Below are 40,407 nucleotides of genomic sequence, written 5' to 3'. Positions count from 1 at the left end.
CCTCGGCGGCCCAGGCGTCGATCTTGCGCTTCTCTCCTTTCTCGCGGAGAATCGCGCCGCAGATGTGCTTGAGACGGCGGTCGCCGCCCGCGGGCATACGCAGCGGATGGCCCGGCACCCAGTCGATTTCCGCGAGCAGATGCGCGATGACCAGCGCGTCGCGGCCCGTGGGTTCGTCGTCGACGGGAATCGATGCGGCTCGCACGATCAATTCGCGCAGCAAGGGCGTGACGTTGACGGCGTGCGGCGTCGACGGAAAACCAGGCGGGCAATGTCCGTCGCGGATATACGGGCTGCGCAGCGAGACCGCGCCGCGCGCGCGCATGGCGTGCGGCGTGTCGGCGGGCATCCAGAGCGCGCGTTGCGGCGGCACGAGCCAGAGCGTGTGCGCGACCGTCACTTCGAGCACGCCGCGCGTCGCGTAGATCAGTTGCGCGCGTGCGTGACGATGCTCGCCGACCTCGAAGCCGTCCGCGTATTCCTTCGCGAGCACCGAGGCGGGACCGGGCGCGCGCTGATAATCGGCGGGATTCGTGCTCCGCGCGGGCGAGTTTGAAGCGGGCGACGAAAGCGGCGCGTTGCGTGAACGGCCTGACGAAGCGGCGGGCGGCATGGGCGCGGACGAGCGGTGCAAAGGCCAGCAGTATAGTGCGGCCCCGGCGAGCGCGCCTGCGCCTGCGCGGCTTCAGAACTTGTGCAGCAGACCCACGCGCCAGACCATCTGGTTGCCGCTCGACGACAGATCGGCGGACCCGACGATATGCGCCGCGTCCAGATCGGTTCCCGTGCTGCCGTTGGTGTGCTGCCACGCGCCCTGCGTGTACACCGAGGTGCGCTTGCTCAGGCTGTAGCTGAGCGCGAGCGCGCATTGCAGCCAGTACGGGCTGGTGCTCGCCTGCGTCTCCTTGAACGAGCCGTGCGTGTACGTGACCGCGCCCGCCAGCGAGAGATCGGGCTGGATGAAGTACTGGCCGTTCAGTTCGAAGTTATCGAATTTCCACGACTTCCAGGCATTGCCGCCGATGTCGCTCACATAGGCGTTCGCGGTCGGATCGTCGACATCGACGTGCGAATACGCGAAGCCCACGTTCGAGCCGTCGGAGAAGGTCCATTTGACGCCCGCGTTGATGTTCTGCTGCGACGACGCCGTGAACACCGCGTCGCTGCCCAGCGCGCCCGCCGCCGTCGTGCCACCGTTGTTGGTGCGCATATAGGTTGCCGCCGCGCTCAGCGAACCGGCCGACCACGTCACGCCCGCGCTGTAGTTGCGGTTGTCGGCGAAGCCCGTCGAGTTGCTGAAGCCGTAGGCCGCTTCGACCTGCGCGCCGCCGAAGACCGGCGACAGATACTTGACCGCGTTGTTCACCCGCGTGTCGTAGTCGGCGTTGTCGTTGTCGAACGGATGCGCGGCCAGGTCGCCGATGGTGCTGCCCGCCGCCGTGAACGGGCTCCACAGATCGACGGTGACGTCGTACTGGCGGCCGAGCGTGAGCGTGCCCGCCTGCTGCGAGGCGAGGCCCACGAATGCCTGACGACCGAACAGACGGCCGCCCTGATTCGCCGCGCCCGTCGAAGCATTGAAGCCGTTTTCGAGCGTGAAGACCGCGCTCAGTCCGCCGCCCAGATCCTCGACGCCCTTGAGGCCCCACATCGATTCCTGGCTGTCGCCGCTGACCATCGCGAAGGCATGATGGCCCGCCGCGTTGGAGGTGAAGTTCACGCCTTCGTCGATGGCGCCGTACAGCGTCACGCTGCTCTGCGCGTGCGCCGCCGTGGCGCCGAGCAAGGCCGTCGCGAGAATGGCGCTGGCGCGCGCTATGGTGTGTTTTTTCATGGGTGGTGGTTTTGTCGTTATAGAAACTTATCTGGATTCCTGATTATTTTCAGGCGAATAACGAATTTTTCGAGCGGCGCGAGTCAGACCGCGCGCCGCATCACATCGTCAGAATGTCGTGACGGCTTCCGGCGTCGTGCTCGCGCCGCGCACGTCGGGCGGACCGGCAAAGCGGTTGCGCACGCCCAGCCCGAACCACAGCAGCAGCATCACGCCGATCAATCCGAGGCTCACGTAAAGCACTTTTTCGTTCGGCGGCTGGCAACCCACGTACACCAGCACGGAGCCACCCAGCACGGCCAGCAGCGCCACCGGCTTCGACCACTTGCCCAGATTGAACGGCCCTTTACGCGTCCACGTGCGGCCTTCGGCGTTCAGGCCCGCCGCGATCGGCATGACATAGGAGACGTAGAGGAACACCGCGCTGCCCGTCGAGAGCACGGCGAAGGCGTCGCCGTAGAGTGTCACCGCGATGGCGAGCGCCGAGCACACCCAGATGGCCGCGCCCGGCGTGCCGTAATCATTCACCTTCTTGAGCCACGCCGACGCCGGCAAACCGCCGTCACGCGCAAACGCATAGGTCATGCGCGAGCACGACGTCAGGCAGGCCAGCCCGCACAGATAATTCGCGAGGAAAATGCCCACGCCCAGCGGCACGCTCAGCCAGCCCGGCAACGTCCCCAGCAGGATCGTGAAAAAGCCGCTGCCCGCCTTCACGCCGCCTTCGAGGTCGGGAAGCACGAGCAGGAAGGTGCAGACCATCACATAACCGAACAGGCTCGACCACTGCACCGCGCGCAGCATGCCGCGCGGCACGTTGCGCGGCGCGTCGTGGGTTTCCTCCGAGGTATGCGCGGACGCATCGAAACCCACGATCGTGTAGATCGTCAGCAGCAGGCCCGAGAGGAACGCCGCCACCGCGCCTTGATGCGGCCACGCGCCGCCCTCGAAGCCCGTGAAGTTGCGGAACGTGACGAGGCGCGAGAAGTCCAGCGGACCGTGCGCCGACACCAGCAGACCGAGCGTGAGCACCACGGCAATCGCGAGGATCAGATAACCCGAGAGATCCGTGAGACGCGTGGTCAGATGCACGCGATAGTGATTGAGCAGCGCCTGCGTCATCGTCACGATCACGATGAACGCGGTTTGATGCGCGAACGTGAGCTTGTCCGGATCGATATGGAACAGCGGCGCGATAAAGGTCTTGAAGAACGGATCGTAGACGCCGAAGTTCACCGAGGCGACCACGAAGATCAGCCCGAGCAGATTGAACCAGGCCGTGGCCCAGCCCCAGCCCTTGTTGCCGAGAATCGAACTCCAGTGATAGAGCCCGCCCGCCGTGGGATACGCCGAAGCGATCTGCGCCATCGAAAGCGCCACCACCAGCGCGAACAGCGCGCCGACCGGCCAGCCGATGCCGATGGACGCGCCGCCGCTCGCGCTCAGTCCCTGCGGAAACGCCGTAATGCCACCCGCGAGAATGCAGATGATCGCGAACGAAATGGCGAAATTCGAAAAACCGCTCATGCGCCGCATGAGTTCCTGCGTATAGCCCATGCTGCCGAGAATGCTGGCGTCGTGATCCGCCGCATCCGTCTTCGGGGTGGGTTCCATCCTGATCTCCTGGTCGGGTCGGCCCGCGTGCGTCTGGCGCGCGCGCCGGTTTGCCTGCGTTGCCGGTGTGTTGTCGTGCGTGTTTTAGTTGGTTGTGCTTATTCTTCTTGCGCGGCGACGACTTGCGCGTCGCCGGGTGCTGCGGACTGCCTGTTTACAGTGCGATCGTTCAGCGAGAGCGGCCCGCCGCAGCGGGCCGTTTGCTTCAGGGGAACTTCGCCATGATGTGGCGCGCGCACGTGTACTCTTCCAGCGCGAACACCGACATGTCCTTGCCGTAGCCCGACCGCTTCATGCCGCCGTGCGGCATCTCGCTCACGAGCGTGAAGTGCGTGTTGATCCACGTGCAGCCGTATTGCAATTCGGCGGCCACCTTGAAGGCTTTGTTGACGTCGCGGGTCCAGACCGAACTCGCGAGGCCGAAGTCCGAATCGTTGGCCCAGTCGATCGCCTGCTCCGCGCCGTTGAAACGCGTGACCGACACCACCGGCCCGAACACTTCGCGGCGCACGATCTCGTCGTCCTGACGCGCACCCGCCACCACGGTCGGCTCGTAGAAGAAGCCGCGACCGTCGGCGAGCTTGCCGCCCGTCGTGATCTCGATGTGCTTCTGGCTCGCCGCGCGCTCGACGAAACTCGCCACGCGTCCGCGCTGGCGCTCGGAAATCAGCGGTCCCATCTCCACGCCTTCGAGATGCTGCTCGCCGTAGCGGATCGAGCTCACGGCGCTCGACAGATCGGCAACGAGGCGATCGTAGATCTTGTCTTCCGCGTAGACGCGGCACGCGGCCGTGCAGTCCTGTCCCGCGTTGTAGTAGCCGAAGGTGCGCAGACCGGCCACCACTTCATCGAGATCGGCGTCGTCGAACACGATCACGGGCGCCTTGCCGCCCAGTTCCAGGTGCGTGCGCTTCACCGTGCGCGACGCCGCTTCGAGAATGCGCTGGCCCGTCGAGACATCGCCGGTGATCGAAATCATGCGCACCTGCGGCTGCGTGATGAGCGGCGCGCCCACGGTGTCGCCGCGCCCGGTCACCACGTTGATGACGCCCGCCGGAAAGATCGCCGCGATCAGCTCGGCGAGCTTGAGCGTGGTGAGCGGCGTCTGCTCGGACGGCTTGAGCACGACCGTGTTGCCCGCCGCCACGGCGGGCGCGAGCTTCCACGCCGCCATCATCAGCGGATAGTTCCACGGCGCGATCGAGGCGATCACGCCCAGCGAATCGCGGCGGATCATGCTCGTGTGGCCCGCGAGGTATTCGCCCGCGACCGGGCCGTGCTGCGTGCGGCACGCGCCCGCGAAGAAGCGGAACACGTCGGCGACCGCGGGGATTTCGTCGTTGAGCGCGCCCAGATACGGCTTGCCGCAATTGAGCGATTCGAGCCGCGCGAATTCGGTGGCGCGCGATTCGATGGCGTCGGCGAGCTTGAGCAGCAGCGTGGCACGATCTTTCGGCGTGCTGCGCGCCCACGCGGGCCACGCGCGGCTCGCGGCGGCCGTGGCTGCCTGCACCTGTTCGAGCGACGCCTCGGCCACGAGCGCGATCACTTCGCCCGTCGACGGATTGAAGATGTTTTCCTTGCTGCCGTGGCCCGGCACGAATTCACCGCCGATCAGCAGGTTCGTTTGCATCGATTTTTCCATTTGCTCTCTCTTCGTTGAGCCCACGCTCTTGAGTGTCGGTCTTGTCCGCGATGGCCGCGCGCTGTTCAGCGGCTGCTGCCTGCGGTGCTTTCGGTGTCGCGCGTCAGATACCACGCGCCCAGAATCGCAATCATCGTGATGGTCATCACCATCAGCGCGACCACGTTGGTCACGGGGACGTCGCGCGGCCGCGAGAGCTGGTTCAGCAGCCAGATCGGCAGCGTGCGCTCCTGCCCCGCCGTAAACGTGGTGACGATGATCTCGTCGAAGCTCAGCGCGAACGCGAGGATCGCGCCCGCCAGCAGCGCCGTGGCGATCTGCGGCAGCACGACGTAACGGAAGGTCTGCCAGCCGTCCGCGCCCAGATCCATCGACGCTTCCACGAGGCTCGCGGGCATGCGCCGCATCCGCGCGACCACGTTGTTGTAGACCATCACCACGCAGAAGGTGCCGTGCCCGACCGCGATGGTCCAGAAGCCCAGGTCGAGATTCGCGGTCTTGAACGCGGACAGCAGTGCGATGCCGGTGATGATGCCGGGCAGCGCGATCGGCAAAATCAGCGCGAACGTAATCGCTTCCTTGCCGAAGAAGTTGCGACGGTACAGTGCGCCCGCCGCCGCCGTGCCGAGCAGCACGGCGAGCAGCGTCGCGAGCGCCGCCACTTTCACCGAGAGCCACGCGGCCGCGAGCATATCGTCGCGTGCGAAGGCTTCGGTGAACCAGTGCAGCGTGAAGCCCTTGAGCGGGAAGCTGAACGCGCTGGTTTCGGTGTTGAACGCGTAGAGCGCGACCACGAGAATCGGCAGATGCAGGAACGCGAGGCCGCCCCACGCGGCGCAGCGCAACAGGCGCGAGGGTTGAGCGTCAGAGTGCATCGAAGGCTCCCAGGCGTTTGGCGACGGCGAGATACACGCCGATCAGCAGCATCGGCACGACCGTGAAGGCGGCGGCCATCGGCACGTTGCCGATCGAGCCTTGCATCGTGTAGACCATGGTGCCGATGAAGAGGCCGCTCGGTCCCACCAGTTGCGGAATGATGTAGTCGCCCAGCGTGAGCGAAAACGTGAAGATCGAGCCCGCCGCGATGCCGGGAAACGCGAGCGGCAGGATCACCGTGCGGAACGTCTGACGCGGATGCGCGCCGAGGTCGGCGGACGCCTGCAGCAGATTGGCCGGAATGCGCTCGATGGCGGCCTGGATCGGCAGGATCATGAACGGCAGCCAGATATACGTGAAGACGAGGAAGCGGCCGATGTTCGAGGTGGAAAGCGAGTCGCCGCCGATCACGGGCACGCGCAGCAGCGCATCGAGCGCGGCGCGCAGATGCAGCGTGTCGATGATCCAGTAGAGCACGCCGCCTTGCGCGAGAATCACGGTCCACGCGTAGACCTTGACGATATAGCTGGCCCACATCGGCAGCATCACCGCCACGTAAAACAGGCCTTTTTTCCAGCCCTTTGCGTAGCGCGCCATGTAGTACGCGACCGGAAACGCGAGCAGCGCGCTCGCGATCGTCACGCAGCAGGCCATGCCGGTCGTGCGCAACACCACGTCGAGATTCGCGGGGTCGCGGATCAGCGCCACATAGTTCGCGAGCGTGAAGTCGGGGCTCACGGCCATCGTGAAGTCGTCGAAGCGCCAGACGCTTTGCAGCAGCAGCGCGAACAGCGAGCCCAGATAGACCACGCCGAACCACAGCAGCGGCGGCAGCAGCAACAGCAACAAATACAGATTCGCGTGGCGATGCAGGAAGCCGCTCGCACGGCGCACCAGGCCGTCGCGTGGCGGGACGGCGCGCGTGACGGCCGCGTTCGATGTCGTGGTCATGCTCACCCCCGCGGCTCCAGCGTCACCATCGCGCGGCGCGCCCAGGCGAGCGTGACGGCGTCGCCGACTGCGGGCAGCGCCGTCGTCGCATCGTCCTGATTCGCGATCGTCACGGCGAGGCGCTGGCCCGCATCCGAACGCACCTCGAAGCGGCTCGTCGCGCCGTAGTACTGGATGTCGATCAGCGTGCCGGGCAGTTGCACGTCGTCCGCGTTTGCGGGCGATGCGCCGCCGAAACGAATGTGCTCGGGGCGAATCGCAAACGGCTGAAGTGCGCCGAGGCGTTGCAGCGAGGCCGCGTCGGCGATCACGTTCGAGGTGCCCACGAAATCGGCGACGAAGGGCGTGGCCGGGCGCGTGTAGAGATTGCGCGGCGTATCCACCTGCTCGATGCGGCCTTTGTTGAACACGGCGACGCGATCCGACATCGACAGCGCCTCGCCCTGATCGTGCGTGACGTAGATGAAGGTCACGCCGAGCTTGCGCTGCAAGCTCTTGAGTTCAATCTGCATCTGCTCGCGCAGCTTGAGATCGAGCGCGCCGAGCGGCTCGTCGAGCAACAGGATGCGCGGACGCCGCACCAGCGCGCGCGCCAACGCCACGCGCTGCCGCTGGCCGCCCGACAACTGGCCGGGTCGGCGCGCGCCATAGCCGCCGAGCGCGACGAGTTCGAGCGCCTCTTCCGCCTGACGATGACGCGTGCGTTTATCGACGCCGCTCACCAGCAGCCCGTAGGCCACGTTGTCGCGAATATTCATGTGCGGGAACAGCGCGTAGTCCTGAAACACGGTGTTCACGTCGCGCTGATACGGCGGCAGGCCGGTCGCGTCACGGCCATGCAGGACGACGCGGCCCGCGCTCGGCTGCTCGAAGCCCGCGATCAGACGCAGGCAGGTCGTCTTGCCCGACCCCGACGGTCCGAGCATCGAGAAGAATTCGCCGTCGTGGACGACGAGCGAAACGTCATCCACGGCGCGCACGCCGTCGTAGTGACGCGAAACCCTGGAGAATTCGACTGCGCTATTCATGATGTTTCCTGCCGGTTGCGGCTGCATTCTTCTGCTTGCGATGCCGTGATGCGGAGCGATGCGGGCGCGACTGAAGACGCGCCCGTGGCTCTATCGACCACCCATGATCGAGATGAAATCCTGGGTCCAGCGGCTGTACGGCACGCACTTGCCCTGCGAACCGCAATTGGCGACCGGCGTCTTCCAGAAGTGAATCTGATCGAAGCGGTCATAGCCGTTTGCCGCGCAGAAGTTCGAGCCGCCCACCGCCGCCTGCTGACAACCGCCCTGAATCACCGGATTCGAACCGAACCATTCGGCCAGATCGGCCTGCAATTTGCGGTTCAGCGACCAGTTCATCCACTTGTAGGCGCAGACCGGATGCGGCGCGTCCGCGTGCATCATCGTCGTGTCGGCCCAGCCCGTCGCGCCTTCTTGCGGGATCGTCGCGGCGATCGGGAATTTCTCGGCTTGCAGCGAGTTCACCGCATAACCCCACGCGCTCGACACGGCCACGCCCTCATTCTTGAAGTCGTTCATCTGCACCGTGACGTCGTGCCAGTAGCGATGCACCAGCGGCTTTTGCGCGCGCAGCACCTTGAGCACTTCGGCGTATTGCGCTTCGTTCAGCTCGTACGGGTCCTTGATGCCGAGCGCGGGATTCTTGTGCATCAGATAGACAGCGGCGTCGGCCACATAGATCGCGCCGTTATAGGCCTGCACGCGGCCCTTGTTGCTCTTGCCGTCGGGCAGCGTCTGCTGCTCGAAGACGACCGACCACGACGTGGGCGCCTTCGGGAAAATCTTCGTGTTGTACGCGAGGAAATTCGCGCCCCACTGATACGGCACGCCGTAATGCACACCGTTGACCGTGTACCACGGCGCGTTCTGCAGCCGCGGCTCGATCGTGTTCCAGGCGGGAATCAGCGCCGTGTTGATCGGCTGCACCTTCTTGCCGTAGACGAGCCGCAGGCTCGCATCGCCCGACGCGGTGACGAGGTCGTAGCCGCCCTGGTTCATCAGCGAGACCATTTCGTCGGAAGTCGCCGCCGTCTTCACGTTCACCTTGCAGCCCGACTCCTTCTCGAAACCGGTGACCCAGTCGTACTTCTTGTCGGTGTCGCCGCGCTCGATGTAACCCGGCCACGCGATGATGTTGACCTGGCCTTCCGGCTTGCCCAGCTGCGTGAGCGGACCGGCCGCGCTGGCGAGCCCCGTGTTGACGAGCGCGGCAAGGGCAATGGCGGCAGCCATGTAAGGGGTGTGCGACATGCTCCGATTCCTCGTGGTTGTGGCCCGGGGCGGCGTACCGGAAAGCCCCGTGGGCAAAGGGTTTGAGGCAATGCGATGATGGACGGAGCTATTCTAGGAGGCGGTCGTTTTTGACCGATAGGCCGAAACCCAGATACGAGCTATCGGGAATGCCGAACGCTATCGCCGTAAAAGTCGACGAAAACCTGCTCGAACGCGGCGGCGCAACGGGTTGGGAATCGAGGCTCGCCCGTATGACACGGAGCTTTCAGACCCGGCGCAGCGCCGTGGATTCGCCGCCCGGCGGGCCTTTACGGATGCGGCGCCGTCGCGGACGGACTCCGTAAAAACCCGCACGAGAGTGCGTAAAAATCGCGTCAATTTTGGCTAAATCGAACGCTCGGAGCACGATATCGATATTTCAGATCGATGATTTGCTGTGCGTGCGCGAATACTCGCGGGCCACGACGAGGAAGTGCTGCACCATCTCCGGCAGCGTGAGGCTGCGCCGCCAGGCGATGCCGATATCGACGGTCGGCATCTCGCCGAGAATCTTGCGCACCTCCAGCCGGTCGCCATCGAGCGACCACGGGCGGTACAGCACATCGGGAAGAATCGACAGGCCTGCGCCGGTGGCCACCAGACTCCGCACCGCTTCCACCGACGCCGTGCGCATCACCGTATTCGGCCGCAACCCCGCCGCGCGCCAGAACGCAGTGGTGTTGTCTTCCAGCTCGTCCACTTTCAGCATGATCATGCCTTCGTTGGCGATCTCCTGAAGCGAGATGCTGCCGAGCCCGCGCAGCGCGTGATTCGCGGGCAGCCACAAACGCCACGCGGCTTTAATCAGCGATTCGGTTTCGATGGCCTGACTGTTCTGCACGTTCGAAACGATCAGCACGGCGACATCGAGCTCGCCGTTGACGAGCAGATGCTCGATGTAATCGCGCTGATCTTCGACGACCTGTACTTCGACTTTGGGAAAGACGCGCTTGTAGTGGTCCAGCAGATACGGCAGAAAGTAGCCCGTCATCAGGCTCGTGACGCCGACGTTCAGGCGGCCGGTCTTGGTGTCCGGGCGCGCGGAGAGCGCTTGCTGGGCGTTGCGGACGGCGGCGAGGATCTGATGCGCGTGACGCAGGAACTGGTGGCCCGCGTGCGTGAGCACCATGCCGCGCGCGTGACGCACAAAGAGCTGCGCGCCAAGTTCGCTTTCGAGACCTTTGATGGCTTCGGTGATGACCGACTGCGAGATGTTGAGTGTCTGCGTGGCGCCCGTCACGGATTCGGCTTCCGCCACCGCGATGAAGTAACGCACGCTTTTGACGGAAAGGCTCATGGGGGTGGTGCGGGATTTTGGGATTGGGGGAGTATATATCGCGGGGTGGGTGGGGTTGGGGCTGGCTGGGAGCGCCGCAATCGACATCGATACCTAGATAGCCGACAATCCAACGCATATCCGCACACCATGAGGAAAAGCATGACGCTACGCGCGGACGATATCCATATCGAATCACCTCGGCTTTCAATTCGACCGTTCGCCGCCAGCGACGCTCAGGACGCGTTTGACTGCATCACGCCGGCACTGACGCGATTCATGTCATGGGAGCCACCCGCCGACCGATCCGTATTCGATCAGATCTGGCCGGCCTGGATTGCTACTATCGCCGAAGGAACGGATTTCACATTCGCCATTCGTCAACGCGACGGCGGCAGTTTCGTTGGCTTGACGGGCCTTCATCATGTTCGGCAAACAGACGCGGAATTGGGCATCTGGATTCGTGAAGATCTTCACGCGCGAGGTTTCGGACGCGAGGCGGTGAGCGCAGTGGCGAAATGGGCTGGCAACGCACTCGGTATCAAGATCTTCACGTACCCAGTCGCGGAACAAAATTATCCGAGCCGCCGCATCGCCGAAGCGCTCGGCGGGGTGATCGCGGATCGCAAAGAGACGCCCAAGTATCTGTCCGTTATCTATCGCATACCTGATCAAGCGGTGCGGTGAGTGGTGGAGGACGAATGCCTCGCGATAGCGCGCGTTCACCCAGAACGTGACCAGCGCATAGCGGCCGCGCACTCCCTCTAGCCTCACAACAACAACTGCAAGTCAAATGAAGGAAAGTCACGCTACGATCAGTTCAGCGTAATCGGCCTGGCTGCCGGCCATCGCTCGACATTCTCCACTTCATCTGTCATGGATCGCGCTCGCTCTTTCTTCGATGAACTCAATCAACACTATCTGCAGCTTCTTCGAGCCGAAGGCGAGCTCTACTGGTTGACCCATACCGGCCAGAGCGCGGCCCATGACGCCTTAGCCTCGGCGACGCTGAGTCGCAAACTGTATGCGGGCGACGCTTCACGTTTGGCAGAAACGCGAGTGCATCTTTCGAGGCTTGTTGCGACGGAATCGTCTCCGGAGCGCGATGCGCTCATCAGCGGTTTGCGCGGATGGGTCAACGTATTCGAAGCCAATGCGATTGGAAATGATCACGCGACGAGCATGCTGTCTGAGCTAACCGCCCTGGACACAGAACTCTTCGCCAGAAGGCAGGCATACACGATGACCCACATCGGTGCATCTGGTCGACTTGAGGACGCAACAGCAGCGGCGCTAAGGCGCAATCTTGCATACAACCCGGACGAGCCCGCACGAAAAAGTTCGCACAACGCGCTCCACGGACTCGAGCGTTGGGTCGTTGATAGCGGTTTTCTCCGCATCGTGGGGAAGCGCAACGCGCTGGCACGCGAACTTGGATATCGCAATTTCTTCGAATACCGGCTCAAGACGAACAGCGGCATGAGCCCCGAGCAGTTGTTTTCCGTATTCGATCAATTCGAGCAGAGTACGCGTGACGTACACCGAAAGTCGTTGATGCGTCTCTTGCAGCAGTACGGCGATCGTGCATTGCTGCCGCAAAATGTAGCGTACAGAATTGCGGGCAACAATACACGGCAAGAGGATGCCTATTTCCCATTCGGCAAAGCGCTGGAGCGTTGGGTTGAATCATTCCGGCGCATGGGAGTTTCGTATGGTGGCGCTCGTCTGGAAATCGACTTGCTGGATCGGCAAGACAAGTTTCCAACCGGCTTTTGTATCGCACCGACACCGGCTTATCACGACGATACATTCGGTCCAATTCCCGCCGATGTTCGCTTTACATCGACGGCTCGGCCTTTACAGACGGGCGCAGGCCTGCAGGGGCTCAATGTCCTTTTTCACGAGGCCGGGCACGCGGCGCATTTTGCGAACGTGACAAGGAATTCCCCCTGCTTTTCCCACGAATTTCCGCCAAGTTCGCCGGCGCTACTCGAGGCTCAGGCGAAATTTTTCGATGCTATTCCAACCGATGCGTGCTGGTTGAAGCGCTACGCAAAGAATGCTGCCGGAATTCCAATGCCCGACGAGATGATCCGCGCACGACTGGAGACTCGTCAGGATTGGCTCGCGCACACCGAACGTCGCGATTTAATACCCGTGTATTTCGAATGCGCTCTTTACAACATGGACGACACCGAACGCACGGCTGAATCAGTGCTCGATCTTGCCAGGTCAGTGACGGAACGCATTCTCGGAATTCCCGGACACACCGGCTACGTGCTTGCAACGCCTCACCCGATCTATCACGATCTCGCCGTCTACTATCACGGTTATCTGCTGGCGAAAATGGCTGCGGCCCAAACCCGCGCGTACTTGCTGCGCACGCTTGGATATATGGTCGACAATCCGCAGGTCGGTCGTTTGCTCGCCAGACATTGCTGGTCGCCAGGAAATAGCGCGACGCTTGATCAAACGTTGATCGCGATGACGGGCGAGCCGTTGAATCCGTCGCATCTCGCGGCAGAATGCAATCGCTCGTCCGGGGATGTGTGGAAGCTGGCTATGGAAGCACTCGATCGGAGTGAACAAGCTGGGACGTCTGCGGAGCCGGACGATCTGAATGCGACGATTTCGATCGTTCATGGGGGTGAGAGGATTACGTCTAACAACGAATCGTTATCTGCTATGTATGAGGAGTTCGAGCGCTGGATTGAGCGGTCGGTGGAGGTTTGATAGTGTGTTTGAGGGGGCGCTATGCGGCTGGGGGAGTGGTGGGTTGCGTATGCATCCGGCCCGTTGCTCGACTTTGCTGCTAACTTGGTATATGCGAAACCGGTGAGGCGGTAGTCGGCCAAGAGCGGACAATCGACATGTCCGCTGAATTCGTCAACAATCTGCCAACACGATTCCTATACGAGATAGGGGACCCGCATGATGCGCCGTGGATTGTTCGCTTTTTCCGTATTCTTCGCAATAGGATGGCTGACGCCGTGCCAAGCCTCGCCGCCAACGCTTCAATCTTCTCCAAATGCCGTAGGGCCAAGCTCTAATGCGACGACTGAAGGAAAACTCGCGGAAGCGAGAGCGGCATTTGATCGAACGGACTATTCAACGGCTGCAACAATCTGGCGGCCGCTTGCGGAGCAAGGCAACCCGGCAGCCGAAATGGGTATGGGAGAACTATTTGATTTCGGATGGGGCGCTCCCAAAGACCGGATTCGCGCCACGTACTGGTACCAGAGAGCTGCGGATCAAGGTTTCGCGGAGGGCGAGTGTACGATTGGCTTGGGATACGTGGTTGGAGACGTGCCCCCCCACGATGTTACGCGAGGGCTAACTCTCATGAGACAGGCTGTTGACCACGGAAGCGGGCACTGCGCGGTATCAATTGGAGAATTATATAGATTAGGTCTGTTTGGCGTTCCTAAAGATATGGTACAGGCGGCTGCGTGGCATCGGAGAGGCGCCGAGATGGGGGATGTGATTGCCGAAGGCCGACTCGGCATTGACTATCAGTTTGGGCTTGGTGTGGAGCAGAATTCTGCGCGCGCTATGTACTGGTATCGGAAAGAAGTGGAACAAACGCGGAAGGCTGCCGAACAGGGCGACGCTATGGCACAACTGAGCCTTGGAGAGGCTTACGCATTGGGTACGTCAGGCTTGACCAAAGACAAAACTGCAGCTCGGTATTGGTGCGGGAAAGCGGCACAACAGAGAAGTCGTGCAAAGACTTTCGCGGAGCAATGCGTCTCACTGACAAAATAGTGGCAGTGGTCATTTTTTTGCTGCCCATGGCCAAGCATTGATGTGTCCGTTGCCGCGGCGCGCCACGCGCCCCCGCGCCACGTGTAAGTCAGCAGTCGGCCAGAATTGAGCACTCGACGGGAATCACGGAATCGTAAACAATCAGGCGACGGACCATGAGATGAGGTTAAATCAAATCACGGCCAAATCCTGTCCCCACGCTCGGCCCCATACGCAAAACATAATGACCTGGACGCCTCCACCTCAAGGCAAGAGCAATGCCCCAATCTGGTTCAAGACGAGCCTCACTCTACTCTGTCGTTTGCTATGCGGACTTTTGGTACTAGGCGCGCTTGTGCCCATTGCGATGCAACTATTTGACATTCCGATTCCGTTCGATTCGCCTCGGACGTTTTCGCTATTCATCTTGGCCGGGGGCGTGCTCGCGCTCACACACGCCTTGCGCACTTGGCTTTTGCGCCTGCCTATCCCGACCCGATACTCCCAACCGGTGCCATATGGCTATCCAGGATGGCGCGGCTTTCTCCAAGCCCAGTTTGCTACAGGATGTGTGCTGTTTTTCTTCGGTGCGCTGCTGCTCCTGCTTTGAGTCACAAACGTCGCCGAGTCTAATGGCCGCTTTGTAGAAAGATCGTTGTCTCTTATGGGTCGTACTCAGCCGCCCGCCCCCACGATGCATGCATAGCTCCAACCTTGCGCGCCAACCAGCACCAGACCAAACATAAAAATCGCAATCACAATAAATACAGTCAGAATAGTGCAGCAGCGAAGGAGTGCAACCGGTACGTATGTGTCTACATACAACCATACCCGATGACATTCCCGACCACGATTGCCAGCAAGCATCAAAGAAAACTACTCCACCACTTCGCAAGAACCAGCTAAAGAAACCACCAACCGCCTGTCCCCACCAATCGGGAGCCGCAAATGAAGTCTCTTTGGCGCTTTTTCACGCTGATCCACGGGCTAATGGCGGTTCTCTTCACGTGCGCGGCACTGATGTTGATTGCGATTGCCGCACACACCGGATGGACAGCGTTCAGTCATCAGTGGGACCAGGCAAGTGCGCTATCCATCATTGAAGCGCTGGGACTGCTGGCCGGAGCCGTTGTGGCAATCCAGATTGCCGAGACGATCGTGGAAGAGGAAGTCATCCGCGAGGCGGACGTTAGCGGACCGACTCGGGTACGACGTTTCATGTCCCGGTTTCTTGTAGTTGTCGTCGTCGCGCTTGCCATCGAAGGACTCGTGGCGACGTTCAAGGCACTACATCAGGACCCGTCGCAGCTCTGGTTTGCGGCAGCGCTGATCGCTTCCACTGCCTTGCTTCTTGCGGCCTGGGGTGTGTTCGTCCACCTCAATCGATCCGCAGAAGAACTGGAACCGGAGGCGATGGCGGAAGCAAAACGCGAAGACGCGAAAGTCCAATAGACCTGCACCCGGCGAATGCGCAACGCGCAGCGAAGGCCGGGCATTCTCAAGGTCCGCCTGAGGCTTCACACCGCTGGTTCAGACACAGGAATCTCGTCGGATCGGACGACGGTTCAATCGCCCTACCGCGCGCTGCACTCACGCAGCGCGCTCATCGATACATTAGCGCGGCGAAGCCAGCACGCTCGCGATCACGCCGGTCGCCACGGCGGCGAGCACATAGTCGCCATTCACGCCGACCCAGTGATAACCGCGCGGCGGCGCGGAGAGGCCGTGACCGCGCCAGTCGTCGACGACGTAATTGCGATCGCGGTATTCCGAGGGAATGCGGTCGCCCTTGTGCCAGTCGTTATGCGGCACCGGACCGCCCGGACGCGAAATCGACGCGTCGTGCATCGGCGCTCCGTGTCCCTGGTTGCCGTGAGGTGCGCCATGCGGCGCTCCATGCGGCGCGCCGTGGCTCGCGCCCGGACCGCCCTGACCACCGGGACCGCCAGGACCACCATCCTGATGCGGTTGAGCGTACGCAGCGGCGGACACACCGAGCATCGAAAAAACGAGTGCACTCGCAACAGCTTTGCGATACATAAATAATTCCCCCTTGGATATGACAATGTCATGTTCACGGCCCGGCAGGCAGTTCGCGACATGCCGCCGGTCGTCCCCAAGGTTAGCAGAGGTCGCAGGCGCTCGCAGAGAAGCGTACACAACGCTACGCCCCGGCCAGAGCGGGCGCGCAAACCCTCAAGCGCCGCACACCTGGTCGATCCAACGTGCCGTCGCCGACATTACCCCGCCATCGCATCCAGTCGCGCCACCACCTCATCGAACGAAGGCCGTTCCTCGACGCGCACGGCAAAACACGCCTTAACCAGCGCCTGAAACTGCGCCGCCAGCGCGCCAGCCTCCCCCGCGAGGCGCAACGCCAATTCCTCCAGCAAGCACCCGAACGCCCGCACCTCGATCCGCTCGAGCGCCTTCGCTAGCATCTCATCACGCGTATCGAACAACGACGCCGCGCCAAAATCCCCGAGCAACGCGTGCCCCGCGCCGTCATGCAGAATATTGTGCGCATACAGATCGCCGTGCATGATCCCGCGCCGATGCAGATGCCGCGCCGCCGACGCCATCCCACGCGCGATCCGCAGCGCCACGGTCCGGTCGAACAGCGCATCGGCGGCGTACACATCGCGCGTACACGACTCGAGACTGGGCGGCCCCGCGAGATTGCCGAACGCCGGATCGATCAACGCCATCACGAGTCCATGCTCGCCGAGCGGATGTCCCGTGGCCTTGCCCAGCACCGGAATCAGATTCGGATGCCGACCCGCCTGCAAACACGCCGCCATTTCCAGCTCCGGCAATCCGTCGCTCGTCACCGCGCCCTTGAACAGCTTCACGGCGACGGCCTCGGCCGGATGCCCGTCCTTCAACAGACGCGTCGCGCGATGCGTCACGCCCGACGCGCCCTCGCCCAGCGTTTGCCCAAGCGCGAGCGTATGCCAGTCGATATCGGGCACCGAAGCATCCGCGAGCGCCGCCTGTTCGCGCATCGCATTCAGCGGATTGCCCGCATAAGCGAGCCACGCGAGCCGCGGCAGACGCAACAGCCAGTCCGGCAACGCATCGAGCCGGTTCGCCGACACCCGCAGCAGTTCGAGCCGCTCGCAGCCCGCCATCGTCTCCGGCAGCGTCCGCAGCCGGTTGCCCGCCAGCATCAGCTTCTGCAATTGCGGACGTTCGCCGATTTCCGGCGGCAATGCATCGATGTCGTTGTCGGTGAGGATCAGCCAGCGCAACGACGGCGGCAGCGCGCTCGCCGCAACGTGGCGAATGCGGTTCGCCTTGAAGCCGACCATGCTCAGCGACGCGCAATCGCCGAGCATCGGCGGCAGCTCGGTGAACGGATTATTCGACGCGAACAGAATGCGCAGATGGCGCAGCTTCGGCAGGTCGTCGGGCAGCGACGTCAGCGCGTTGCCCGAGAGGTCGAGCACTTCCAGCGTGTCGGCGAGATCGAAAATCTCGCGCGGGAATTCGGTCAACCCGCAAGCGAGCTTGAGCTGTCGTGCGCCGGCAAGCCGGCCGGCGCGCAGTTGTTCGAGGGTGGCGGTGGTCACGCGTGGATCGAATCGGAGAATGGCAGGGAGTCGCGGACGCGCGCCTGCAGGCGGCGTCCACGCTGCCAATTCTAGCGGGAACGATCCGCGAGGGCGGCGATGGCGCGATTTCACGCGCGTCGAACGGGGCGCAATACCTTCGCGAGCGCGATCTCGGCGGGCAGAAATGACAACGGCGCCGCGTGAGCCTCCACGCGGCGCCGTTGCTGCAATACGTCCGGTTTTACGGGCGGCGCGCGCCGCCTGCGTCCTCGGTGACGCTCACGCGTTGCAGGCGTGCGTCGGCGGCGTGCGCGTCTTGCGCGGGCTCCGCGTCGTCGTCCGTTGCGACTTGCGAGAGATCGCGGCCGCGCGTTTCGGGCAGCATCAGCGCCGCCGTCACCACGAGCAGATACGAAACGCACGCGCAGATGCCCATTGCCGCGCCGAGTTCGAGTTTCGCGCTCAGCACCCCGACCATCGTCGGCATGATCGCGCCGATCGCGCGGCCCGCGTTGCCGCACAGCCCTTGCGCCGAGGCGCGGATGCGCGTCGGGAACAGTTCGGCGATATACGCGCCGGTGCCCGCCGCCGTGCCCGACTGCAGCGTGCCCAGCACGAAGCCGAGCACCAGCGTGACCGGCAGCGTGATGTGCACGAGCGTGTACGTGGCCACGGCAATCGCCTGCAGGCACGCGATCACGATGAACGTATAACGGCGGCCAAATCGATCCGCCATCCAGCCGTTCAGGAACGCGCCCGCGAACGAACCGAGAATGTTGATCGCGAGATAGCCGCCCACGTTCGTGATCGACAGATGCAGCGCGAGTTTCAGGTACGCCGGCAGCCACGTGATCATCACATAGTTGCCGCCGTAGATGCCGAACGTCAGCAGGATCGCCTTGCACGTGGTCATGCGCGTAGGCGCGGCGAACACTTCCCAGATGCTCGGGCGGTCCTCGGCGTGCTCGCGCTGGATCTGCGCGAACACCGGCGCTTCCTTGATGTGTCGGCGAATCCACAGCACGAGCAGCGTCGGCAGCAGGCCGATGGCGAACATCACACGCCACGCAAGCGCCGGTTCGAGCGTGTTGAACAGCAACGTGGAGAGCAGCACGGCCACGCCGTAGCCCACGGCCCAGCCCGCCTGAAGCGAGCCAACCGCGCGGCCGCGCACTTGCGGACGGATCGTTTCGCTGATGAGCACCGCGCCCACGGCCCATTCGCCGCCGAAGCCGAGACCTTGCAGCCCGCGCGTGATCATCAGTTGCCAGAACGAGTCGGTGAACGCGGAGAGCAGCGTGAACGCCGAGAACCACAGAATGGTGATCTGCAGGATGCGCACGCGTCCGTAGCGGTCGGCGAGAATACCCGCGATCCAGCCGCCCAGCGACGCCATGATGAGCACCGTCGTGCCCAGAATGCCGGCCTGGCCGCGCGTCATGCCCCAAAGGGCGATCAGCGTGGGAATCGCGAGGGCATACATCTGCGTATCCATCGCATCGAGTCCCCAGCCGCTGAAGCACGCCCAGTAGGTGCGCTTCTCCGGCTTCGTCAACTCGGTGTACCACTTGAACATGCTCTGTCTCCTTCCACCTGCCTGATGCCGTGCCTCACCTGCCTGCATGCGCCGAAGCGCTACGACAATTGCGACAACGCCGACAACCCAGCGAAAACAACTCAGTCGATATAGCGCAGCCCGAGCTTTTCGAGCGGCTCGCGCATCTTGTACATGTCGAGGCCGAGCACGCCCGAAGCGAGCTTCGCGCGTTTTTCGCCTTCGAACGATTCGCGTGCAATGGCTTTATCGAGCGTCTCGACGGCCTTCGCCGACGGCACCACGACCACGCCGTCGTTATCGGCCACGATCACGTCGCCCGGATTCACGAGCGCGCCCGCGCACACCACGGGAATGTTGACCGAGCCGAGCGTCGCCTTGATGCAGCCCTTCGCCGAAATCGCCTTGCTCCACACCGGGAAGCCCATTTCCTGCAGCACGCTCACGTCGCGCACGCCGCCGTCGATGATCAGCGCACGCGCGCCGCGCGCCTTGAAGCTGGTCGCCAGCAGGTCGCCGAAATAACCGTCGGTGCATTCGGCCGTGATGGCCGCGACCACGATGTCGCCGGGCTGAATCTGCTCGGCGGCCACGTGCATCATCCAGTTGTCGCCGGGATGCAGCAGCACCGTCACGGCCGTGCCGCTCACCGGCGCGCCCGCGTAGATCGGCCGCATATACGGCTTCATCAGGCCGACGCGGCCCATGGCTTCGTGCACGGTCGCGCTGCCGAGCGCGCCGAGTTCGTCCGCCGCGCGGCGTTCCGCGCGGGCGATGTTGCGATACACCACTCCGAGTTCAGTCATGTTCAACGTCCTTGTGCCTTGAGCGTGGCGTCGAGGCGCGAATACACGCGACGCGCATTGCCTTCGTAAATCTTGTAGCGCTGGTCCGGGTTCATGTCCGCGGCTTCCACGTAGCGCTTCGTATCGTCGAAATAATGGCCCGTTTGCGGATCGATGCCGCGCACCGCGCCGATCATTTCGCTCGCGAACAGAATGTTGTCGACCGGAATCACCTTCGTCAGCAGGTCGATACCCGGCTGGTGATACACGCAGGTGTCGAAGAAAATGTTCTTCAGCAGATGCTCTTCGAGCAGCGGCTTTTTCATTTCCTGCGCGAGGCCGCGGAAACGGCCCCAGTGATACGGCACCGCGCCGCCGCCGTGCGGAATCACGAATTTCAGCGTGGGGAAATCGCGGAACAGATCCGACGTGAGGCATTGCATGAACGCCGTCGTATCCGCGTTCAGATAATGCGCGCCGGTGGTGTGGAAGCACGCGTTGCAGCTCGTGCTCACGTGCACCATCGCCGGAATGTCGTACTCGACCATCTTTTCGTAGATCGGATACCACGAGCGGTCGGAGAGCGGCGGGCTCGTCCAGTGGCCGCCCGAGGGATCCGGATTCAGATTGATCGCGACATTGCCGTACTGCTCCACGCACTTCACGAGTTCGGGAATACAGGTGGCGACATCCACGCCGGGGCTTTGCGGCAGCATCGCCGCCGGAATGAAATGCTCCGGAAACAGCTGGCTCACGCGGTAGCACAGCTCGTTGCAGATCGCGGCCCACGTGGCGGACACTTCGTAATCGCCGATGTGGTGCGCCATGAAGCTGGCGCGCGGGCTGAACACCGTGAGATCGAGGCCGCGCTCGCGCATCAGGCGCAGCTGGTTCTGCTCGATCGACTCGCGCAGCTCGTCGTCGCTGATCTTCAGCTCGGAGACGGACGGCATCTCCGACGGGCTGTTGATGCCCGCGATCTGGCGGTTGCGCCACGTTTCCAGCGCCTTGGGAGCGGTCGTGTAGTGACCGTGGATGTCAATGATCATCAGTATTCCGTACTACATGAAAAATTCTTGAAACGGTTCAATGCGAGGCGCCCACCGTCGCGTTCGCCGCCGCCACGCTCGTACGCTGCGCGAACAGGATCGCGATGGCTGCGAGCACCGCCGGCACCGCCAGCGTCGCGAGAATCGACTCGAAACCCCAGCCGAGACCGAGCAGCGCACCGCCGATCGCCGAGCCGAAAATGCTGCCGAAACGGCCCATGCCCAGCATCCAGCTCACGCCCGTGGCGCGCGCCTGGGTCGGATAACGGCCCGGCGCAAAAGCATTCAACCCCGTCTGCGCGCCGCTCATGCAGAAGCCCGCAGCAAACACCAGCATCGTCAGGCTCGACGACAGCGCGCCCACCGACGCCACCGCCAGCACGCACAGCCCGCCGCCCACATAAGCCGCGCTGATCACCGGCGCGGGGCGCGTCTTGTCCATCAGCCAGCCGACGATCACCGCACCGATCGTGCCGCCGATCTGGAACATCGCCGTCACGTTGGCCGCGACCGTCACCGAGAGACCTGCGTCCTTGATCAGCGTCGGCAGCCAGCCCGTCAGCAGATAAATCACCAGCAGGCCCATGAAATACGTCACCCACAGCAGCAGCGTCATCGCGCCATAGCCCTGCGAGAACAGGATGCCGATGGGCTTGCGCGACGGCACCGGCGGCTCGTTCGAGATGAAGCGCTCTTCACCCGTGAAGCGGCCTTCGCAGACGCGGTTCAGGATCTGCGCGATCCGCGCCGAGGCTGCACCACGCACCGCCAGCAGACGCGCCGATTCCGGCAGCAGCCACAGATGCAGCGGAATCATCACCAGCGGCAGCGCGCCGCCGACGATCAGCACCGCACGCCAGCCGTGCGTCGGAATCAGCCAGCCCGCGACGAATCCAATCAGCGCCGAGCCCAGATTGAAGCCCGTGAACATGATGGTGATCATCAGCGCGCGCTTGCGTTGCGGCGCGTACTCCGACAGCAGCGTCGTCGTGTTCGGCATCGCCGCGCCGAGGCCGATACCGGTCAGCAGACGCAGCACGGCCATTTCAGTCGGCGTGCTCGTGAACGCCGTCGCGATCGTGAAGATCCCGAAGACGAAAATCGACGACAGCAACACCACCTTGCGCCCGAAGCGATCCGACGACGGACCCGCGACCAGTGCGCCAATCACGAGACCGAGCGGCGCCGCGCTCATGACGAGGCCAAACGCGGGGCGGGAAATCGCCCATTCGTGAAGAATCGGCGGCGCGACGAAACCCATGATCGCCACGTCCATACCGTCCGCCGTCACGACGAGAAAACACAGTGCGACCAGCAACCACTGGTACGCCGTAATCTTCTGCTCGTCGATGAAGGCCTTGATGTCGATAACCCTGCTCCCCGCCATTGCCTCGTCTCCTCTGTCATGGCGGTGCTGCCCGCACATTCGTGCAACGCGCACCGCGAATTCATCTTGTCTAGCCGCGCTCGCCGGATTTTCCGGTCGATTGGCGCTGACAATAAGGAGACCGCCGATCCGAGGCTACTACGGGTTAACCACAAGTCAAGCGGCCGAACGTGGAATGCAAGGAGTGGCGTGGCACTTTTCGACGCAGGCTTGCAAGCCTGAAAGCCAAGCCGCATAAGGCCTCGCGCGGCTTGCGGCAGATCACCGCACGGTGCGCGAACGCGGTGACGCGCGAACGGTTCGATAAACGAAACAGATGGGGATTGCAAGACTTCGCAATCGGGCTCGGTGCGACGGCCGTGAAATAGGGAAAACCCGCGGAATTCGCTCGAAGGGCGCGCGGACGTCCGTGCGGCTGGGTGGAGATCGCCTGGCGAAAGCGTAGGGGAAAACGATCGGGTCAGCGCGGCGAGCGTCTATCAGTCTGCGAAACGACAGGTGTATGAAAGCGAATGCATTGCTATCGAAGGCACGTCAATCATTCGGAACCCTGATTAAATGCGTGCGATTACTAGTCGGCTAATGATGCAAAAGCGCGTTCGTACGAAAGCAAGCGGATTAAAACGAGGCTAAGTGAGAGCTCGGCTTTTCAGATCGCCAAACTTTCGACGCGTGAATTTCCTGCCCGCGCGATTCGAGGCTAACTGCAAATGGGAGGAAGTCGAGTGGATTGGCGCAGTGCAGCAGAATGCTACGCGCGATTTCAGACTGGATAAGCGGAAGATAAACCGACTCGATGTTGAAGTGAGCGGTCGAAGGCAATGAAGCGAGAGAGATTGAAACAATGAAGTGGTGGAGCAATTAACAACCGCGGCCAGCCTTGCGCCATCGAAAAGGCGGAGCAGCGCTCCGCCAGCCACGGTTATTCAACTGCTATGCGGTTTTATTCCGCAGCCGCTGCCGGTGCTGCAGCAGTCGTTGCCGGCTTTGCAGCCGTCTTGCGCGGCGCACCGCGCTTTTTCGCAGCGACAGTCTTGCGAGCGCGCGTGGCGCCAGCCGGAGCTGCAGCGCGACGGCCAGCGGCCTTTTTCGTAGCGACCGGCTTTTTCGCAGCCGCGCGTTTTGCCGGTGCTTTCTTTGCAGCGGCTGCCTTGCTTTCCACCGCGCCGGCGATCAGGAATTTCGAGCGGTCTTTCACGTCACGAATCCAGGCCGGTGCACGGCCACGACCGGTCCACGTTGCGCCCGTTTTCGGGTCGGCGTATTTCGGCGCGACCGGCGCGCTTGCACGCCGGGTTTTAACGACGCCGTTCGCGGCCTTCACGCCCGGTTTGCGACCGCGCCGTTTCCCGACAAAGCTTTCGATATCGACGAGGCTCAAGCCATGCTTGTGCATCAGATCGCGAATTTTCGCGAGGCCGACCGACGTCTGCTTTTCCGCAATGGCGGACGCCTGCTTCTGGAGTTTTGCAATTTTCGAGTTGATCGAGTCGAGCGTAACCATTCTTCCCTCCCTGTCAGGAATGCGTCTCGCGGCTCTGCCTGAAAAAGACTTCTTTGGCATCTCGAAGTTTGGCCGGAGACATTGTGGCGATATCATTGCGCCAAACAGATTATGAAGGCAAAGCGGCAACACTTGCAAATTGCGTGTCCGTATTCGATCAATAGACGGGCTGAATTTGACTTTTTCGCCACGAAAATCTTTCGAACGCTTTCACCGCAAGCTAACAGCGAACGAAATACCCGGTCATTTTTCTCTTCGCATGCCATGTCGTGCGCTCGACGTGCACGGTCCGCAATTTCAAAAATTGAAACATAAGGCGCTTGTGCATGCGCTAGCGCAGGCTTCTATCGCTGTGAAAAAAAGCGCTGTGCTGTCTTTACCGCATTTTTTATGCAAGACCGGCATCGTGATTTCGGCTATCGCTATCGCGCACGTCCGCGTTGGTGTTTTTCTTTTAAGAACGATGATGCTGCGCGAGACAAACACGAGACAAACGCGAGGCAAACGCGAGCCAAATGCGAGACGTAGCGATTCGATCCGTGAGCCAATGACGTGGCGAATTGAAGCGATCGATAGCGTCCATCGAGAAGTCTAAATCGTCATTGCTCGCGATAAGCGGCTCTCATTGAAGGGCGCTTTTGCGCTCGTGTTTGCTCTCAACAGCGCCTCATGAAAGTGGACCAGGAATCGCTCGAGGCACAAGATCTGCTCCCACCCGCCCCACTCAGCCGCCGAGGCACTCATTGTCATGCGCACAATTTTGCGCAATCGAGATCGAAGTGGTCTAACATGCGCACAATCATGCGCAAAAATGTCCCCAACGAATCGAATACCGACGCCGAACGTCTCGGCAGCAGCCTGCGCGACGCCCGGCGCGAGCGCAAGCTCACGCAACAGACACTCGCCGATCACGCCCGCGTCGCGCGCCGCACGATCACCAATGCGGAATGCTCGGGCAGTGTCGGCGTAAAAGAGTTTTGCCGAATGGCGAATGCGCTCGGCTATGAACTCGTGTTGCGCCCTGTCGGATCGGCGGCGCTCGAAGACCTTCCCGACGTCTTCACGGACGGCTAAACGCGCGCGCAATAAATTCTGTTGCATAACGGTGGCGAAAAAAGCGGCGCTCGAAACGCCGGAATTCCGCATGCCGAGCGACGCGCGCGTATTTCGACCATTCGCTCGCCGTGCATCCGATGGCGCACTGACGCGGTGTTGTCATGCGCGATCGCGCAACAGGTGATACGCTGCGAACCGGTCTTGCCTGACAAATGACGAAATGCCGGGCAAAGAGCCGGACAAAACCGCGGCCGAGCCCAAGCCAGCCGAACGCCAACCGAACTGCCCATTCCCCAATGCCCGTTAGCGGCATCCACGGCTTTCGTCTGCGCATTCGCCTCGCACTACTTTTTTGCCTCCGTTTTTGCACTTAATTTGTGCATTTATTTTGTTCATTTAACCTGCTGCATCCGTCAACCCGCTTTCCACCACGCCAAATGGGCGAATCGCCCATCGAGTACGCAATAAGTCTTTAGAAAAAATCATGAGTGCCTCTGCAGAAACCCCTGTTCGGGAAGAACACGTCGAGCGCGTTGTGGCGCCCATCGAGCCGCCGCACGGACTCGGCATCGCCGAACTGTCGCTTGCCCTCGGCGGATTCGCCATCGGCACCGCCGAATTCGCCGCGATGGGCATCCTGCCCGAAATGGCCGGCGATCTGCACGTATCGATTCCGCAAGCGGGCCATATGATCAGCGCGTATGCGGCGGGCGTCGTCGTTGGCGCGCCGTTGATCACCGTATTGCTCGCGAGAATGCCGCGCCGCGCACTGCTGATTCTGCTGATGCTGCTTTACGCGATCGGCAATGGCGCGAGCGCGATTTTCCACAGCTATTCGCTTGTGCTCGTAAGCCGCTTTATTGCCGGTCTGCCGCACGGCGCGTATTTCGGCCTGGCCGCGCTCGCCGCCGCCGCGCTCGTGCCGCCGCACAAACGCGGCGCGGCCATCGGCAAGGTCATGCTGGGCCTGAGCGTCGCGAATGTGATCGGCGTGCCGGTCGCCACCTGGCTCGGTCAAGGGCTCGGCTGGCAGGCGTGTTTCGCGGCGGTGGCGATCATCGCGCTCGTCACGGCGGGCATGATCGCGTGGTCGGTGCCGACATTGCCGATGTCGAACAAAGCGAGCCCGCTGACCGAACTCGGCGCGCTCGGCCGTCCGCAAGTGCTGCTCACGCTGCTCGCCTCGGCGGTCGGATTCGGCGGCATTTTCTCGGTTTATAGCTACGTGGCGTCCACGCTCACCGAAGTCACGCACGTCGCCAGCTATCACGTGCCGTGGGCGCTCGCGCTGATCGGCGTCGGCATGATTCTCGGCAATATGGCCTGCGGCTGGCTCGCCGACCGCTGGCTCAAGCGCACCATGTTCGGCATGTACGCGTTCACGGCGGTCATCCTGCTCGTGTTCGTGGTCGCCGCGCCGCACCTCTGGGCGATGCTGCCGATCCTGTTCTGCGTGGGCTTCGGTTCGGCCTGCACGCCGGCGTTCCAGTCGCGCCTGATGGACGTGGCCGGCGACGCGCAATCGCTCGCCGCCGCGCTCAATCACAGCGCGTTCAATATCGCCAATGCGCTCGGCGCGTGGCTCGGCGGCATCGTGATCGCGATGGGTTTCGGCTGGATCGCGACGGGCTGGGTGGGCGCGATTCTCGCGGCGCTCGGCATCGCCGTGCTGATGGTGTCGTTCTCGCTCGACCGCAAGACGGCCTGAGCGACGCGATCACGTATGATGTTTCGCGAGGTCCCGCGCGTGGCGGGACCGTCGAGGAACCGAACGCCATGCCGTCTTCCATCCGCAATTCGCTCGTCTGGATTTTCGACGCCTTCGAGCGCGAGCCAAACTACGTCCGCAAGCTGATGTTCGGCTGCGACGCCGCCTATATCGACGGCCTGCTCTGTCTGATTGCCGCCGATCGCGGCGAGCCCTGGAGCGGCATGCTCGTGTGCACGTCGAAAGACCGTCACGCCGCGCTGATCGACGCGATTCCGGCGCTGCGTCCACATCCCGTGCTCGGAAAATGGCTGTATATCTCGCAGGCCGACCCGGCCTTCGAAACAGTCGTGGAAGAATTGACGGCCCTCGTGCTCGCGCGCGATCCGCGCGTGGGCGTCGAGCCCAAGCCGCGTAATCGCAGCCGCAAGAGCCTGTTGCCGAAATAATGGCGCAATGGACAACGCGCGCAACAAGGCGCGCGTTGTCTTCACGTCAATACTGCATCACTGCATTACTGCATGTGCTGGCCGCCGTTGATCGGAATATTCGCGCCGGTCACGAAACCTGCGTCGTCCGAACACAGGAACAGCACGAGCGCCGCCACTTCGTCCGGATTGCCGAGTCGGCCCATCGGAATTTGCGGCAGGATCTTCGAATCGAGAATGTCCTGCGGAATCGCGGTGACCATTTTCGTCGCGAGATAACCCGGCGAAATCGTATTCACCGTCACGCCCTTGCGCGCCACTTCCAGCGCGAGCGATTTGGTGAAACCGTGCATACCGGCTTTCGCCGCCGCGTAATTGGTCTGCCCTACCGAACCCTTCGAGCCGTTCACCGACGAAATATTGATGATGCGCCCCCACGCGCGCTCCACCATGCCGTCGCACAAAGGCTTCGAGATATTGAAGATCGAGTCGAGATTCGTGCGCAGCACCGCGTCCCAGTTCACCTTGTCGAGCTTGCGGAACGTCATGTCGCGCGTGATGCCGGCGTTGTTCACCAGAATATCGATCGGACCGATTTCGCTCTGAATCTTGTTGGCGCCGCGCTGGCACGAGTCGTAATCCGCCACGTCCATCGCATACGCATGAAATCCGCGGCCCGCCGATTCCATGCGCGACAGCCAGTCCTTCGCTCCGGCGTTATCGGGTGAATGCGTCACAACGACCTTGTAGCCCGCGTCGTGCAGGCGCACGCTGATCGCCTCGCCAAGACCGCCCATTCCGCCCGTTACCAATGCAATACGATTAGTCATCCTGTATATCCGCGAGAGTCATACATCAAATAATGGCGTGACACCACTCGAGGGTCCGTCACGTTGTTCGTTGCCCGGCAAGCGTCGTGTGTGTGGGGACGCTGCAAGCAAGCGCGCGCGGGTTTTACTAACGTCTGATATTGCGCGAACACTTTATTGGGGCCGCCGGCACGCCGGCGCCGTGCGGACCCCATCAACCTTAAAGGAGGATCAGCCGCGCTCGATTGCGAGCGCCACGCCCATGCCGCCGCCGATGCACAGCGACGCCAGACCGCGCTTGGCGTCGCGGCGCTGCATTTCGTGCAGCAGCGTCACCAGAATCCGGCAACCCGATGCGCCGATCGGATGGCCGATCGCAATCGCCCCGCCGTTCACGTTGATCTTCGACGTGTCCCAGCCCATCTGCTTGTTCACCGCGAGCGCCTGCGCCGCGAACGCCTCGTTGATCTCCATGAGATCGAGATCGCTCGCCGACCAGCCCGCGCGTTCCAGGCAGCGCTTCGACGCCGGCACCGGACCGATGCCCATCACCTTCGGATCGACGCCCGCGCTCGCGTACGCCTTGATGCGCGCGAGCGGCTTCAAACCGAGTTCTTCGGCCTTCTTCGCCGACATCACGACCACCGCCGCCGCGCCGTCGTTGATGCCCGACGCATTCGCCGCCGTCACCGTGCCTTCCTTCGAGAACGCCGGCTTCAGGCCCGCGAGCGATTCCGCCGTCACGCCGTGACGCACGAATTCGTCGGTCTTGAAGACGAGCGGATCGCCCTTGCGCTGCGGAATTTCGACCGGCACGATTTCGTCGTCGAAACGACCGGCTTTCTGCGCGGCCTCCGCCTTGTTCTGCGAAGCCGCAGCGAACGCGTCCTGCTCTTCGCGCGTAATGCCATATTCCTTTGCGACGTTCTCCGCCGTGACGCCCATGTGGTACTGGTTGTACACGTCCCACAGACCGTCGACGATCATGCTGTCGATGAGCTTCGCATCGCCCATGCGGAAGCCGTCGCGCGAGCCCGGCAGCACATGCGGCGCCGCGCTCATGTTTTCCTGACCGCCCGCCACGACGATCTCGGCGTCGCCTGCGATGATCGCGTTCGCAGCCAGCATCACCGCTTTCAGGCCCGAACCGCAGACCTTGTTGATCGTCATCGCCGGCACCGCCGCCGGAAGACCCGCCTTGATCGAAGCCTGACGCGCCACATTCTGGCCCGAACCGGCCGTCAGCACCTGACCCAGGATCACGTCGCTGACCTGCTCGGGCTTCAGTCCCACACGCTCCAGCGCCGCCTTGATGACGATGGCGCCCAGATCCGGCGCGGCCACCTTCGCGAGCGAGCCACCGAACTTGCCTACCGCGGTGCGTGCGGCCGAAACGATCACAATCTCAGTCATTTTCCATTCCTGCGTTAGAAGTACTCACGAAATCCGCGATGCATATTCACGCTGATTAAAACGATCCGTCACGCATGCGAAGATGCGATCGCCGCGGCGAATTGAGGTCTTATCACACGTGAATGACGAATCGGTGAAACCGGGAAAGACGATGCGCACACAACATCGTGCGCGTCGTCTTTCCACGTCATGTAAAGCGAAGAATTATTGTTTTGCAGCGACGGTGGCGGTGGCCGCTGCGCTGGCCGTGTCGAATTGACTTTGCGTCGCTTCGACGGCCTGACGGGTCATGCCGCGAATGCTTTCAGCGGCATTGCCGAATGCGGAAAAGGTGGAACGCATTGCCGCGATAAAAGCTTCCGAACCCGCGGGTGCGTGTTGCGAAAACTGGTCGGTGAACGCCTTCAGATTGCGCTCCTGCTGCGTGGCCTGCGCCTGCGCGGCGTCGGTCCATGCGGCTTGCGTCTTCGTGGCGATGTCAAACAGATGGCGGCTATACGAGAGGCTTTTCGCAGCGAGTTGCTGCGATGCATTCACCTGCTGCGTGAAGAACTCCACCGGGCTGCCGGTCTGCAGTGCGCCCTTGAATGCGGCTTCGTTCTCGTTGAGCGCCGCGCGCGCTGCCTGCATGTTGAGCGCGACCACCGCTTCCGCGCCTTGCCATGCGGGCGTGATCAGAGCAAACCAGGTCGCGACGCCAGATTCGTAATTGGCGCGAAGATGCTCGGGTGCGGAAACAGTCATCGACGATGCTCCATGATTAGAAATGCTAAATAGATTGACTAAATGGCGCATCGAAAATCGGCCCGGAACGTAGCGTTCGATCTCTCATTTCAGCTGCCTGCAAGCTTCGCGGCGCCATTTAGAGACTTGATTCTAAGCCACAAATTTAACAATTTTGTGCAATACGGAATTAGGTATTAACCCTGGGCTATCCGCTATGGGTGTATTTTTTGCAGTTGTCAGGCAAATGGAGAATACCCTTTAAATACAGGCTAAAACGTATTAGCGCGCGTTGTGCGGCCCAATACCGCAACCGGACAACGCATCGCATGGGCATGAGGTCAGACGATCAGAAGCCGTGAATGAGTGCAATGCGATAAAGCATCTGGTTTTCTCCAGACGAAATATCGGCCGAACCCGGAATGTTTGCGTAGTCGAATTGAGTGCCGGTATGCGCGCTGACGGCATGTTGCCACGCGCCTTCGAGATAAATTGACGTGCGCGGCGAGAGGTCGTAATTGAGCTTGAGACTCAGCTGATGCCATTTCGGGCGGAAGCTGCCGACGCTCGAAGTGAGATTCGCCTGGGTGTAGGTGTACGCGCCGCCGAGATACAGCGCATGCGTGAAGTGATAGAGCGCGTTGACTTCGACGTTGTCGAATTTCCACGCGTGCCAGGTTCCGCCTGTGGGCTGCGTCGCGCCGCCATCGGATGTGAAATAGGCATTCGCGGTCGGGTCGTAAACATCGACATGCGAATACGCAATGCCGAGCAGCCAGTTCGAAAACGCATAATTCGCACCCACGCCGATATTCTGTTGCGACGTCGCATTGAAGGTGCTGTCGTCGGACACTGCGCCCGATGTCGTGCCGGGGTGATTCAGCTTCAAATACGACGCCGCGACCGTCAATCCGCCGTGTACGTATTGCGCGGCGAATCCATAAAGGCGGTTGTCCGCGAATCCGCCCGCCTGATTGCTGAACGCATACATCGCTTCCGCGCTGAATCCGTGGTAAGTCGGCGAAACGTATTTGACGGCGTTATTCGCGCGGAACGAGTAGTCGGTGTTGTCGTTGTCGTAGGGGTGCGCAAAGATATAGCCGGTCCAGTTGCCATTGGCCGTCGTTGGCGAAAACATATCGACGCTCGGATCGTACTGGCGGCCCAGCGTCAGCGTACCGTACTGGTCGGAGGCGATGCCCACCCACGCTTGACGTCCGAATTCGCGGCCGCCCTGGCTATTGCGTCCGGTATTCACGTCGAAACCGTTTTCAAGCTGGAAGATCGCGCGTGTGCCGCGGCCGAGATCCTCGCTGCCCTTCAATCCCCAGCGGCTGCCATAGTCGTAACCGCTTTCCAGTTGATACGCACTTTGGCCCCGCGCGTTGCTCGTGTAGTTGAGCCCGTCTTCGATCTTGCCGTACAGCGTGACGCTGCTTTGCGCGTGGGCCGCGCCGCTCGCGACCAGCGCCATAAACAGCAGGCCGCCGCTTTTTCCCCATGTTCTTGCGTACAAATCCAATCTCCCCGATCCAATAGGAACGGCACGGCGCGCAAGCCGTGTCGATCCGTTGTTGATGAAGGGAGGAGTGTCGAATACCGATATTTTCGAACTAAGGGCTTGTGCAAGAAGGGACCGTTGCGAGATCCGGTGGAATCACTGCGCGCGTCAACGCTGCTGCGTGACCGATGCAATTGCATCGCGACGCACTTTGTCGATGTACTTGCCCAGCGCGACCGTGGAAATCACGCCCACGGCGAGCGTGATGGCGAATGCGGCGAGATGTTCGAGCGGCGAGTTGGAATTGTTGATCATGTGCGTGGCTCCGTTGCGCGTCGTTAAGCGCGCTGTGATTTCGGTGACTGCGCCAATCGAAGTGAGTGGGCACGTAATGCAATGTACGCCCGCATCCGGACAGTCGATGTCCGGATACGACAACGCATTCGGCCAATAAAAAATCCGTCGCAATCGGACAGCATCTGTCCAATTGACGACCGACCATGCGGGCCATTGCCACTCTCCACGCAGCCCGCATGAAGACCATCAACGCAACGCATCCTCCTATTCGCGCGCTCGCCATCGACGTGATTCACATCGAGATGTCGATCGCGCAGCGCGACTCGAAAACGTGGTCCGCGTGAATCGCGCGAGTCCGCCGAGTCCGCCGAGTCCTTATACGCCACGCAATCTCGACGCCGCCATCGCACACCTCGAACGCGCCATCGAAGCCGATCGCGAAGCCGCCGTATTCGGACTTCATTACTGGCTCGAACGCGTACAGCAAGCGCTCGCCACGCCCGGCATCGTGATCGCGCAAACGCGACGTCTCGAACATTTGCGTCAGCGACTCGTCGTGTCGGCCGAAGCTGCAACTGCAATCAATTCCAGGTAATAAAATGTAATTGAAAGTCGAGCGTCACCGCGCGGACGTAATACGCCTGCAAATTTTCACTGATTTTTTTCGCGTGATTTCCCCACGAACGAATGAGGTGAACAATGAAGACAGCACGGCGGTGGAAAGCGGCAAAAGCGGTCATGACGGCGACGCTCGGCGCCGGCGCACTCGCGCTCGGTGGCGTCCACGCGCCCGCGCAGGCGGGCGAAGCGTCGGATATCAAACATGTCTTGCTGATCAGTTTCGACGGTCTGCACGAACAGGATGTTTCGCGCTGCATCAGCGGCAATACCTGTCCGAATCTCGCGCTGCTCGCGAAATCGGGTGTGACGTATACGAACGCTTATACGCCGGGCCTTTCCGATTCTTTCCCCGGACTCGCCGCGCTCGTCACCGGCGGCTCGCCGAAATCGGCCGGTCTTTTCTATGACGTCTCCTACGACCGCACGCTTTACGCACCGAACGACACGGGCTGCGTCGGCAAGCAGGGCTGGAATGTCGTATTCGACGAAACCACCGGCATCGATGCAGAAAACGGCGGCGCGCTCGTGCATCTCGACGGCGGCGGCGCATTCAATCCGCAAGCGATTCCGCGCGCACGTGTGGGCAAGAAATGCGTGCCGGTCTTTCCGCACGATTACGTGAAAACCAACACGATCTTCGAAGTCGTGAAGCAGAATCTGAGCGGTTCGCGCACCGCCTGGGCCGACAAGCACGCGTGGGGTTACGACTGGCTCAACGGACCGTCGGGACGCGGCGTGGACGATCTCGCGCGCACCGAAATCAATTCGATCGATCCCGCCACGCAAACGAATTACACCGATATTTATACGCACACCGAGCAGTTCGACGACTTTCACGTGCAGGCGATCCTGAATCAGATTGGCGGCAAGGATTCCACCGGCACGCGCGACGAACCGGTGCCCACGCTGTTCGGCACCAACTTCCAGACCTTGAGCGTCGCGCAGAAAGCGACGGTCGCGTCGGGCGGCGGCTATCTCGACGCGAGCTTCACGCCGGGACCGGAAGTCACGAATGCGATCGCGTATCTCGACACGTCGCTGGGCCGCATCGTCGCTGCGCTTCAGCAGCAGAATCTGTACAAGTCCACGCTCATCATCGTGACCGCGAAGCACGGACAGTCGCCCACCGACCACAGCAAGCTCGTGAAGAACGGCGACACGCTGACCGCGCTGCTCGAAGCCAACAATTATCTCGATCCGAACGGCCAGTTCGGCCAGAACGCCACGAAGAGCGGCAATCTGAACGACGGCACCGGGCTCGTGAATACCGGCTTCGTGCAGACCGACGACGTGGGCCTGATCTGGCTGCGCGATCAAAGCCAGCGCGACGCGGTGGTCGCCACGCTCAAGCGCAATCTGTCGTGCAACGCGCCCGGCATCTGCGCCGATGGTCCGCAAGCGTATGTGCTCACGGGCAACGCGCTGCAACAGCGTTTCGGCGATCCGGCGCAAGGCCGCACGCCCGATATCGTCGTGCAGCCGAATCCGGGCGTGATCTACACGTCGAGCAAATCGAAGGACGAGGAACACGGCGGCAACGCGCCCGACGACAGCCATCTCGGCCTCGTGGTGTCGTACGCCGGTTTGCACCACGGCGGTCGCAAGGTGACGGAGCGCGTCGAAACCACCCAGGTCGCGCCGACGATCTTGCGCGCGCTCGATCTCGATCCGCATCTGCTGCACTCGGTCGAACTCGAAGGCACACGCTCGCTGCCGTCGCTCGGCTTGCGCGGCGACGAGTAATCCCCGCAGCGCGGACGCCCGGCGCGGCGTCCGCGCGTCCACACATCCGCACGTCCGCGCCCGCATGCAGCGGTACAATGCCTGCAATCCAAGCAGGCCTGCGGGTACGGGACGTGAGCGAGTTTCAGGGTGAATTGACGGCGGGCGCCGATGCCGACGCGCAGGCGAGTTTGAACGAGGGCTTCATCCTCACCCGCCATTGGCGCGACACGCCCACGCATACCGAAGTCGACTTCTGGCTGGCCACGCCGACCGGGCCGCGTCAGTTGCGTCTGCGCGCGCAGACCTCGGTGGCCTTCGTGCCGGTCGAGCAGCAGGACGCGGCGCGCGCCGAATTCGACGCGAAAACCGGCGTGGAATGGCGTCCGCTCGGATTGAAGGACTTTCATCAGCGGCCCGTGCTCGGGCTTTACGCGCGCCAGTATCGGCACTTGTCCGGCGCGGCGAAGCGGCTCGCGAAATCCGGCGTGAATGTCTATGAAGCCGATATTCAGCCGCCCGACCGCTACATGATGGAGCGTTTCATCACCGCGCCCGTGCTGTTTCGCGGCACGCCCGACGCGCGCGGCGTGCTGATCGACGGCGAGATGAAGCCCGCGAGCGATTATCGTCCCGCGTTGAAACTCGTGTCGCTCGATATTGAAACCAGCGCACGCGGCGAACTGTATTCGATCGCGCTCGAAGGTTGCGGACAACGTCAGGTGTATATGCTCGCGCCTGAGAATGGCGATGCGAGCGGGCTCGATTTCGATTTCGAGTATTGCGACACCCGCGCGCAGATGCTGGAGCGCCTGAATGCGTGGATGGCGCGGCACGATCCCGATGCGATTATCGGCTGGAATCTCGTGCAATTCGATTTGCGCGTGCTGCACGAACATTCGCGTCAATATGGCGTGCCATTGCGCCTCGGCCGCGGTGGCGCCGTCATGGAATGGCGCGAGCACAGCATCAATCAGAATCACTATTTCGCCGCGGCGGCGGGCCGATTGATTATCGACGGCATCGAGGCCCTGCGTTCCGCGACCTGGAGTTTTCCGTCGTTCAGTCTCGAATCGGTGTCGCAAACGCTGCTGGGCGAAGGCAAGTCGATCGACAATCCGTATCAGCGCATGGACGAAATCCAGCGCCGCTTCGACGAAGACAAACCCGCGCTCGCACGCTACAACCTCAAAGACTGCGAACTCGTTACGCGCATCTTCGAGAAGACCGAATTGATCGCGTTTCTGCTGGAACGCGCCTCGGTTACGGGCTTGCCCGTGGATCGCAGCGGCGGTTCGGTCGCGGCTTTCACGCATCTATATTTGCCGCGCATGCATCGGCTCGGTTATGTCGCGCCCAATCTCGGCGACATCGTGGGCGAAAACAGCCCCGGCGGTTTCGTGATGGATTCGCGGCCCGGCATTTACGATTCGGTCCTCGTGCTCGATTACAAGAGCCTGTATCCGTCGATTATCCGCACGTTTCTGATTGATCCGGTCGGGCTGATCGAGGGCTTGCGTCAGCCCGGCGACGACGCCTCCGTGCCCGGCTTTCTCGGCGCGCGATTCTCGCGCACGATGCACTGTCTGCCCGAAATCGTGCGGCAGGTATGGGAAGGCCGCGAACAGGCCAAACGCATGAAGAACGCGCCGCTTTCGCAAGCGCTCAAGATCATCATGAATGCGTTTTACGGCGTGCTCGGTTCGACGGGTTGCCGTTTTTTCGATCCGCGTCTCGCCTCGTCGATCACCATGCGCGGCCACGAAATCATGCGTAAAACGCGTGAATTGATCGAGTCGCAAGGTTACGACGTGATTTACGGCGATACCGATTCGACCTTCGTCTGGCTCAAGCGCGCGCATTCGGAAGAGGACGCCACGCGCACGGGCCGCGAACTGGTCGCGCACGTCAACGCCTGGTGGAAAGCGCATCTTCAGACGCGCTTCGGTCTGGAAAGCGCGCTTGAACTGCAGTTCGAGCGTCATTATTCGCGCTTTCTGATGCCCACCGTGCGCGGCGCCGAAGAAGGCAGCAAGAAGCGATACGCGGGCCTGTCGCGCGCGAAAGACGGCAGCGAAGAAATCGTGTTCAAGGGACTCGAAACCGTACGCACCGACTGGACGCCGCTCGCGCAGCAATTCCAGCGCGAACTCTATCGCCGCGTGTTTCAGCGCGAGCCGTACGCCGACTATATTCGCGACTATGTGCAACGGACCTTGCGTGGCGAATTCGACGACCAACTGGTGTTTCGCAAACGGCTGCGCCGCCCGCTCAGCGAATATCAGCGCAATGTGCCGCCGCATGTGCGCGCCGCGCGTGTCGCCGACGAGTTCAATCGCCAGCTTGGCCGTCCGCTGCAATATCAGAACGGCGGCTGGATCAGCTACGTGATGACCACGGCCGGTCCCGAACCGCTCGAAACGCTCAGTTCGCCGCTCGATTACGCGTTCTATCTCTCGCGTCAGTTGCAGCCGGTCGCCGATGCAATTCTGCCGTTCCTGCGCGAAGAATTCGAAACCGTGATTTCCGGCCAGGCGAGTCTCTTCTAGTTTTCGAACGCGCGCGAAATCACGCGAATTCACGCGAATTCACGCAGATTAACGCAACTTCAAACGCGCTTCGAGATTCGCCCGCACGTCCGGCCATTCGTCGTCGATGATGGAAAAGCGCACGGAATTGCGTTTGCGTCCATCGGGCATGATGCGTTCGTGGCGTACGATGCCTTCCTGTTTCGCACCGATGCGCAAAATAGCCGCGCGCGATTTCTCGTTCAATTCGTCGGTGGTGAATTGCACGCGCACACACTGCAGCGTGTCGAACGCATAAGTCAGCAGCAGATATTTCGCCTCGGTATTCGCCGCCGAGCGTTGCATCGACGCCGAGAGCCACGTATGGCCGATTTCGAGTTTGCGATTCGCGCGGTCGAGTTTCCAGAAACGCGTGCTGCCGATCACGCGCCCCGTCGCGCGCTGCACGATCGCGAACGGCATGACGGTGCCCGCGCGCTCGCCTTCGAGCGCCTTGTCGATATAGGCGTCGGCGGTGCCCGGTCCCGGCACCACGGTCACTTTGAGATTCCAGAGTTCGCCGTCGGCGGCGGCATCGATCAGGGCGCGTGCGTCGTCGGCGCGCAGCGGACGCAGTTCGACGATGTCGCCCGTTAGAGTCGGCGTCGAATGGGAAGACGTGTCGTTCATGATGGTTCGTGTGTTGGCGTTGGGCGCGAAGTGGCGTGCTGCTCGTGGTCCTCGCGGCGCAGCAGGCGGCCCGCGTTCGCGATCACGACGAACGTGCCCACGTTATGCAGGATCGCCGTCGCCACCGCGCTCAATGCGCCCAGCGCCGCCAGCGCGATCACGGCCACCGTCCACGTCAAGCCGATCGCGGCGTTGGCCGTGGCGATGCGGCGACAACGGCGGCCCAGCCGGATGCAGTCGGGCAGGCGGCGCAGATCGTCGGCGAGCAACACCACGTCGGCGGATGCCACGGCGATGTCGATACCGCGTTCGCCCATCGCCACGCTCGTCGAGCCCGCCTTGATCGCGAGCACGTCGTTCAGGCCGTCGCCGACCACGAGCGGATGATGCCCGGCATCGATCTCGCCCAGCACGTAATCGAGCTTGTCGTGCGGCAGCGCCTGCGCCACCACGGTCGCGATGCCAACCTGCGCCGCCAGCTTGTGCGCCACGTCCGCGCGGTCGCCGGTCACGAGCGCTTCGCGTTCGATGCCGAGCGCGCGCAGATCGGCGAGCGCCTCGCGCGCCTCGGCGCGCAAGGTATCCGCGAAACCGAACCACGCGAGCAGCTTGCCGTTTTGCACGAGCCCTGCACGCGGGCCGTCGAATTCAGCGGGCGCGGACGGCAGCACATCCACGTATTGCGCGAGCAGTTCGTCGCGGCCCAGCACGGCTTCGCCGTTGCGCGTGTTCGCGTGCACGCCGAGGCCGCGAAGCTCGCGCAGATCGTGCACGTCCTGTGCCTGCGCTTCGGCTTCCGCATTCAGACCGTCGCGCACCAGCGCGCGGCACACCGGATGCGCGCTGCCTTGCGCGAGCCGCACGGCCAGCGCGCGCGCCTGCGCTTCGTTCACGCCAGGCTGCCACGCGATCTGCGTGACGCGCAACTCGCCGTGCGTGAGCGTGCCGGTCTTGTCGATCACGAGCGAATCGATCTCGGCGATCTTGTCGAGAAACGCCGCATTGCGAAACAGCATGCCGCGCCGCGCGCCCGCCGCGATGCCCGCGATGGCCGTCGCCGGCGCGGCCAGCACGAGCGCGCACGGGCAAGCCGCGACGATCACCGCGAGCATCGCCGACGCGTTCGCGCTCACGAACCAGACAATCGCCGCGATCAGCAACACGAGCGCGAGATAGGCGTCCATATAGCGTTCGAGCGCCTGCGTGATGGGCGGCTTCGCGGCTTCCGCGCGCTGCATCAACTCGACGACCTTGCCGAGCGTCGACGCCTCGCCGACCTGCGTGACCTCCACGCGCAGCGGTCCGTCGAGATTGATCGCGCCGCCGTAGACGCTCGCGCCTTCGGCGGCGTCCTGCGGCAGCGACTCGCCGGTGATCGGGCCGTTGTCGACGCTCGACCGGCCTTCGCGCACGCACCCGTCGGCGGGGATGCGCGCGCCCGGCAGCACGTCGACGAGATCGCCGGGACGCAGCGCGTCGTACGCGACTTCCTCGATCGCGCCCGTCGCGCTCACGCGCCGCACGATGCCCGAGGTGAGCCGTCCGAGCGCGCGGATCGCTTCCTGCGAGCCGAGCACGCTGCGTTCTTCGAGCGCGTGGCCGAAGGTCATCACGATGGGCAGCAGCGCGGCGGTCGTCATGTCGCCGACGGCCCACGCACCCAGCATCGCGAGCGCAATCAGCCGGTCGGTCACGCCGTGCAGGCTCGGCGACTTGAGGCTGTGCCACGCGCCCGCGAACACCGGCGGCGCGACGACGATCGAAGCGGCCGCCGCGAGCAATTGCGCGAGCGTCGCGTCGCCCTGAACGAGATGCGGCCACGCGAGCGAGAGCAGCAGCAAACCGCCCGAGATCAGCGCGAGCAGCGTGTGGCGCGTGATCGCGCGGCGCTCCTCGGCGGACATCGCGAGGCCGGGCGCGAGGTGATCGGCGTGGGCTTCGTGCGCATCGTGAGGCGCGTCGTGCGGGTCGAGGTTCGCTGCATCGCCTTCGAGCGCTTCCGTTTGCGTATTCATCGTCATGGCGCGCGTCCCGGCAAGACGAGGCTCGACGCGTCGTTCGGATCGAGCGTCGTCACGCGCGCGGCCTTGGCCAGCACGGCCTGCACGCGCTCGCGATACGCACGCGCGACCAGCCCCGGATCGTGATCCTGCGCGAGCGCCGCTTCGAGCTGCGCGATCGTCGAGGTTTCGGACTGCGCCGTCGCCACGCGTTCGGCGGCGCTCGCCTGCGCGTCCTGCACGATGCGGTCGGCGTTCTGCTGCGCGCCCTGGCGCGTTTTCTCGGCGATCGTGCGCGCCTTCGCGACATCGCGCTCGGCGTTTTGCATCGACGTCAACACCGCATTGAACGCGTCGATCGCCGAGCCCGGAAACGACGCCTGCACGTCCACCCGCGCGACTTCGATGCCGAGGCTCGCATGCGCGGCCGCGAGCGCATCGAGATGACGCTGGATCGCGCGCGCGAGGTCGCCGCGCAACTGTTCGCGGCGCACGGCCATCTGCTGATCGGCGGCCACCATTTCGGGTCGCGCGACGAGAATCGCATCGAGGTCGCGCTGCGCCGTCGTCTCCACGACCGCCGCGCTGACGATGCGTTCGAGCGCGTCGTCGAGATGATCGAGTTGCAGCGCGTAGGCATAGGGATCGGCGACGCGATAGAACAGCGTCGCGCTCACCTGCACCACGCCGCTGTCGCCGGTCAGCACGTAGCCCGAACCGGCGAGCGCGTCGCTGTCGAGGCCGAGCGTGGCGCTCGCGCGCGGATCGCGCGACAGCGACACGATGCGCCGCTCCAGCACGCGCTCGCTGCCCGGCACGAGCAGCACGCTCTCGAACGGACGCGGCCACGCCACGAGC

35 protein-coding genes are annotated in these 40,407 nt (G+C 62.7%); 10 read left to right on the top strand and 25 right to left on the bottom strand.

The annotated features are described in order from the left end of the window. From G3N97_RS13045 to G3N97_RS13005, 9 genes are all read right to left on the bottom strand, one after another. Positions 1 to 613 (bottom strand): AraC family ligand binding domain-containing protein (locus tag G3N97_RS13045; RefSeq protein ID WP_205993575.1); only part of this gene is annotated, 613 nt, incomplete at its 3' end. Positions 614 to 685: 72 nt separating this feature from the next. Then, positions 686 to 1,834 carry a porin gene (locus tag G3N97_RS13040; RefSeq protein ID WP_205993574.1) on the bottom strand — a complete coding sequence of 383 codons (1,149 nt, stop codon included), beginning with the start codon at positions 1,832 to 1,834 and terminating at the stop codon, positions 686 to 688. Between the two features lie 108 nt (positions 1,835 to 1,942). Further along, positions 1,943 to 3,448 carry an amino acid permease gene (locus tag G3N97_RS13035; RefSeq protein ID WP_205993573.1) on the bottom strand — a complete coding sequence of 502 codons (1,506 nt, stop codon included), beginning with the start codon at positions 3,446 to 3,448 and terminating at the stop codon, positions 1,943 to 1,945. A 205-nt stretch (positions 3,449 to 3,653) separates the two neighbouring features. Beyond that, on the bottom strand, positions 3,654 to 5,081 hold the full coding sequence (locus G3N97_RS13030; RefSeq protein ID WP_110327331.1) for a gamma-aminobutyraldehyde dehydrogenase: 1,428 nt from the start codon (positions 5,079 to 5,081) through the stop codon (positions 3,654 to 3,656). A 77-nt stretch (positions 5,082 to 5,158) separates the two neighbouring features. Then, positions 5,159 to 5,968: an ABC transporter permease gene (locus G3N97_RS13025; protein WP_205993572.1), complete on the bottom strand. Its 810-nt coding sequence runs from the start codon at positions 5,966 to 5,968 to the stop codon at positions 5,159 to 5,161. Then, positions 5,958 to 6,920, bottom strand: coding sequence for an ABC transporter permease (locus G3N97_RS13020; RefSeq protein ID WP_241030556.1), 963 nt, complete (start codon positions 6,918 to 6,920; stop codon positions 5,958 to 5,960). The genes G3N97_RS13025 and G3N97_RS13020 overlap by 11 nt, the downstream gene beginning before the upstream one ends. Before the next feature lie 2 nt (positions 6,921 to 6,922). Then, positions 6,923 to 7,948, bottom strand: a complete 1,026-nt coding sequence (locus G3N97_RS13015) for an ABC transporter ATP-binding protein (protein WP_205993571.1) — start codon at positions 7,946 to 7,948, stop codon at positions 6,923 to 6,925. A 90-nt stretch (positions 7,949 to 8,038) separates the two neighbouring features. Beyond that, entirely contained in the window at positions 8,039 to 9,199 is a 1,161-nt protein-coding gene (locus G3N97_RS13010; protein WP_241030555.1) for an ABC transporter substrate-binding protein, read from the bottom strand. A 400-nt stretch (positions 9,200 to 9,599) separates the two neighbouring features. Continuing rightward, complete coding sequence (locus G3N97_RS13005; protein ID WP_065060972.1) at positions 9,600 to 10,517, bottom strand: LysR family transcriptional regulator; 918 nt, start codon at positions 10,515 to 10,517, stop codon at positions 9,600 to 9,602. A gap of 141 nt (positions 10,518 to 10,658) precedes the next feature. Here G3N97_RS13005 and G3N97_RS13000 point away from each other — a divergent pair, with 141 nt between their 5' ends. The 3 genes from G3N97_RS13000 (at position 10,659) to G3N97_RS12985 (ending at position 15,692) form a co-directional block, all read left to right on the top strand. After that, positions 10,659 to 11,183 (top strand): GNAT family N-acetyltransferase, encoded by a 525-nt coding sequence (locus G3N97_RS13000; RefSeq protein WP_205993570.1) that lies wholly within the window; start codon positions 10,659 to 10,661, stop codon positions 11,181 to 11,183. A gap of 189 nt (positions 11,184 to 11,372) precedes the next feature. Continuing rightward, on the top strand, positions 11,373 to 13,229 hold the full coding sequence (locus G3N97_RS12995) for a M3 family metallopeptidase (RefSeq protein WP_205993569.1): 1,857 nt from the start codon (positions 11,373 to 11,375) through the stop codon (positions 13,227 to 13,229). Between the two features lie 1,959 nt (positions 13,230 to 15,188). Next, the gene (locus G3N97_RS12985) at positions 15,189 to 15,692 is read left to right on the top strand and encodes a hypothetical protein (protein ID WP_205993567.1); all 504 of its coding nucleotides are present in this window, start codon (positions 15,189 to 15,191) and stop codon (positions 15,690 to 15,692) included. A gap of 162 nt (positions 15,693 to 15,854) precedes the next feature. On the opposite strand, the gene G3N97_RS12980 is transcribed toward G3N97_RS12985, so the two are convergent. The 7 genes from G3N97_RS12980 to G3N97_RS39960 all read right to left on the bottom strand — a co-directional run bounded on the left by G3N97_RS12980 (position 15,855) and on the right by G3N97_RS39960 (position 24,134). After that, positions 15,855 to 16,280: an RcnB family protein gene (locus tag G3N97_RS12980; RefSeq protein ID WP_205993566.1), complete on the bottom strand. Its 426-nt coding sequence runs from the start codon at positions 16,278 to 16,280 to the stop codon at positions 15,855 to 15,857. A gap of 200 nt (positions 16,281 to 16,480) precedes the next feature. Beyond that, entirely contained in the window at positions 16,481 to 17,812 is a 1,332-nt protein-coding gene (locus G3N97_RS12975) for a leucine-rich repeat-containing protein kinase family protein (protein ID WP_346778064.1), read from the bottom strand. 223 nt (positions 17,813 to 18,035) lie between these two features. After that, positions 18,036 to 19,370, bottom strand: a complete 1,335-nt coding sequence (locus G3N97_RS12970) for an MFS transporter (protein ID WP_241030554.1) — start codon at positions 19,368 to 19,370, stop codon at positions 18,036 to 18,038. Between the two features lie 101 nt (positions 19,371 to 19,471). Continuing rightward, positions 19,472 to 20,155 (bottom strand): 4-carboxy-4-hydroxy-2-oxoadipate aldolase/oxaloacetate decarboxylase, encoded by a 684-nt coding sequence (gene ligK / locus G3N97_RS12965; RefSeq protein WP_205993565.1) that lies wholly within the window; start codon positions 20,153 to 20,155, stop codon positions 19,472 to 19,474. A 2-nt stretch (positions 20,156 to 20,157) separates the two neighbouring features. Then, entirely contained in the window at positions 20,158 to 21,183 is a 1,026-nt protein-coding gene (locus G3N97_RS12960) for an amidohydrolase family protein (RefSeq protein ID WP_065060989.1), read from the bottom strand. A 37-nt stretch (positions 21,184 to 21,220) separates the two neighbouring features. Further along, on the bottom strand, positions 21,221 to 22,570 hold the full coding sequence (locus G3N97_RS12955; protein ID WP_065060990.1) for an aromatic acid/H+ symport family MFS transporter: 1,350 nt from the start codon (positions 22,568 to 22,570) through the stop codon (positions 21,221 to 21,223). 943 nt (positions 22,571 to 23,513) lie between these two features. After that, positions 23,514 to 24,134 (bottom strand): H-NS histone family protein, encoded by a 621-nt coding sequence (locus G3N97_RS39960; RefSeq protein ID WP_277397734.1) that lies wholly within the window; start codon positions 24,132 to 24,134, stop codon positions 23,514 to 23,516. 115 nt (positions 24,135 to 24,249) lie between these two features. Here G3N97_RS39960 and G3N97_RS12945 point away from each other — a divergent pair, with 115 nt between their 5' ends. From G3N97_RS12945 to G3N97_RS12930, 4 genes are all read left to right on the top strand, one after another. After that, on the top strand, positions 24,250 to 24,669 hold the full coding sequence (locus G3N97_RS12945; protein WP_205993564.1) for a hypothetical protein: 420 nt from the start codon (positions 24,250 to 24,252) through the stop codon (positions 24,667 to 24,669). A gap of 74 nt (positions 24,670 to 24,743) precedes the next feature. Continuing rightward, positions 24,744 to 25,148: a helix-turn-helix domain-containing protein gene (locus G3N97_RS12940; RefSeq protein WP_241030553.1), complete on the top strand. Its 405-nt coding sequence runs from the start codon at positions 24,744 to 24,746 to the stop codon at positions 25,146 to 25,148. Between the two features lie 466 nt (positions 25,149 to 25,614). Then, the gene (locus G3N97_RS12935; RefSeq protein WP_205993563.1) at positions 25,615 to 26,838 is read left to right on the top strand and encodes an MFS transporter; all 1,224 of its coding nucleotides are present in this window, start codon (positions 25,615 to 25,617) and stop codon (positions 26,836 to 26,838) included. Between the two features lie 68 nt (positions 26,839 to 26,906). After that, on the top strand, positions 26,907 to 27,287 hold the full coding sequence (locus G3N97_RS12930; protein WP_205993562.1) for a hypothetical protein: 381 nt from the start codon (positions 26,907 to 26,909) through the stop codon (positions 27,285 to 27,287). A gap of 65 nt (positions 27,288 to 27,352) precedes the next feature. Here the strand turns inward: G3N97_RS12930 and phbB are convergent, their stop codons facing one another. From phbB to G3N97_RS12905, 5 genes are all read right to left on the bottom strand, one after another. Then, entirely contained in the window at positions 27,353 to 28,096 is a 744-nt protein-coding gene (gene phbB / locus G3N97_RS12925; protein WP_205993561.1) for an acetoacetyl-CoA reductase, read from the bottom strand. A gap of 210 nt (positions 28,097 to 28,306) precedes the next feature. After that, positions 28,307 to 29,488 carry an acetyl-CoA C-acetyltransferase gene (locus G3N97_RS12920; RefSeq protein ID WP_205993560.1) on the bottom strand — a complete coding sequence of 394 codons (1,182 nt, stop codon included), beginning with the start codon at positions 29,486 to 29,488 and terminating at the stop codon, positions 28,307 to 28,309. Between the two features lie 204 nt (positions 29,489 to 29,692). Beyond that, a complete protein-coding gene (phaP, locus tag G3N97_RS12915) occupies positions 29,693 to 30,232 on the bottom strand; it encodes a TIGR01841 family phasin (RefSeq protein WP_205993559.1) in 540 nt (179 codons plus the stop codon). A gap of 328 nt (positions 30,233 to 30,560) precedes the next feature. Continuing rightward, complete coding sequence (locus tag G3N97_RS12910) at positions 30,561 to 31,685, bottom strand: porin (RefSeq protein ID WP_205993577.1); 1,125 nt, start codon at positions 31,683 to 31,685, stop codon at positions 30,561 to 30,563. A gap of 195 nt (positions 31,686 to 31,880) precedes the next feature. Beyond that, positions 31,881 to 32,027: a hypothetical protein gene (locus G3N97_RS12905; protein ID WP_205993558.1), complete on the bottom strand. Its 147-nt coding sequence runs from the start codon at positions 32,025 to 32,027 to the stop codon at positions 31,881 to 31,883. Positions 32,028 to 32,349: 322 nt separating this feature from the next. Here G3N97_RS12905 and G3N97_RS12900 point away from each other — a divergent pair, with 322 nt between their 5' ends. Then, complete coding sequence (locus G3N97_RS12900; RefSeq protein ID WP_205993557.1) at positions 32,350 to 32,604, top strand: hypothetical protein; 255 nt, start codon at positions 32,350 to 32,352, stop codon at positions 32,602 to 32,604. On the opposite strand, the gene G3N97_RS12895 is transcribed toward G3N97_RS12900, so the two are convergent. Continuing rightward, positions 32,591 to 32,749, bottom strand: coding sequence for a hypothetical protein (locus G3N97_RS12895; RefSeq protein ID WP_205993583.1), 159 nt, complete (start codon positions 32,747 to 32,749; stop codon positions 32,591 to 32,593). The genes G3N97_RS12900 and G3N97_RS12895 overlap by 14 nt on opposite strands. Between G3N97_RS12895 and G3N97_RS12890 the strand changes: the two genes are divergently transcribed. Both G3N97_RS12890 and G3N97_RS12885 read left to right on the top strand, forming a co-directional pair. Beyond that, positions 32,709 to 34,373, top strand: a complete 1,665-nt coding sequence (locus G3N97_RS12890) for an alkaline phosphatase family protein (RefSeq protein ID WP_205993556.1) — start codon at positions 32,709 to 32,711, stop codon at positions 34,371 to 34,373. The genes G3N97_RS12895 and G3N97_RS12890 overlap by 41 nt on opposite strands. A gap of 170 nt (positions 34,374 to 34,543) precedes the next feature. Then, positions 34,544 to 36,901, top strand: coding sequence for a DNA polymerase II (locus tag G3N97_RS12885; RefSeq protein WP_241030557.1), 2,358 nt, complete (start codon positions 34,544 to 34,546; stop codon positions 36,899 to 36,901). A gap of 48 nt (positions 36,902 to 36,949) precedes the next feature. Here the strand turns inward: G3N97_RS12885 and G3N97_RS12880 are convergent, their stop codons facing one another. From G3N97_RS12880 to G3N97_RS12870, 3 genes are all read right to left on the bottom strand, one after another. Then, positions 36,950 to 37,549 (bottom strand): GNAT family protein, encoded by a 600-nt coding sequence (locus tag G3N97_RS12880; RefSeq protein ID WP_205993554.1) that lies wholly within the window; start codon positions 37,547 to 37,549, stop codon positions 36,950 to 36,952. Continuing rightward, a complete protein-coding gene (locus G3N97_RS12875; RefSeq protein ID WP_241030552.1) occupies positions 37,546 to 39,570 on the bottom strand; it encodes a heavy metal translocating P-type ATPase in 2,025 nt (674 codons plus the stop codon). The genes G3N97_RS12880 and G3N97_RS12875 overlap by 4 nt, the downstream gene beginning before the upstream one ends. After that, positions 39,567 to 40,407 (bottom strand): SPFH domain-containing protein (locus G3N97_RS12870; protein WP_205993553.1); only part of this gene is annotated, 841 nt, incomplete at its 5' end. The genes G3N97_RS12870 and G3N97_RS12875, both read right to left, overlap by 4 nt.

It is taken from the genome of Paraburkholderia sp. Ac-20347, from assembly GCF_017104805.1.
Taxonomy (GTDB): domain Bacteria; phylum Pseudomonadota; class Gammaproteobacteria; order Burkholderiales; family Burkholderiaceae; genus Paraburkholderia; species Paraburkholderia tropica.
Note: the sequence above shows the minus strand (reverse complement) of the source record. Positions and strands in the feature narration are given on the sequence as shown.

What these genes read in the sequence shown, in the direction of transcription:
- G3N97_RS13040 (WP_205993574.1), bottom strand. Translation starts at nt 1,834, where the DNA reads ATGAAAAAACACACCATAGCGCGCGCCAGCGCCATTCTCGCGACGGCC.
- G3N97_RS13035 (WP_205993573.1), bottom strand. Translation starts at nt 3,448, where the DNA reads ATGGAACCCACCCCGAAGACGGATGCGGCGGATCACGACGCCAGCATT.
- G3N97_RS13030 (WP_110327331.1), bottom strand. Translation starts at nt 5,081, where the DNA reads ATGCAAACGAACCTGCTGATCGGCGGTGAATTCGTGCCGGGCCACGGC.
- G3N97_RS13025 (WP_205993572.1), bottom strand. Translation starts at nt 5,968, where the DNA reads ATGCACTCTGACGCTCAACCCTCGCGCCTGTTGCGCTGCGCCGCGTGG.
- G3N97_RS13020 (WP_241030556.1), bottom strand. Translation starts at nt 6,920, where the DNA reads ATGACCACGACATCGAACGCGGCCGTCACGCGCGCCGTCCCGCCACGC.
- G3N97_RS13015 (WP_205993571.1), bottom strand. Translation starts at nt 7,948, where the DNA reads ATGAATAGCGCAGTCGAATTCTCCAGGGTTTCGCGTCACTACGACGGC.
- G3N97_RS13010 (WP_241030555.1), bottom strand. Translation starts at nt 9,199, where the DNA reads ATGTCGCACACCCCTTACATGGCTGCCGCCATTGCCCTTGCCGCGCTC.
- G3N97_RS13005 (WP_065060972.1), bottom strand. Translation starts at nt 10,517, where the DNA reads ATGAGCCTTTCCGTCAAAAGCGTGCGTTACTTCATCGCGGTGGCGGAA.
- G3N97_RS13000 (WP_205993570.1), top strand. Translation starts at nt 10,659, where the DNA reads ATGACGCTACGCGCGGACGATATCCATATCGAATCACCTCGGCTTTCA.
- G3N97_RS12995 (WP_205993569.1), top strand. Translation starts at nt 11,373, where the DNA reads ATGGATCGCGCTCGCTCTTTCTTCGATGAACTCAATCAACACTATCTG.
- G3N97_RS12985 (WP_205993567.1), top strand. Translation starts at nt 15,189, where the DNA reads ATGAAGTCTCTTTGGCGCTTTTTCACGCTGATCCACGGGCTAATGGCG.
- G3N97_RS12980 (WP_205993566.1), bottom strand. Translation starts at nt 16,280, where the DNA reads ATGTATCGCAAAGCTGTTGCGAGTGCACTCGTTTTTTCGATGCTCGGT.
- G3N97_RS12970 (WP_241030554.1), bottom strand. Translation starts at nt 19,370, where the DNA reads ATGTTCAAGTGGTACACCGAGTTGACGAAGCCGGAGAAGCGCACCTAC.
- ligK (WP_205993565.1), bottom strand. Translation starts at nt 20,155, where the DNA reads ATGACTGAACTCGGAGTGGTGTATCGCAACATCGCCCGCGCGGAACGC.
- G3N97_RS12960 (WP_065060989.1), bottom strand. Translation starts at nt 21,183, where the DNA reads ATGATCATTGACATCCACGGTCACTACACGACCGCTCCCAAGGCGCTG.
- G3N97_RS12955 (WP_065060990.1), bottom strand. Translation starts at nt 22,570, where the DNA reads ATGGCGGGGAGCAGGGTTATCGACATCAAGGCCTTCATCGACGAGCAG.
- G3N97_RS39960 (WP_277397734.1), bottom strand. Translation starts at nt 24,134, where the DNA reads ATGCCAAAGAAGTCTTTTTCAGGCAGAGCCGCGAGACGCATTCCTGAC.
- G3N97_RS12940 (WP_241030553.1), top strand. Translation starts at nt 24,744, where the DNA reads ATGAAAGTGGACCAGGAATCGCTCGAGGCACAAGATCTGCTCCCACCC.
- G3N97_RS12935 (WP_205993563.1), top strand. Translation starts at nt 25,615, where the DNA reads ATGAGTGCCTCTGCAGAAACCCCTGTTCGGGAAGAACACGTCGAGCGC.
- G3N97_RS12930 (WP_205993562.1), top strand. Translation starts at nt 26,907, where the DNA reads ATGCCGTCTTCCATCCGCAATTCGCTCGTCTGGATTTTCGACGCCTTC.
- phbB (WP_205993561.1), bottom strand. Translation starts at nt 28,096, where the DNA reads ATGACTAATCGTATTGCATTGGTAACGGGCGGAATGGGCGGTCTTGGC.
- G3N97_RS12920 (WP_205993560.1), bottom strand. Translation starts at nt 29,488, where the DNA reads ATGACTGAGATTGTGATCGTTTCGGCCGCACGCACCGCGGTAGGCAAG.
- phaP (WP_205993559.1), bottom strand. Translation starts at nt 30,232, where the DNA reads ATGACTGTTTCCGCACCCGAGCATCTTCGCGCCAATTACGAATCTGGC.
- G3N97_RS12910 (WP_205993577.1), bottom strand. Translation starts at nt 31,685, where the DNA reads ATGGCGCTGGTCGCGAGCGGCGCGGCCCACGCGCAAAGCAGCGTCACG.
- G3N97_RS12905 (WP_205993558.1), bottom strand. Translation starts at nt 32,027, where the DNA reads ATGATCAACAATTCCAACTCGCCGCTCGAACATCTCGCCGCATTCGCC.
- G3N97_RS12890 (WP_205993556.1), top strand. Translation starts at nt 32,709, where the DNA reads ATGAAGACAGCACGGCGGTGGAAAGCGGCAAAAGCGGTCATGACGGCG.
- G3N97_RS12895 (WP_205993583.1), bottom strand. Translation starts at nt 32,749, where the DNA reads ATGACCGCTTTTGCCGCTTTCCACCGCCGTGCTGTCTTCATTGTTCAC.
- G3N97_RS12880 (WP_205993554.1), bottom strand. Translation starts at nt 37,549, where the DNA reads ATGAACGACACGTCTTCCCATTCGACGCCGACTCTAACGGGCGACATC.
- G3N97_RS12875 (WP_241030552.1), bottom strand. Translation starts at nt 39,570, where the DNA reads ATGACGATGAATACGCAAACGGAAGCGCTCGAAGGCGATGCAGCGAAC.